General features: G+C 46.3%; 49 protein-coding genes, 1 tRNA gene and 2 pseudogenes (2 of these 52 running past the window's edge). 32 read left to right on the top strand and 20 right to left on the bottom strand.

Annotated features, from left to right (window positions below; translation table 11 throughout):
- A protein-coding gene (locus tag QM717_RS07430) for a M23 family metallopeptidase (protein ID WP_415036400.1) crosses the window boundary here: on the bottom strand, positions 1-655 show its 5' portion. The gene continues 215 nt to the left of window position 1, outside the view; the window shows 655 of its 870 coding nt (coding positions 1-655); the start codon lies at positions 653-655; its stop codon lies beyond the left edge, outside the window.
- 187 nt (positions 656-842) lie between these two features.
- Between QM717_RS07430 and QM717_RS07425 the strand changes: the two genes are divergently transcribed.
- On the top strand, positions 843-1,019 hold the full coding sequence (locus QM717_RS07425) for a twin-arginine translocase TatA/TatE family subunit (RefSeq protein ID WP_415036398.1): 177 nt from the start codon (positions 843-845) through the stop codon (positions 1,017-1,019).
- 149 nt (positions 1,020-1,168) lie between these two features.
- Here the strand turns inward: QM717_RS07425 and QM717_RS07420 are convergent, their stop codons facing one another.
- The 4 genes from QM717_RS07420 to QM717_RS07405 form a co-directional block, all read right to left on the bottom strand.
- The gene (locus tag QM717_RS07420; RefSeq protein ID WP_415036396.1) at positions 1,169-3,304 is read right to left on the bottom strand and encodes a Tex family protein; all 2,136 of its coding nucleotides are present in this window, start codon (positions 3,302-3,304) and stop codon (positions 1,169-1,171) included.
- 361 nt (positions 3,305-3,665) lie between these two features.
- Positions 3,666-4,568 carry a cation diffusion facilitator family transporter gene (locus QM717_RS07415; protein WP_415036394.1) on the bottom strand — a complete coding sequence of 301 codons (903 nt, stop codon included), beginning with the start codon at positions 4,566-4,568 and terminating at the stop codon, positions 3,666-3,668.
- On the bottom strand, positions 4,569-5,000 hold the full coding sequence (gene rpiB / locus QM717_RS07410) for a ribose 5-phosphate isomerase B (protein ID WP_415036392.1): 432 nt from the start codon (positions 4,998-5,000) through the stop codon (positions 4,569-4,571).
- Between the two features lie 665 nt (positions 5,001-5,665).
- Positions 5,666-5,908 carry a DUF2007 domain-containing protein gene (locus QM717_RS07405; RefSeq protein WP_415036390.1) on the bottom strand — a complete coding sequence of 81 codons (243 nt, stop codon included), beginning with the start codon at positions 5,906-5,908 and terminating at the stop codon, positions 5,666-5,668.
- Between the two features lie 100 nt (positions 5,909-6,008).
- Here QM717_RS07405 and rnr point away from each other — a divergent pair, with 100 nt between their 5' ends.
- The 4 genes from rnr (at position 6,009) to QM717_RS07385 (ending at position 9,813) form a co-directional block, all read left to right on the top strand.
- Positions 6,009-8,192, top strand: a complete 2,184-nt coding sequence (rnr, locus tag QM717_RS07400; RefSeq protein ID WP_415036388.1) for a ribonuclease R — start codon at positions 6,009-6,011, stop codon at positions 8,190-8,192.
- A 10-nt stretch (positions 8,193-8,202) separates the two neighbouring features.
- A complete protein-coding gene (locus tag QM717_RS07395; protein ID WP_415036386.1) occupies positions 8,203-8,883 on the top strand; it encodes a head GIN domain-containing protein in 681 nt (226 codons plus the stop codon).
- A 63-nt stretch (positions 8,884-8,946) separates the two neighbouring features.
- Positions 8,947-9,630 (top strand): LysE family translocator, encoded by a 684-nt coding sequence (locus QM717_RS07390; protein WP_415036384.1) that lies wholly within the window; start codon positions 8,947-8,949, stop codon positions 9,628-9,630.
- Positions 9,631-9,742: 112 nt separating this feature from the next.
- Positions 9,743-9,813 (top strand) — tRNA-Cys (locus QM717_RS07385).
- A 184-nt stretch (positions 9,814-9,997) separates the two neighbouring features.
- Here the strand turns inward: QM717_RS07385 and folB are convergent.
- Positions 9,998-10,358: pseudogene (gene folB, locus QM717_RS07380) on the bottom strand (dihydroneopterin aldolase).
- Between the two features lie 136 nt (positions 10,359-10,494).
- Between folB and QM717_RS07375 the strand changes: the two are divergent.
- The 4 genes from QM717_RS07375 to QM717_RS07360 all read left to right on the top strand — a co-directional run bounded on the left by QM717_RS07375 (position 10,495) and on the right by QM717_RS07360 (position 13,796).
- Positions 10,495-12,546: a glutamine--tRNA ligase/YqeY domain fusion protein gene (locus QM717_RS07375; RefSeq protein ID WP_415036382.1), complete on the top strand. Its 2,052-nt coding sequence runs from the start codon at positions 10,495-10,497 to the stop codon at positions 12,544-12,546.
- Between the two features lie 299 nt (positions 12,547-12,845).
- Positions 12,846-13,175 carry a YtxH domain-containing protein gene (locus QM717_RS07370; RefSeq protein ID WP_415036380.1) on the top strand — a complete coding sequence of 110 codons (330 nt, stop codon included), beginning with the start codon at positions 12,846-12,848 and terminating at the stop codon, positions 13,173-13,175.
- A complete protein-coding gene (locus QM717_RS07365) occupies positions 13,176-13,526 on the top strand; it encodes a competence protein (protein ID WP_415036378.1) in 351 nt (116 codons plus the stop codon).
- A 3-nt stretch (positions 13,527-13,529) separates the two neighbouring features.
- Positions 13,530-13,796, top strand: a complete 267-nt coding sequence (locus QM717_RS07360; RefSeq protein ID WP_415036376.1) for a DUF6327 family protein — start codon at positions 13,530-13,532, stop codon at positions 13,794-13,796.
- 101 nt (positions 13,797-13,897) lie between these two features.
- On the opposite strand, the gene QM717_RS07355 is transcribed toward QM717_RS07360, so the two are convergent.
- Positions 13,898-14,881 carry an SPFH domain-containing protein gene (locus tag QM717_RS07355; RefSeq protein WP_415036374.1) on the bottom strand — a complete coding sequence of 328 codons (984 nt, stop codon included), beginning with the start codon at positions 14,879-14,881 and terminating at the stop codon, positions 13,898-13,900.
- Positions 14,882-14,957: 76 nt separating this feature from the next.
- On the opposite strand from QM717_RS07355, the gene QM717_RS07350 reads away from it, so the two are divergent.
- On the top strand, positions 14,958-15,611 hold the full coding sequence (locus QM717_RS07350) for an outer membrane beta-barrel protein (RefSeq protein ID WP_415036372.1): 654 nt from the start codon (positions 14,958-14,960) through the stop codon (positions 15,609-15,611).
- 1 nt (position 15,612) lies between these two features.
- Complete coding sequence (locus QM717_RS07345; RefSeq protein ID WP_415036370.1) at positions 15,613-16,197, top strand: hypothetical protein; 585 nt, start codon at positions 15,613-15,615, stop codon at positions 16,195-16,197.
- A gap of 29 nt (positions 16,198-16,226) precedes the next feature.
- Here QM717_RS07345 and gltX read toward each other — a convergent pair whose 3' ends face one another.
- Positions 16,227-17,738 (bottom strand): glutamate--tRNA ligase, encoded by a 1,512-nt coding sequence (gltX, locus tag QM717_RS07340; RefSeq protein ID WP_415036368.1) that lies wholly within the window; start codon positions 17,736-17,738, stop codon positions 16,227-16,229.
- 192 nt (positions 17,739-17,930) lie between these two features.
- Between gltX and QM717_RS07335 the strand changes: the two genes are divergently transcribed.
- From QM717_RS07335 to QM717_RS07305, 7 genes are all read left to right on the top strand, one after another.
- Positions 17,931-21,329 (top strand): DUF4175 family protein, encoded by a 3,399-nt coding sequence (locus tag QM717_RS07335; protein ID WP_415036366.1) that lies wholly within the window; start codon positions 17,931-17,933, stop codon positions 21,327-21,329.
- A complete protein-coding gene (ybeY, locus tag QM717_RS07330) occupies positions 21,322-21,741 on the top strand; it encodes an rRNA maturation RNase YbeY (RefSeq protein ID WP_415036364.1) in 420 nt (139 codons plus the stop codon). Before QM717_RS07335 ends, ybeY begins: the two co-directional genes overlap by 8 nt.
- Positions 21,742-21,765: 24 nt before the next feature.
- Positions 21,766-23,637, top strand: a complete 1,872-nt coding sequence (mnmG, locus tag QM717_RS07325; RefSeq protein ID WP_415036362.1) for a tRNA uridine-5-carboxymethylaminomethyl(34) synthesis enzyme MnmG — start codon at positions 21,766-21,768, stop codon at positions 23,635-23,637.
- A gap of 44 nt (positions 23,638-23,681) precedes the next feature.
- Complete coding sequence (locus tag QM717_RS07320) at positions 23,682-24,158, top strand: hypothetical protein (RefSeq protein WP_415036360.1); 477 nt, start codon at positions 23,682-23,684, stop codon at positions 24,156-24,158.
- Entirely contained in the window at positions 24,158-25,012 is an 855-nt protein-coding gene (locus QM717_RS07315; RefSeq protein ID WP_415036358.1) for a class I SAM-dependent methyltransferase, read from the top strand. Before QM717_RS07320 ends, QM717_RS07315 begins: the two co-directional genes overlap by 1 nt.
- Positions 25,013-25,255: 243 nt before the next feature.
- On the top strand, positions 25,256-25,858 hold the full coding sequence (locus tag QM717_RS07310; RefSeq protein ID WP_415036356.1) for an OmpH family outer membrane protein: 603 nt from the start codon (positions 25,256-25,258) through the stop codon (positions 25,856-25,858).
- Between the two features lie 97 nt (positions 25,859-25,955).
- Positions 25,956-28,241, top strand: coding sequence for a helix-turn-helix domain-containing protein (locus tag QM717_RS07305; protein ID WP_415036354.1), 2,286 nt, complete (start codon positions 25,956-25,958; stop codon positions 28,239-28,241).
- Here the strand turns inward: QM717_RS07305 and QM717_RS07300 are convergent.
- Positions 28,218-28,616 (bottom strand): DoxX family protein, encoded by a 399-nt coding sequence (locus QM717_RS07300; RefSeq protein WP_415036352.1) that lies wholly within the window; start codon positions 28,614-28,616, stop codon positions 28,218-28,220. The genes QM717_RS07305 and QM717_RS07300 overlap by 24 nt on opposite strands.
- Before the next feature lie 4 nt (positions 28,617-28,620).
- Positions 28,621-29,769 carry an ATP-binding protein gene (locus tag QM717_RS07295; protein ID WP_415036350.1) on the bottom strand — a complete coding sequence of 383 codons (1,149 nt, stop codon included), beginning with the start codon at positions 29,767-29,769 and terminating at the stop codon, positions 28,621-28,623.
- A gap of 117 nt (positions 29,770-29,886) precedes the next feature.
- On the opposite strand from QM717_RS07295, the pseudogene QM717_RS07290 reads away from it, so the two are divergent.
- The 4 genes and pseudogenes from QM717_RS07290 (at position 29,887) to QM717_RS07275 (ending at position 35,222) form a co-directional block, all read left to right on the top strand.
- A pseudogene (locus QM717_RS07290) lies at positions 29,887-31,075 on the top strand (phosphoglycerate kinase).
- A 368-nt stretch (positions 31,076-31,443) separates the two neighbouring features.
- Positions 31,444-33,735: a LysM peptidoglycan-binding domain-containing protein gene (locus QM717_RS07285; protein ID WP_415036348.1), complete on the top strand. Its 2,292-nt coding sequence runs from the start codon at positions 31,444-31,446 to the stop codon at positions 33,733-33,735.
- Between the two features lie 51 nt (positions 33,736-33,786).
- Entirely contained in the window at positions 33,787-34,773 is a 987-nt protein-coding gene (locus QM717_RS07280; RefSeq protein ID WP_415036346.1) for a DUF4837 family protein, read from the top strand.
- Positions 34,773-35,222, top strand: coding sequence for a GNAT family N-acetyltransferase (locus tag QM717_RS07275; protein ID WP_415036344.1), 450 nt, complete (start codon positions 34,773-34,775; stop codon positions 35,220-35,222). The genes QM717_RS07280 and QM717_RS07275 overlap by 1 nt, the downstream gene beginning before the upstream one ends.
- 1 nt (position 35,223) lies before the next feature.
- On the opposite strand, the gene QM717_RS07270 is transcribed toward QM717_RS07275, so the two are convergent.
- The 3 genes from QM717_RS07270 to rnpA form a co-directional block, all read right to left on the bottom strand.
- Positions 35,224-36,039 (bottom strand): OmpA family protein, encoded by an 816-nt coding sequence (locus QM717_RS07270; RefSeq protein ID WP_415036342.1) that lies wholly within the window; start codon positions 36,037-36,039, stop codon positions 35,224-35,226.
- Positions 36,036-37,673, bottom strand: a complete 1,638-nt coding sequence (locus QM717_RS07265) for a S41 family peptidase (protein ID WP_415036340.1) — start codon at positions 37,671-37,673, stop codon at positions 36,036-36,038. Before QM717_RS07265 ends, QM717_RS07270 begins: the two co-directional genes overlap by 4 nt.
- Before the next feature lie 185 nt (positions 37,674-37,858).
- Positions 37,859-38,233 carry a ribonuclease P protein component gene (rnpA, locus tag QM717_RS07260; RefSeq protein ID WP_415040089.1) on the bottom strand — a complete coding sequence of 125 codons (375 nt, stop codon included), beginning with the start codon at positions 38,231-38,233 and terminating at the stop codon, positions 37,859-37,861.
- 331 nt (positions 38,234-38,564) lie between these two features.
- On the opposite strand from rnpA, the gene QM717_RS07255 reads away from it, so the two are divergent.
- A complete protein-coding gene (locus QM717_RS07255; RefSeq protein ID WP_415036338.1) occupies positions 38,565-38,819 on the top strand; it encodes a hypothetical protein in 255 nt (84 codons plus the stop codon).
- Between the two features lie 74 nt (positions 38,820-38,893).
- On the opposite strand, the gene QM717_RS07250 is transcribed toward QM717_RS07255, so the two are convergent.
- From QM717_RS07250 to QM717_RS07230, 5 genes are all read right to left on the bottom strand, one after another.
- Positions 38,894-40,792 carry a M1 family metallopeptidase gene (locus QM717_RS07250; RefSeq protein ID WP_415036336.1) on the bottom strand — a complete coding sequence of 633 codons (1,899 nt, stop codon included), beginning with the start codon at positions 40,790-40,792 and terminating at the stop codon, positions 38,894-38,896.
- Between the two features lie 62 nt (positions 40,793-40,854).
- Positions 40,855-42,453 (bottom strand): S8 family peptidase, encoded by a 1,599-nt coding sequence (locus tag QM717_RS07245; RefSeq protein WP_415036334.1) that lies wholly within the window; start codon positions 42,451-42,453, stop codon positions 40,855-40,857.
- Positions 42,454-42,562: 109 nt separating this feature from the next.
- A complete protein-coding gene (locus tag QM717_RS07240; protein ID WP_415036332.1) occupies positions 42,563-43,885 on the bottom strand; it encodes an alpha/beta fold hydrolase in 1,323 nt (440 codons plus the stop codon).
- An 11-nt stretch (positions 43,886-43,896) separates the two neighbouring features.
- On the bottom strand, positions 43,897-46,329 hold the full coding sequence (locus QM717_RS07235) for a TonB-dependent receptor domain-containing protein (RefSeq protein WP_415036331.1): 2,433 nt from the start codon (positions 46,327-46,329) through the stop codon (positions 43,897-43,899).
- Between the two features lie 160 nt (positions 46,330-46,489).
- Positions 46,490-47,347 carry an MBL fold metallo-hydrolase gene (locus QM717_RS07230; RefSeq protein ID WP_415036329.1) on the bottom strand — a complete coding sequence of 286 codons (858 nt, stop codon included), beginning with the start codon at positions 47,345-47,347 and terminating at the stop codon, positions 46,490-46,492.
- A gap of 265 nt (positions 47,348-47,612) precedes the next feature.
- On the opposite strand from QM717_RS07230, the gene QM717_RS07225 reads away from it, so the two are divergent.
- The 5 genes from QM717_RS07225 to sufD all read left to right on the top strand — a co-directional run bounded on the left by QM717_RS07225 (position 47,613) and on the right by sufD (position 52,020).
- Positions 47,613-47,942, top strand: coding sequence for a HesB/IscA family protein (locus QM717_RS07225; RefSeq protein ID WP_415036327.1), 330 nt, complete (start codon positions 47,613-47,615; stop codon positions 47,940-47,942).
- A 34-nt stretch (positions 47,943-47,976) separates the two neighbouring features.
- On the top strand, positions 47,977-48,255 hold the full coding sequence (locus QM717_RS07220; RefSeq protein WP_415036325.1) for a four helix bundle protein: 279 nt from the start codon (positions 47,977-47,979) through the stop codon (positions 48,253-48,255).
- A gap of 133 nt (positions 48,256-48,388) precedes the next feature.
- On the top strand, positions 48,389-49,846 hold the full coding sequence (sufB, locus tag QM717_RS07215; protein ID WP_415036323.1) for a Fe-S cluster assembly protein SufB: 1,458 nt from the start codon (positions 48,389-48,391) through the stop codon (positions 49,844-49,846).
- A 111-nt stretch (positions 49,847-49,957) separates the two neighbouring features.
- Complete coding sequence (gene sufC, locus QM717_RS07210) at positions 49,958-50,704, top strand: Fe-S cluster assembly ATPase SufC (protein ID WP_091144945.1); 747 nt, start codon at positions 49,958-49,960, stop codon at positions 50,702-50,704.
- Positions 50,704-52,020: a Fe-S cluster assembly protein SufD gene (gene sufD, locus QM717_RS07205; RefSeq protein ID WP_415036321.1), complete on the top strand. Its 1,317-nt coding sequence runs from the start codon at positions 50,704-50,706 to the stop codon at positions 52,018-52,020. Before sufC ends, sufD begins: the two co-directional genes overlap by 1 nt.
- 203 nt (positions 52,021-52,223) lie before the next feature.
- On the opposite strand, the gene QM717_RS07200 is transcribed toward sufD, so the two are convergent.
- Entirely contained in the window at positions 52,224-53,198 is a 975-nt protein-coding gene (locus tag QM717_RS07200) for an XAC2610-related protein (protein ID WP_415036319.1), read from the bottom strand.
- Positions 53,195-54,538 carry a serine hydrolase domain-containing protein gene (locus QM717_RS07195; protein WP_415036317.1) on the bottom strand — a complete coding sequence of 448 codons (1,344 nt, stop codon included), beginning with the start codon at positions 54,536-54,538 and terminating at the stop codon, positions 53,195-53,197. The genes QM717_RS07200 and QM717_RS07195 overlap by 4 nt, the downstream gene beginning before the upstream one ends.
- Before the next feature lie 103 nt (positions 54,539-54,641).
- Here QM717_RS07195 and QM717_RS07190 point away from each other — a divergent pair, with 103 nt between their 5' ends.
- The 4 genes from QM717_RS07190 to QM717_RS07175 all read left to right on the top strand — a co-directional run.
- Entirely contained in the window at positions 54,642-55,079 is a 438-nt protein-coding gene (locus QM717_RS07190) for a hypothetical protein (protein WP_415036315.1), read from the top strand.
- A 12-nt stretch (positions 55,080-55,091) separates the two neighbouring features.
- Positions 55,092-56,087 (top strand): DUF2157 domain-containing protein, encoded by a 996-nt coding sequence (locus tag QM717_RS07185; RefSeq protein ID WP_415036313.1) that lies wholly within the window; start codon positions 55,092-55,094, stop codon positions 56,085-56,087.
- Complete coding sequence (locus QM717_RS07180) at positions 56,071-57,231, top strand: hypothetical protein (protein WP_415036311.1); 1,161 nt, start codon at positions 56,071-56,073, stop codon at positions 57,229-57,231. Before QM717_RS07185 ends, QM717_RS07180 begins: the two co-directional genes overlap by 17 nt.
- Positions 57,232-57,309: 78 nt before the next feature.
- Positions 57,310-57,671, top strand: the beginning of a protein-coding gene (locus QM717_RS07175; RefSeq protein WP_415036309.1) for an aminotransferase class V-fold PLP-dependent enzyme. Its footprint extends 853 nt past the window's final position; the window shows 362 of its 1,215 coding nt (coding positions 1-362); its start codon is at positions 57,310-57,312; the stop codon falls past the right edge of the window.

Raw genomic sequence — 57,671 nt, 5'->3', positions numbered from 1 at the left:
CTGTCGATGGCGTCCAGTCGGCAAAAATGACCGTGCCGTTCTGCACAGCCTTGACCGGTGTGTTTTTGGCCACGGCGATATCGACCGAATAATGCTTGTTCTTGGCACTGAATTTTTCGGTCACCGAACCCTTGACCGGCGGAAACAAGACCACATCCACTTTGGGTGCCGCCTTCTCGAACAGGTTGTATTTGTCTTCCTGGGCGACTTCCTCGCGCAGTTGAAGATCCTCCTCGGTGGGTTTCATATCGACTTCCTCGGCCGGCGTGGCTTTGGTGGCCAAGATCGAATCTTTGTTGAATTTGGCGAATTCGAGATCGCCCGTCAAAATTTTCTTGATTGAATTCAGGTAAGCCTCGTTGTTTTTAACCGCTACCGACAACGAATCGGATTTGAGCGCGAGTTCGGTGGCGTCTTTCTTGAGCTTGTTCGACGCATAGCCCGGAATGTATTCGCGCAAAGGTGTAAAGGCAATGATGAAAGTAGTAACGGTAATGATCAGCACCGCGCCTACGGTAGCCACGACAAAAACGTTCATCAGCGTCAGTTTCAACGAGAAAATTTCCTCAAAACTGTCTTCGTTCAAAATGACCAGGCGGTTTTTGGTGAAGAGTTTTTTGGCGATTTTTTTTCGTTTGAGTCGTTTTTCAGACATACCGTGTAATTGTGTTACAAATATAGCAATTTAAGTGATTTTTGTCGTTTACGAAGCCTACCGCACTAGGCATCCAAACATTTAACGCGCAGAAATCATAAATATTTGCCAAGAACTGAAAACAAACCCCATTTTTTCTTTTTATCTTTGCCCTATCATTTAATGGCTTCGGCACAAACAATTCACCATGGGAAGATTAGGCGTTACAGAGATCCTTATTATCGTAGCAGTAATTTTATTGCTTTTCGGAGGTAAAAAAATTCCGGAACTGATGAAAGGGCTTGGAAGCGGTATCAAGGAATTCAAGAATGCTGCGAAAGACGACCAGCCTGCGGCAAAGAAAGAAGACGACACAAAACAATAGTCCGGCAACCTACCGGATTGAAGAATCCCAAACTCTGAAAGTAATCATTGGAGTTTGGGATTTATTTTTTTAGGATTGTCAGATTTTCAGATCGTCGGAAAGGAAATTTCTGAAAAATCTGAAAATCCGATGATCTGAAAATCTAAAAACTAAATGACCATCGTCAGTGCGATTCGTTTGCGGTCTTCATCGACTTCCACGACTTTGACCTGGACGTGCTGGTGCAATTTGACCACTTCGTTCACATCGGAAACGAAACCTGCCTTCAATTGGGAAATATGGACCAATCCGCTTTCCTTGATGCCGATGTCGACGAAACAGCCAAAATTGGTGATGTTGTTGACAATGCCGGGCAACACCATCCCGACGCGCAAATCCTTGATCGTTTTGATGTTTGCGTCAAATTCGAACACCTTGGCCGATTGGCGCGGATCGAGTCCGGGCTTTTCGAGTTCCTTGATGATGTCTTTCAAAGTCAACAAACCGATTTCGCCCGAGACGTAATTTTCCGGTTTAATCAAGGCGGTTTTCTCCTTGTTGGCAATAAGTTCGTTGACCGAAACCTTTAAATCCTTGGCCATCTTTTCGACGATCGGGTAGGCTTCGGGGTGCACGGCAGAATTGTCGAGCGGATTTTTCGCATTCGAAATCCGGATGAACGCCGCGCCCTGTTGATAGGCTTTGTCACCGAGACGCGGTACTTTCTTGAGCTGTTTGCGGTCTTCAAACGGGCCGTTTTCGGATCGATAATTCACAATGTTCTCGGCCAGCTTCTCCCCGATTCCGCTCACATAACTGAGCAAATGCTTGCTTGCGGTGTTGATGTTGATGCCAACGGAATTCACGCAACGCACCACAACGGTATCGAGTTCTTCCTTGAGTTTCGTTTGGTCGACGTCGTGCTGGTATTGGCCTACGCCGATAGCTTTTGGATCAATCTTGACGAGTTCGGCCAATGGATCCGACAATCTTCTGCCAATCGAAACCGCGCCACGAACGGTCACGTCATAACTCGGAAATTCTTCCCTGGCAATCTTCGATGCCGAATAAACCGAGGCGCCGGCTTCGCTGACCACAAAAACCTGGACCGGCTTGTCAAAAGCGATTTTCTTGATGAAATGTTCGGTTTCGCGCGAAGCGGTTCCATTACCGATTGAAATCGCGTCGATCTTGTAGGCATTGACCATCGACTTGACTTTTTTCATCGCAATCACCGTTTCATTCTGCGGGGCATGCGGAAAAATGGTTTCGTTGTACAACAAGTCGCCTCTTTCGTCGAGGCATACAATTTTACAACCGCTTCTAAAACCGGGGTCGATTGCCAGGATCCGTTTTTCACCAAGCGGCGGCGCGAGCAACAACTGGCTCAAATTATTGGCAAAAACCCCAATCGAATTGAGGTCGGCTTTGGCCTTGGCTTCCTGCAAACTCTCGTTGGAGATGGCTGGCGCGAGCAAACGTTTGTAGCTGTCGCCAATCGCCTGTTGGATGTGCGGTGTGGTGTCGTTGTTCTTTTTGATGACGATGTCCTCGATCAGGTCCAAGGCTTCGTCACCCGAATTCTCTGCATCGACCTCGATCTTCATCTTGACGAAACCTTCGTTCTCGGCACGCAGCATCGCGAGCAGACGGTGCGGCGGTGTCTTGCCGAGCGGTTCGTTCCATTCGAAATATTGCGAGAACTTTTGGGCAGCTTCCTCGTCCTTTTTGGTCTTGACGACCTTGGTTTCGATGGTGGCTTTTCTTTGGTAGAGTCGGCGCAGTTGTTTGCGGACGTAGATATTTTCGTTGACCCATTCGGCGATGATGTCGCGCGCGCCCTGCAAGGCTTCATCCTCGTTCTTGACGTTTTTATTGAGGTAGCGTGACGAAATAAAATCGATGTCGTCGTTGCCTTGCGCCATGATGATTTTGGCCAGCGGCTCGAGTCCGTTTTCGCGGGCTACATCGGCGCGGGTTTTCTTTTTCTTCTTGAACGGCAGGTAGAAATCCTCGAGCTCGTTGAGATCGAAACTGTTTTGGATTTTGGTTTTCAATTCGGGCGTGAGCGCTTTTTGTTCCTCGACGGATTTGAGGATCGCTTCCTTGCGTTTGACGATGTTGTCGTAAGCCGTATTTTGTTTGGCGATCTGTTCGATGATCGTTTCGTCGAGGTTGCCTGTTTTGTCCTTTCTATAACGCGAAATAAATGGGATCGTGCAATCTTCGAGCAACAGTTGAACTGTATTTTCTATGGATTTGACCGGCGCGTTGACGGTGAGTTTGATAAAATCGATGTTGGTCATTCTTTTCTTAAATGGTATTTTGGATGAAGCCCCCTACCCGTCCCGAAGCGTCGGGAGAAGTGGAAAGCCTTTGAATAAAAATGTCAATTTTTGAAGGCGGAAAAAGCGACGTGAGAAGCATTTTTCAAGCCATGCCAAAAATAGCATTTTTTAAAGAAGCTTGTAACGGACAGCCGGAATAGGTTCAAGAAAATTCAAAAATTTGAACCAATCGTAAAGTTTAACAAAAAGTACAGAAATTCTATAATGATGTGATTTTTTTATTGGCTAGGGAATACCTTCATAGCCCCCTTCCCTACAGGAAAAATACAATTTTTTAAAATGTGTTCTTTACAGAAAAACTGTATTTTTCAAAACAGACTTAATCCTGCGCAATAAATTCCTTCGAACATTTCCCGCCAAATTCCGGCTGGATGGTGCAATGACTGATGTGAAAGTCGTGGTGTAAAATCTCCTCTATTTCATGTGCGATCCGGTTGAATTCACTGATGCTCATGTTTTCGCAACAGTCGAGGTGCGCCTCGAAATGCAACTCGTTGTCGTTGAGATTCCACAAATGGATGTGGTGCAGTTTGTTGTTGCCGGTTTTGCTGTGGATCTTTTCGATGATTTTTTCGATGTCGGTGTTTTCGGGCGTGAACAACAGCAGCATCTTGGTGGTCGATTTGAGCAGGCCAAATCCCATCAAGATCAGGTAAACCGAAATAACAAAAGTAATCACGCTGTCGATCCAGAACCATTGGTAATATTTCATGAGCAGACCACCGATGAGCACCGCAACCGAGGCCAAGGTATCGGTCAATAAATGCAAGTAGGCCGAACGCATATTGACGCTGTGCTCGGCGTCTTTTTTGAGCAATACAGTAGAAAATCCGTTGAATACAATCCCGAGCAGTGACAACCAAATCACTATTCCCGAACCGATAACGACAGGTTTTGAAAACCGTTCAATCGCTTCATAAATCAGGAAAACCGCAACTACAATCAAGGTCGCCGAGTTGATGAAAGCCGCGAGCAATTCGGCGCGTTTGTATCCGAAAGTGTGTGAAAAGTTGGCCTTCTTTTTGGCCAGCTTGTGCGCGATGTAACTAAAAACCAGCGACAGCACATCGCTGAAATTGTGCAACGCATCGGAAATGAGCGACAAACTCCCCGAAAAGAATCCACCTACGATTTGCGCCACCGTGATCCCAATGTTCAGGAAAATCGATACCGAAAGGTTTTTTCCGGTGACTTCGTGATGGTGGTGGCTGTGGTCGTGCATTTACATACAGTCGATTTTGTTGACGCGGTTGGCGTGTCGGCCACCTTCGAAAGCGGTGTTGATAAAGGTATCGACCATTTCCACGGCCTGTGGAATCGAGGTAAAACGTGCCGGGATGGAAATAATATTCGCATTATTGTGTTGGCGCGCCAGCGCCGAAATTTCCTTGGTCCAGCACAAGGCCGCGCGGATGCCGGCGTGTTTGTTGACGGTCATCGCGATGCCGTTTCCGGAACCGCAGATTACGACACCGAAATCGGCTTTGCCTTCCGATACATCGATGGCCACGGGATGGCCGAAGTCTGGATAATCGACACTGTCAACAGTATCGGTACCGTGGTTGGTGACGACATGGCCCTTGGCTTGGAGCATGTCAACAATTGCTTTTTTGTAATCGGGGCCGGCGTGGTCGTTTCCTATGGAGATTTTCATTCGATTTCTATTATTTTTTTTTAAGATCTCATGCAGTCGCTTCGCTCGTGTCATGTCAATTAGATGTGTTGTGTCTACAAAATTACGCAAACCTTTTGGATTGAATGGGTTGGTTTTGGTAAATCGCAGCACACTTGCAATAATGCAATACTTTTTATGAAACAGTATCATTATTGTGGAAAATTTGTTAAATAACTGTTTTGTTGAAAGTTATTTATAAAAGCTTGATTTTCAGTTAACTTTAAATTAACAAGAATTGTTTATAAGTTAAGATAGAAAATGAGAAGATTTTTTTGGTGGTATGGCATAAATTCCTAAACAAAAACCCAGATCAAAAATGCAAATAAAGTTTGGTTAATTTTTGGAATAGTTATCAATATCCAAAAGGTGGTTTTCAACAATAAATCGCGTTGTTAGTTTTCTACAAAAAGAAACGGTTTTCGATTGTTAACAGTTGTTGATTAAATTTCAAAATCAACTTAAAATGAAGCTTTTGCCATTTGAATCCTATGTTAACAAATCGTTATAACAAAGTAAAACTAAAGTCTGAAATTTTTGAACGGAAACTTATACCAACAATTAACACGCTATAATAACCATCAAAAAATCAATTTTCAATTTCCCTTTTTCTTTTGTTGTTTTTAATGGTTGTTGACAACTTCGGTTTAAACAATGGTCAGGTGGCTTGGGTTGTTGTTGAGTTCGTCGAGGATGGCGCGAACCGTTTCGAGATCGTTGGGATGGACTTTGAGCCTGATGCCGCCCAGCGCGATCGAATACATCGGGACGACCGAAGCCGTGGCCTCGTTCTCGAAATAATACGAAAGCCCTTCCTGGTCCAACCGGTGTTTGAGGATCGTGATCTCGTGCGGATAATTGAAGATGGCCGCGGTGATGAATTCTTCCATAGCTTGGGTCGTTTTGGTAAAGTTATAATTTTTATAAATGTTAAAACTTATTTCCTCAATCTTGTTTGTTTTCGTAATTTTCAAACTTTAAGAACAGACAATGAGTAAGAAATTCAAAAAGATGGGAAAAAAAGACAAAGATTTCTCATCCAAAATCATAAAGATACTTTCCAGGAATGCCAATAAAGGATTCAACTACAAACAAATAGCGGCCATTCTTGAAGTAGACGACACCAAAAGCCGCAACGAGATCATCAAGGATTTAAAGATTCTCGCTTCGCAAAAGAAAATCATCGAAACCGAACCCGGCAAATACCTGATCAAGGCCATCAGCCAGGATTATTACGAAGGCACGATCGACATGACCTCGCGCAAGACGGCCTATTTCATCTGTCCCGATTTCGAGGAAGATGTGTTCATCCCGAACAACAACCTGAACCGCGCACTCGATGGAGATATCGTTAAGGTCTACGTCTACAACCGACGCAAAGGCAAACGCCCCGAAGGTGAAGTCATCGAAGTGCTCGAACGCAAGAAAGCCGAATTCGTCGGCGTGATCGACATCCAGAAAAATTTTGCTTTCGTATCTACGGCCAATGCCAAAATGTACACCGATATTTTTGTCCCGAAAGACAAGATTGGTGAAGCACAGAACGGCGATGTGGTCGTCGTAAAAATCGAAGATTGGCCCAAGAAAGCCGATTCGCCTTTTGGTTCGGTAATTAAAGTACTTGGGAAACCAGGCGAGCACGATACCGAAATCCATGCGATCCTGGCCGAATACGGTCTGCCTTACGATTTCCCGATTGAGGTCGAAGCCTACGCACAAAAGCTCGACACTTCGATTCAGGCAAGCGAAATTGCCAACCGACGCGACATGCGCGACACTTTGACGTTCACGATCGATCCGAAAGATGCCAAAGATTTCGACGATGCGTTGTCGTTCAAAAAACTCGAAAACGGCAATTACGAAATCGGGATCCATATCGCCGATGTGTCGTATTATCTCAAGGAAGGAACGGTTTTGGACGACGAAGCCTATCAACGCGGCACTTCGGTTTATCTCGTGGACCGCGTCGTACCGATGTTGCCCGAAGTACTGTCAAATTTTGCGTGCTCCCTGCGACCGCATGAGGAAAAATATACCTTTTCAGCGATTTTCGAGATTACCGAAACCGCGCAGGTCACCAACCAATGGTTCGGAAGGACCGTAATCTATTCGGACCAACGTTTTGCGTACGAAGAAGCGCAGCATATTATTGAAACCAAAGGCGATGTCATCCCGGCTGATATTTCATTGACCGGACAGGATTATAAAGTACCCGCAGAAATTGTCGAAGCGACGTTGAAACTCGACAAACTCGCCAAGATTTTGAGGGAAAAACGCATGCACCACGGCGCGATTTCATTCGACAAGGTCGAGGTCAAATTCAACCTCAATGAGGCGGGTGAACCCGAAGGCGTGTATTTCAAGGTTTCGAAAGACGCCAACCACCTGATCGAGGAATTCATGCTGTTGGCCAACCGAAAGGTCGCCGAATACATCGGCAAGCAAAAGAAAACCTTTGTGTACCGCATCCACGATGAGCCCGATGAATCGAAATTGATGGCGCTGCAGGGCGTGATTTCGAAGTTCGGCTACAGCATCAACTTCAAGACCAAGAAATCGATATCGAATTCACTGAACCAATTGCTCGACAACGTCAACGGCAAGAAAGAGCAAAACCTGGTCGATACGCTCACGATCCGTACGATGAGCAAGGCCAAATATTCGACCGAAAACATCGGGCATTATGGACTCGCATTCGATTACTATTCGCATTTCACCTCCCCGATCCGTCGTTATCCCGATGTGATGGTGCACCGATTGTTGCAGTATTACCTTGACGGCGGCAAATCGGTCAGCGAGGAAGAATACGAGGAAAAATGCGTGCACAGTTCGAACATGGAAAATTTAGCGACCAACGCCGAACGCGATTCGATCAAATACATGCAGGTCAAGTACATGCAGGACCACCAGGACCAGGAATTCCTGGGTGTGATTTCGGGCGTGACCGAATGGGGTATTTATGTCGAGATTGTCGAGAACAAATGCGAAGGCATGTGCCGAATCCGCGAAATCCGCGACGATTATTACACGTTTGACGAGAAACAATACGCGCTTGTGGGCGCCGTGACGCACAATTTATTGCAGCTCGGCGACGAGGTCATCGTCAAGGTCAAGAATGCCGATCTGGTCAAGAAACAACTCGATTTCCACTTTATCCGCAGAAATGAAAATTAATACGCATACCATGAAAACAATCAAAAAAATCGCAATCACCGCACTGCTTTTGGCAGCGCCAATCCTCAATGCCCAAGTCAAGAAAGACGTGGGCGAATTCACCAAAATCAAATCTTTCGACCAGATTACCGTTGAATTGATTCCTTCCAATGAACAACGCATCGAAATCACCGGAAGCCGCAAGGACGAAGTCGAAGTCATCAACAAAAATGGCGAGCTCAAGATCAGGATGCGCACCGGCAAACTGCTCGATGGCGAGGAAATCGAAGCCAAGGTTTTCTTCAAGACCCTGACCCATATCGATGCCAACGAAGGTTCGTTCATCGGTTGCGACAAGGCATTCAAACAAGCTTCGATGTATGCCTCGGCACAGGAAGGCGCCGGTGTCAAAATCAAACTCGATGTGGATAATATCGAAGTACGTGCAGCAACCGGAGGAAAAGTAAAACTGTCCGGAACTGCCGATAACCAGGATGTTTCATTGGGCGCCGGCGGTATTCTCGAGGCCAAGGAACTCAAGACCCAAAACACCAAAGTCGATGTCAAGGCGGGCGGCGAGGCTGAAATCCGTGCCTCTCAATTGGCCGATGCCCGTGTGACTGCCGGGGGTAAAATCGTCATCCACGGCAACCCAAAAGAAGTCAAACGCAAAACGACTTTAGGCGGAAAAATTCAGGAAATTCGCGAATAGTTTGAAAAGGGTTTGCCGTTTTAAATTTTGAGCTATATTTGTTAAAACCATTTCAGGCACTTGATGATTGAAGATATTTTAACGGCGATTCCACTCGGGTTCTTTCTCAGCTTTATGATTGGGCCTGTTTTTTTTGTACTGTTGGAAACCAGCGTCGTTAAAGGATTTCGGGCTGCGGCTGTGTTTGATTTGGGTGTGGTTTTGGCCGATATTATCTTCATTCTGATTGCTTATTTTTCGAGTTATCGCCTCATTGAGAGCATCAAGGACGATCCGGCGTTGTTTGTTTTTGGCGGCTTGGTGATGTTGACCTATGGCATCATTTCATTTGTCAAAAACAAGAAAGCCAAGAAAAACATCGATCCCGAAGACCCGGCAGAATTGGCCAAGACGAATTATTTCAATTTGTTCATTAAGGGATTTTTCCTCAATTTCATCAACATCGGCGTACTGGGTTTTTGGCTCGCGATCCTGATTACGATCGGTCCGAAATTGCAATTGAACCCGACCAGGATGTTGACTTTTTTCACGACAGTGATTTTGAGTTATTTCATCACCGATATCTTCAAGATTTTGTTGGCCAAGCAATTGCGCAGTAAATTGAATCCGAACAACATCCTGATGATCAAAAAAGTCATCAGTGTGATTTTGATCATCTCGGGTGTGTTTTTACTGTCCCAGGGTTGGTTTCCACAGGAGCGAAAAATTATGGATAAGGCGTTGGATAAGTTGGAAGAACAACAATAATTTACTGATAGTAAAAAAGATAAAACCTGAATAGGTAAAATATCAATAAAATCAAGGTTTATAATTCCAAATTCCAAATAAATTATTTAGATTTGCCGTCCAATACAATAATGGCGTCGTGGCCGAGTGGCTAGGCTGGGCTCTGCAAAAGCTCCTACAGCGGTTCGAATCCGCTCGATGCCTCAACAAAAAGTCCGGAACATTCCGGACTTTTTTATTTATAATTTTTAAGAAAAATTGATTAAAAAGAAGCGGTCGATGCCTCGAAAAGTCTGGATTATTCCAGTTTTTTTTATTTATAATTTTTTTGTCTTTCTTCTTGCAGCGTAGCGGTCTTTGCTCTTTGTTCTAACAGCGAAGCAGTCTTCTAAGTCCGGTATTCCTCCATCTCGATCGTAACGGCCTCAACATCACCGCCAATCGGGGGATTGATCTTCGAAAACCGCAATGTTGATTCTAGAAACTTCGGGAATTTCGTTGAAAATGCGCAGCAAAATGCGGTGCGCGACGTGTTCGATCAATTTGGAACGAATGGCCATTTCTTCGACCACAATACGGTTAAGCAGCACATAATCGACCGTATCGGCGAGTTCATCTGAAAGCGAAGACTTGCGCAAATCGGTCTTGATCTCGAGGTCTACCGAATATTCTGAACCGATTTTACTTTCTTCCACCAGACAGCCATGGTACGAAAAAGTGCGGATATTTTTGAGTTTGATGTTTCCCATAATGTTTAATAGTGGATTCGTTTAACCGTTTAATCGTTCAAAAGTAGCATTTTTTTAGCGGTCTATCGATTAAACAAATACACGATTAACCGATTGAACAACAAAAATCTTAACTTTGCCCTTCAAAATTTGAATTATGTCCACCGAAGAGAAATCGCTCAATTTCATCGAGCAAATCATCGAAGAAGATCTCAAAAACGGCTTGCCCAATAACAAGTTGCGTTTTCGTTTTCCGCCCGAACCCAACGGCTATCTGCATATTGGGCACGCGAGCGCGATTGCGTTGAATTTTGGACTCGGGATCGATTACCAAGCGCCGGTCAACCTGCGTTTTGACGATACGAACCCGGCCAAGGAAGAACAGGAATTTGTCGATTCCATCAAACGCGATGTGCAATGGCTCGGCTACCAATGGGACAAGGAATTGTACGCTTCGGATTATTTCCAGCAATTGTACGACTGGACGGTAGAATTCATCAAGAAAGGCAAGGCGTATGTTGACAGTCAAACTTCGGAAGCAATGGCCGAACAGAAAGGCACGCCAACGACTCCGGGCGTTGACAGTCCGTACAGAAACCGTTCGGTAGAGGAGAACCTTGACCTTTTCGAACGCATGAAAAACGGCGAATTCGAAGAAGGAACGCATATCTTGCGCGCCAAGATCGACATGAAATCGACCAATATGCTCATGCGTGACCCGATCATGTACCGCATCTTGCACAAACACCACCACCGCACCGGTGACGATTGGTGCATCTATCCGATGTACGATTGGGCGCATGGCGAAAGCGATTATCTGGAGCAGATTTCACACTCGTTCTGCACGCTCGAATTCCTGCCGCACCGCGAATTGTACGACTGGTTTTTGGATCAGGTGTATGATGAAAACAAGGTACGTCCGAAACAGCGCGAATTTGCCAGAAGGAATCTATCGCATACCGTGGTGAGCAAAAGAAAGTTGCTCAAACTCGTTCAGGATAACTATGTAAACGGTTGGGACGACCCAAGAATGTCAACGATTTCGGGGCTTCGCAGACGCGGTTATACGCCGGCTTCCTTGCGAAATTTCGCCAATACGATTGGCATTGCCAAGCGCGACAACCTGATCGATGTATCGGTGTTGGAGTTCTGCATCCGTGAAGATTTGAATAAAACGGCGCCTCGTGTGATGGCCGTTCTCGATCCGGTGAAACTCGTCATTACGAATTATCCGGAAGGAAAAGAAGAATGGCTCGATGCCGAAAACAACCAGGAAGACGAATCGGCCGGGTTTAGAAAAGTACCTTTTTCGCGTGAGATTTACATCGAAAGGGAAGACTTTTTGGAAGAAGCACCGGCGAAGTTTTTCCGCCTCAGCATCGGTAAAGAAGTGCGTCTCAAAAATGCGTATATCATTAAGGGTGAATCGGTTGTCAAGGATTCGAATGGAAACATCACCGAAATCCATGCAACCTACGATACCGATAGTTTGAGTGGCAGCGGTACCGAAGCGAGCCTCAGAAAAGTTTCGGGAACCCTGCATTGGGTTTCGATCGCGCACGCTTTGGAAGCCGAAGTTCGGCTGTACGACCGTTTGTTTACCGATGAAGCGCCCGATACGCACAAGGAAAAGGATTTCCTCGAATTTGTCAATCCGGATTCGCTCAAAATCGTGACCGGATATGTCGAGCCGAGCTTGAAAACGGCTCAAAACGAGGACAAATTCCAGTTCCAACGTTTGGGCTATTTTACTGTGGATAAGGATGCTACCGATAATAAATTGGTGTTCAATAAAACCGTAGGACTCAAGGATGCCTGGGAAGAAAAAGGCAAGAAAGAGGAGAACGCGATCAACAATTCACTCAAGGAAATCAACAAATATTTCAAGGTTTCGACCGAGGAAGAACGAAATTCGGTTGAAAAAGCAATCGCCGAAAACCTCCAATCGGTTTCGAATTTTTCTTTGTTGCAGAATTCCATCCGTAAAAATGTAAACAACAACAAAGCGTCACTTTTGTTTTCGAACTGGATCTTGAAATATTCCGATAAAATCAAATTTTCGGATGTCGATGCCGAGGTTTTGGAAAAATTGTATGCAATGTCACTTCGAAGCGAATCCGAATTCGTCCGAAAGGAAGTTGTCCAAAATCTCAAAAACGATTCGGCCAACTTTTCGAAATTCGAAAACGAGATTTCAAAAATCGCCTAAGATTTTAAGTATAGTTTTTATCAATTGAAGTCCGTCGACACCGACGGACTTTTTTATGATTTATAAATTCTATTAAAATTTATAAATCATCGATTTTAACTGTAAAAATTGACTTCCATAAATCGATTCTAACAGCGAAACAAAAATCGCCAACCCGATTGCGCTTTTCGGTTGTTTTCCGTTCAAGGAAACGGCTTATTTTAAGTTTTGGATTTCCCAAGCCCAATTTAACCTGTCGTTAACAAGCAAATGTTAAAATTGTGGTTATCTTTAAAATTACAACTTCAAAATTTAAAATCATGTCACAGAATAACGGAAATACAATGGTTGCCATTTTGGCCGGGGTTGCTCTTGGAGCGGCAGCCGGAATTTTATTCGCACCGGACAAAGGTTCGAAAACGAGAGCCAAAATCAAAGATGGAATCGATGAAGCCAAAAACAAGGCGATGGACAAATTCAACGAAACCAAAAACAAGTTCGAAGGCAAATATGCCGACACCAAGCACAATGTAGAGGACAGCTACGAGGAATTGCTGTCGCAACTGAGCCACAAAGCTGAGGATGCCATCACGTTCCTTGAACAGAAACTGGCCGAGCTCAAAGCCCAAAACGCCAAATTCCAAAAATAAATGGCTTTCGAAGACTTTAAAGAAACCGCCGATTCGCTGCAGGAACAGACGCAGAAATTCATCGACAGCAACCTCGCGTATTACAAATTGTGGGGGTTCAAGGTTGCGATGAAATCGACCGTGATGATCCTCAAATTCACCTTGATTTTACTGTGTGTGTCGATGGTTTTGCTGTTCGGTTCGATCGCGGCGGCATTTGCAATCGGCAATGCGTTAGGCAGTTATACCTACGGATTCCTGATTGTCGCTGGGATTTATGTGGTTTTTACGGCCCTTTTGTTCTTGATCAAGGACAAGATCGTCGAAGGCCCAATCCTTGAAAAATTCTCCGAAATCTTCTTTAACGATTAAGCCATGCAAAAGAAAAAATACTCGTCCTACGCCGAAATCGACCGCGATCTAGAGATTCTTAAGCTTGAGAAGGAAATCGAATACCAAAAGCTATTGATGCACATCCAGCACACCAAAGACAGCTTTACGCCACAGAACATGGTGCGTAATTTCCTGACGAGTTTGCCGTCGTTTTCGTGGAAAGAGGTGCTGCAGAATTCCTACGGCAGCATTTTAAATATGGCTATTCCTATGATTATGGGGTGGTTATCCAAAAAGAAAAGCCAATAAAATAAGCAATTAAAAAGCCACGAATTACACCAATTTCGCAAATCAATTCGAGAAAATTGGTGTAATTTGTGGCTAAATTTTTTACTGGAATACGGCAGAAATTATACCGTAATGTCTGGATTTTCAGGATTTTCAGGTGCTTCCCGGAAACGCGATTCTTTTTTGATCGGTTTGGGCGGCGTATTCTTTTTCATCATTTCACCGACCTGGTTCGAGGCGGCAAAGGAGGCGACCATGTTGTTGAGCATTTCGCTTCCGGCCTGTGGCGAATTCGGCAACAGGATCAAATTCGAATTCGTATCGGCACCGATGGCCTGCAACGTATCGTAATGCTGCGTCACGACAATCAGTGCAGAAGCTTCCTGCGAATTGATGCCGACGTTGTTCAATACCTCGACACTTTCCACCAAACCACGCGCAATTTCACGTCTTTGGTCGGCGATACCCTGACCTTGTAAACGCTTGCTTTCGGCTTCGGCCTTGGCTTTGGCGACGATGCGGATGCGGGAACTTTCGGCCTCGAATTCGGCGGCGGTCTTTTCGCGGTCGGCGGCGTTGATGCGGTTCATGGCATTTTTTACCTGCAAATCGGGATCGATATCGGTCACCAAAGTATTGATGATGTCGTAACCATAGGTCATCATGGCTTCGTTGAGTTCGCGTTTGACGGCAATGGCAATGTCGTCTTTTCTTTCAAACACATCGTCAAGCTTGAGTTTCGGGACTTCGGCGCGCACCACATCAAACACATAGGCGGTGATCTGGTCGTGCGGATATTCGAGTTTGTAAAATGCATCGTAGACCTTGTCCTGGATGACTTTGAACTGTACCGAAACCTTCATTTTAATGAATACGTTGTCCTTGGTTTTGGTTTCGATGATCACGTCGAGCTGTTGGATTTTGAGGCTGACACGACCGGCAATGCGGTCGATGATCGGGATTTTCAATTGAAGTCCGGAATTGCGTACGCTCAAAAATTTCCCGAAACGCTCAATGATCACGGCGGTTTGCTGCTTGACCGTAAAGAAGGACGAAAGGAAAATAAAGAAGGCGAATACAAATAAAATAATCGTTGGAATGTTCATAACTGCTGCAATTAAGTTTTAAAATTCCCGTTAAATTACGAAAAATAATTTAGGTTTGTCCTTCTAATCAAACGACATGAAAAAGACCCTTTTAACAGCGCTATTTGCGTTTGTTACCCTTGCAGCCTCGGCGCAATATGAATACCGCGATTCGAACCGGATCGGGATCAGCGTCGGTATCAACCAGTTCAACCTTAATACCGACAATTTTACGGTCAATCCAGAGATAGGATGGAACCTCGGACTCTCGGTGCGCGGCAATTTCTACAACGATTTTGACATGGTCTATGCGATGCAGTTCAGCGAGAACAAGTTTTCGGTACCGACGACCTCTACGCTTGGTATCAAGGAAGATGTGGAGTACAAACTGCCATCGGCACAGGTTTCACTGATGCTGAGCTACAAATTCATCGAAAACCATTTGAGTGCCGAGTTCGGGCCGATGCTCCAGATCAACGACAAATTCAAGATCGACGACAAGGACAACCGCACCAACATCATCGACGGGACCACTTACCAGGCGGACGACATCCTCAAAATCTCGAAATTCAATTTTTACCCGGTGGTCGGATTGACGGCAGGGGTGAAGCACCTGCGTTTGAACATCCAATACGCTTACGGTTTGACCAATATGCTCGGCAAACTCAATGAACAGGACGATGTGGTCGTGACCAAAAAATTCAACGGCCACGCCGGAATCCTTACCGGAAACCTGATTATTTATCTATAATATGAAAAAATTACTGCTGTTCGTATCACTGCTGGGCCTGACGGTTTCGGCCCAAACCATCCAGAAAAAGGATGGGAGCAAGGTCGATGTTTCGGGAGGCACCATCCATGTAGAGCCTGGAAACAAAAGGCTGACGTATTTCCTCAAGGACAGCAAAAAAGCCGCACACATCAAGTTTAAAAATTTCGACCAGGCGACTTGGGACGATTTCATCTTCAAGACTTTTGTGATTGACGGAAAAACCAAAGGCTATTATGTGGTGGCCGAATCAGAAGGCAAGACCTTGGCCAGCAGCAAAAGAACAAGGATCAAGAGCCGCGGCGGATTCGAGTCGACCTATAATCTTTACCAAGTGGCGGTGCTCGACCAACAGAACAAGGTTATCGAAGAATTGATTTTCACCGATGAAAACACCGACAAGAAATCGGCCGAAAGGGCAGCAGTATTGCCGCTGATCAAAAAGCATTTTGCCGGTTGCCCGAAACTCATCGAACGCGCGTCGGCTTTCGAAAGTCCGTCCGGCGAAACAAAAAACCGCACCATCCTGGTTTTTCTCGATACACCGACTTATGTCAAATGTCAATAAAAAAAGCGCCTGATTCGGGCGCTTTTTGTTTATAAAGTATCGGTGGCTTTCTGTATCCTCGAGATTGTTTCGTCCTTGCCGATGATTTCGGCGATATCGAACAAATGCGGGCCTTTTAAAGCGCCCACAAGGCTCAATCGGAACGGTTGCATGACTTTGCCCATGCCAATCTCATTTTGCGTCATCCAATCCTTTACAATCGTTTCGATGGCGTGCGAATTGAAATCCTCGATATTGGCCAACACTTCAATCAATTGGTTCATCAAAACCGGCGTTTCCTCTTTCCAGTTCTTGGCCGCTTTTTCGTCGTAGCTTGTCGGAGCGACAAAGAAGTAATCACTGAGTTCCCAAAATTCCGAAACAAAATGCGCGCGGTCCTTGACAAGCGAAACGATCCGCGTGATTTCCGCCAACGAAAAACTGCGGTTCAATGATTTCGATTCGATGACCGGAGCAAAGGCTTGGGCCAATTCCGCATCGTCCTTGTGGATCAAATACTGGTGGTTGAACCATTTGTTCTTGTCGGGGTCGAATTTAGCGCCGGCCTTGTGTACGCGGTTCAGATCGAAGGCAGCGGCGAGTTCTTCCAAAGAAAACAATTCCTTGTCTGTACCGTCGTTCCAGCCCAATAGCGCAAGAAAATTGACGACCGCTTCTGGGAAAAATCCTTTTTCGCGGTAACCCGATGAAATGCCTTCCTCGGTTTGCCATTCGAGCGGAAAGACAGGGAATCCCATCTTGTCGCCGTCGCGTTTGGACAACTTTCCGTTTCCGATGGGTTTGAGGATCAACGGCAAATGCGCAAATTCTGGCGCATCCCAACCAAAGGCGCGGTACAACAAAACGTGCAACGGCATCGAAGGCAACCATTCTTCGCCACGGATCACATGTGAGGTTTCCATCAGATGATCGTCGACGATGTTCGCCAAATGATAGGTCGGCATGCCGTCTCCCTTGAACAATACCTTGTCGTCCAATAGGTTGGTTTCAAATTTAATGTCGCCGCGGATGATGTCGTGCAGATGCAAAGTTTCGCCCACCGGCGTCTTGAAACGGATCACGTGTTCTTCACCGTTGGCGATTCTTTTGGCCACATCCTCGGCCGAATTGGTCAACGAGTTGTCGAGGTTTTCCCGAACCGAATGGTTGTAAATGAACGTCTGGCCCAAGGCTTCCTGATCCTTGCGCATCGCATCGAGGTTTTCGCCCGAATCAAAAGCATAATACGCATGGCCCGAAGCGACGAGCTGTTCGGCGTATTGGCGGTAGATTTCTTTTCTTTCACTCTGACGGTAAGGCCCGAATTTTTCGTTCTTTCCGACGGTTTCATCGGGAGCAATGCCGAGCCATTCGAGCGCTTCCATGATGTAGGCTTCGGCGCCCGGGACAAAACGATTCTGGTCGGTGTCTTCTACACGCAGGTAGAAAACGCCGCCGTGTTTCTTGGCGAAAAGGTAGTTGAACAGGGCGGTTCTGACACCGCCGATGTGTAACGGTCCGGTCGGACTCGGTGCAAAACGCACGCGGATTGGCTTTGACATTTCGATTAAATTTTTGGCAAAGATACGGGCAATTGGTCAATTAGAAAATGAGCAATTAGAAAATGACCGTTTGTTTGCGTTCGGACTCATTTTCTAATTGTCTCATTTTCTAATTGTCTCATTTTCTAATTTTCATTTAACATTTTCTTATCCATATAAATTACTACTTTTAGCGGTTATAAAAAGACGATTTTGGAAACTTCGAACGCCATTTACGAAAAGCTCGAGGCTTTTATCCGGAAGTATTACACCAACGAACTGATTCGCGGTGTGATTTTCTTCACCGGATTGGGCTTGATTTACCTATTGTTTACGCTTTTCGTGGAATATTTCCTGTGGCTCAAACCGACAGGACGGACGATGTTGTTCTGGTTGTTTATCGCCGTGGAAATGTTCCTGTTGTTCCGTTACATCTTGTTTCCGGTGTTCAAATTGTTCAAGCTACAGAAAGGCATCGATTACACGCAGGCATCGAACATCATCGGCAACCATTTTACCGAAGTCAGCGACAAACTGACCAATTTCCTGCAATTGTCCAACGACAAAAACCAGTCGGAATTACTGATTGCATCGATCGAGCAGAAGGCGCATACGCTGCAACCGATTCCATTTGGCAACGCGATCAATTTCGGGAAGAACAAGAAATATTTGCCGCTGGCCTTGCTGCCGATTTTGTTTTTTGCGTTTTTCTATATTTCCGGGAACAGCGAAGTGATTTCGCAAAGCCTCAACCGCGTCGTGCATTTCAAGGAGCAATTCCTGCCGCCGGCACCGTTTAAATTCGTTTTGCTCAACGACAATTTGCAAACCGAACAGAACAAGGATTTTATCGTACGTGTCAAATCCGAAGGCAAAGTCGTTCCTGAAAATGCGATGATTTTTATAGGCGACGAAAGTTACTTCATGGAATCGGCCAAACCGGGCGAATTCAGTTTCAAGGTTTCCAAACCGGTATCGAATGTAACGTTTCATTTGGAAGCGAACGATATCGCTTCTAAGGAATACGAACTCGCGGTGGTGGCCGTTCCGTCGATTGCCAATTTCGAGATGGTGTTGCAGTTTCCGGGTTATCTGAACAAAAAATCGGAAACCATCAAAGGCACCGGTAATGCGATTGTCCCAGAAGGAACCAAAGTGGTTTGGCGCATGAATACCTTGGCCACGCAAAAAGTGGAATGGAACGACGGCCAGTCGAACGTGGCTTTTTCGAAGAATGAAAATAACTTTTCGCTGTCCAAGAATATTTTCCAGAACACCGATTACCAGATCCTGACCTCGAACAGCAAAGTCGAGCATTACGAGAAATTGAACTACCAGATTTCGGTCATCAAGGACCAATTCCCAACGATCAATGTCAACAATGCACCCGACAGCTTGAAGGTGCAGAAACAATACGTCCTGGGCCAGGTTTCGGATGATTACGGTTTGTCTAAACTGCAGATTGTGTATTATCCGAAAGGCAGACCGGAAGCGGCCAAACGCGGCAATCTCAATGTGAAGAAGGAAGTTTACGACCAATTTGTATTTGCGTTCCCGAGCCAATTGCCGGTGGAGCAAGGCGTCGATTATGAATACTATTTCGAGATTTTCGATAACGATGCGATCCACAATTTCAAGAGCACTAAATCTTCGGTGTTTTCCAACCGCATCCTGACCGAGGAGGAAAAAGCCGATGCGATACTGCAGCAGCAAAGCGAGAACATCAACAGTATGGAGAAGTCGCTCAAAAACCAGGACAAGCAATTGTCGGAAATCGATAAGCTCCAGAAAGCCGGAAAAGAGAAGGACAACCTCGAATTCAAGGACCAACAGAAAGTCAACGATTTCATCAAACGCCAAAAGCAACAGGACGAGATGATGAAGGAATTCTCCAAGAAAATGGAGGAGAACCTCGACAAATTCCAAAGCGAGAAGAAAGACGAATTCAAGGAAGAACTGCAAAAGCGTTTGGAAAATGCCGAGAAAGATCTAGAGAAAAACCAGAAATTGCTCGACGAACTCAAGGAACTCAACGACAAGATCAAGAACGAGGAATTGATGGACAAGCTCGACAAGTTCAAGCAGAACAGCAAGAACCAGATCAAGAACCTCGAGCAATTGGTCGAGTTGACCAAGAAATATTATGTCGAGAAAAAGGCCGAACAGCTAGCGGACAAACTCGAAAAATTGGCTGAAAAGCAAGACAAACTATCCGAAAACGATAAGGAAAACAAATCCGACAAGCAGGAAGAAATCAACAAAGAGTTCGATAAGATCCAAGAAGATTTGAAAGAACTCGACAAAGAAAACAAGGAACTCAAATCGCCTTTGGACATCCCGAAAGATGCCGAAAAGGAAAAGAGCATCGATGAGGATTTGAAGAAGGCGTCGGACGAGCTCAAGAAAGACAGCAAGGACGGCAAGGACGGCAAGGACAAAGCCAAACCCAAACAGAAAAGTGCCTCCAAAAAAATGAAGGAAATGAGCCAGAGCATGTCAGACAGTATGGCTGGTGGCGAAATGGAACAACTCGAGGAAGATGTCAAGATGTTGCGACAAATCCTCGATAATTTGCTTGCGTTTTCATTTTCGCAGGAAGATTTGATGGGCCAGTTCCGTGGACTCAAACGCGGTTCACCTTCGTTCAACAAGAACCTCAAATTGCAGCAAGACCTCAAATTGCAGTTCAAGCATGTAGACGACAGCTTGTTCGCCATGTCGATGCGCAACCCGAAAATCGCCGAGGATGTGACCAAGGAAATCGGGAATGTGCATTACAATATTGATAAATCGCTTGAGAATTTGGTGGAAGCCAACGTCGCCAAAGGCGTTTCGCACCAGCAATACACGGTTTCATCGGCCAACAAACTTGCCGATTTCCTCAGCGATATTCTCAACAACATGCAAATGTCGCTCTCGGGTGCAGGACAAGGCGGCAAACCTAAACCTGGGCAGGGCCAAGGGTCGGGGATGCAGTTGCCGGATATCATCAAAAAGCAGGAGGGCCTCAGCGAGAAAATGAAGGAAGGCATGCAAAAGGGTAAAAAGCCAGGAGAAGGAAAGAAGCCTGGCGAAGGTAAAAAGCCCGGTGAGGGCGAAAAACCCGGTGAAGGTGAAAAGGGGAAATCCGGAAAGGACGGCAAGAGCGGGCAAGGCAACAGCCAAGGCGGTGAGAATGGTGAAAACGGCGAAGACGGCGAAGGTGATGCCCGTGCAATCATGGAAATCTACAGGGAGCAAAAGCAATTGCGCGAATCCCTGCAAAAGGAACTCGAGAAGAAGGGACTCGGCGGAAACGGCCAGAATGCACTCGACCAGATGAAGCAAATCGAAAAGCAATTGCTCAACAAAGGATTCAACAATGAGACGCTGCAAAAGGCGCTCAACCTCAAATACGAATTGCTCAAACTCGACAAGGCGGTGCAATTGCAAGGCGAAGAAAAGAAACGCCAGGCCGAAACCAACAAGAAAGAATTCACCAATCCGGCCAATGCGCTGCCGGCCAATCTGCAGGATTATTTGAACTCGATTGAAATTTTAAATAGACAAAGCTTACCTTTGCGCTCCAATTTCAACCAGAAGGTTCAAGAATATTTTAAGGGCAATGATTAATTTCAATTACGAAACCGATTTTGAATTAGCGGACGAATCGCTATATGCACGCTGGATTTCCGAAGTGATTGCAAGCGAAATGAAGCAGGAAGGTGAGATCAATTACATCTTCTGCGACGATGATTATTTGATTGAAATCAACCGCCAGTATTTGGACCATGACACGTTAACGGACATCATCAGTTTCGATTATTCTGAAGGAATTGTCTTACAAGGCGATATTTTTATTTCTATTGAAAGAGTTAGGGACAATGCGGCCGACTTCAAGGTTCCGTTTGAGAAAGAACTGTTGCGAGTGATGTCACATGGGGTGTTGCATTATGCCGGATACAAAGACAAATCGGAGGCTGATGAAATACTGATGCGACAAAAGGAAGATGAAAAAATGAAATTATTTCCAACCGGAAATTAAAATGTTTCACGTGGAACAATGAGTATGTTTGAAGATATATATGATGTAATCGTAGTCGGTGCTGGTCATGCAGGATCGGAAGCCGCCGCCGCTGCCGCCAACATGGGTTCCAAAACACTGTTGGTCACGATGAGTTTGCAGAACATCGCCCAGATGTCGTGCAATCCCGCAATGGGCGGAATTGCCAAAGGGCAAATCGTGCGTGAGATTGATGCGTTGGGGGGATATTCGGGAATTGTGTCCGATAAGACCGCGATCCAGTTCAAGATGCTCAACAAATCCAAAGGGCCTGCGATGTGGTCACCGCGTGTGCAAAGCGACCGCATGCGTTTCGCTGAGGAATGGCGTTTGATGCTCGAACAAACCCCGAACCTCGATTTCTATCAAGAGATGGTGCGTGGGCTCATTATCGAAAATGGCAAAATCAAAGGCATCAAAACCTCGCTTGGTGTTGAGATCAAAGCCAAATCTGTAGTGTTGACCAATGGAACTTTCCTCAATGGATTGATCCACATCGGCGAGAAACAATTCGGTGGAGGCAGGGCAGGCGAAAGCGCCGCTTATGGCATCACCGAAGATTTGGTCAACGCCGGTTTTGAATCAGGAAGAATGAAGACTGGGACGCCGCCACGGGTTGATGGCCGTTCTTTGGATTATTCCAAAATGAATGAGGAAAAAGGCGATGTGCGACCGGATAAGTTTTCCTATTCGGATGAAACCAAACCTTTGATTTATCAGAAATCTTGTCACATGACCTATACTTCGCCTTTGGTGCACGATTTGTTGCGCGAAGGCTTTGACCGTTCACCGATGTTCAATGGAAGAATTCAGAGTTTAGGACCGAGGTATTGCCCATCAATCGAAGACAAAATCAACCGTTTTGCCGATAAGGAAAGACACCAATTGTTTGTCGAGCCAGAAGGCTGGAATACCGTAGAAGTATACGTCAACGGCTTTTCGACTTCGCTTCCCGAAGATGTCCAATTCAAGGCGTTGCGTTCGGTGGTGGGGTTTGAAAACGTCAAGTTTTTCCGTCCGGGTTATGCCATCGAATATGATTATTTCCCGCCGACACAACTCAAGCATACGCTCGAAACCAAACTCGTTGAAGGATTGTATTTCGCAGGCCAAATCAACGGAACGACCGGATACGAAGAAGCCGCCTCCCAAGGTTTGATGGCCGGAATCAACGCTTCATTGAAAGTACAGGAAAAAGAACCACTCATCCTGAAAAGGGATGAAGCCTACATCGGGGTCTTGATCGACGATTTGATTACCAAAGGAACCGAAGAACCGTACCGCATGTTTACTTCGCGAGCCGAATACAGAACCTTATTGCGTCAAGACAACGCCGATTTTAGATTGACACCCAAATCGCATGCGATCGGTTTGGCGTCTGAAAAACGTCTGCGTCGAATGGAGCACAAGTTCAACGAATCCGAAAAGATGGTCAACTTTTTTAAAGAGACCAGCGTGACCGTAGCCGAAACCAACCCGATTCTCGAAGCCAAAGAATCGGCACCGATTTCACAATCGGATAAAATGTTCAAAGTGTTTTCGCGTCCGCAAATTGAACTCGAAGACATTCTTAAATTCGAAAAAGTAAAAGAATACATCGAACAGAACGACTTGGATCAGGAGATCATCGAACAGGCCGAAATACAAGTCAAGTATTCCGGTTACATCGAAAAGGAACGAAACAACGCTGACAAGCTCACGCGTCTGGAAGACGTCAAGATCCCGGAATTCTTCGATTACGAAAAAATCAAATCGATGTCGATTGAAGCCAAACAGAAATTGAGCCGCATTCGTCCGGTGACCATTTCGCAAGCTTCGCGCATCAGCGGCGTTTCACCCAGCGATATTTCGGTATTGCTTATTCATATGGGAAGATGATGTTCCACGTGAAACGACTTGCCTCAAACCGTATCATTAAAGGGATGACAGCTTTGCTGTTTCTTTTTTTTGTGCTGCAAAGTTGCGTTGGTGCAAGACCCACGGTGCAAATACCCGACTATATTGTCGTTGCCGATGGCCAGCCAAATATTGGCGGGAAAAACCTCCATGCGTTTATTTTTGAAAACAATGTAAAGGCGCCGTATCAGATTGAACAATTCCTGGCCAAGAAATACAACACGGCAAATTATTTCGAAAGGGAACTTTGGGTAACCATGCACAAAGACAAATACAAATTGATCGTGTACGACAACTCCGATTTCGAGAAGTATTTCAACAGTGCCAATTATTCGCCGATCAATGAAGAAACCAAAAGTGATCAATACAGCAATACCCGAAAATTTATAGCGATTTCGGTGATCAATGCCTACAATGAAGATTGCCTCGAAGAACGTTCACTTTTGCGAAACATCACCGTGAAATACCTTGAAGATTTAAAAAATGAATACATCAGCCAATAATGGAGATTTCAAAAGCCAATTTATTTTTAACCGTTAAAGACCATTCTGTTTCTGGGGAAACTTTCGAATTGCACCGCGATGAAACTTTAGACCTGCTCATCACGCATCCGCAACCGGCAGAAAAAGACCTGGGCAAATATTACGAAAGCGACGATTACATTTCGCATACCGACGGCAAACGTTCGCTGTTTGAAAAAATGTACCAATTCATCAAAAACATCGCGCTCCAAAATAAATTGAATTTGGTCAATTCGCTGCAACTGCAAAAAGGAAAACTGTTGGACATCGGAGCGGGGACTGGTGATTTTTTGGCTGTCGTGCAAAAAGACGGTTGGGAAATTTCGGGGATCGAACCTTCTGAAAAAGCGAAATCAATCGCCATCCCAAAAGGCATTTCATTCAAAGAAAAATTGTCGGATTTTGAAGACCATTCTTTTGATGTGATTACGATGTGGCACGTGCTCGAACACGTGCCAAACCTTGAAGACCAAATCAAGGAATTGAAACGTTTGCTCAAACCAACTGGCACCATTTTAATTGCAGTTCCCAATTTCAATTCGCATGACGCAAAATACTATGGAACATTTTGGGCTGCTTATGATGTGCCGAGACATTTGTGGCATTTCTCCAAAACGGCAATTTCCATTTTATTTGAGAAAGAAAATTTGCAACTCGAAAAAGTGTTGCCGATGAAATTCGATGCGTTTTATGTTTCGTTGCTTTCCGAAAAATACAAAACCGGAAAAATGAATTTCATCAGCGCTTTTCTGACCGGCTGGAAGTCCAATGCCAAAGCGGCCGCTACCAAAGAGTATTCTTCGCATATTTATGTGCTCAAAAACGCTAAAACGTAAAATAAACGTCGTTCTTTAACGCAAACACCAACGAATACCCAAGCCACTACCGAATTTTAGAAACGCGCTTAGACGGCTTTATTTGAAGCCGATTTTAATAAGAGAAAACAATCGAGGTTAAAACCGAAATAAAAAACAATTATAGCCGCAAAACCCAATAAAAATCCAAAGTTTTTCGACCGAAAAAATTATGGTGCAAAAATTTTATACTTTTGGGGCGAATTAAAAAACAGAGACCATCAGATGAAAAAATCAATCGTACTTATTGCACTTGCAGTTTCGATCATCTCCTGCAACCAGAAAGCAGCCGATGTCAAAGAAATAAAAACAGCCTATGTGGATACTTCCAAATTGATGGAAGAATATACCGAAGCCAAAGACCTCGAGGCGAAATACAAGGCCAAATCGGAAGAAATGGGCCGCGAACTCGAAGCAGAAATCAACAAATTCAAGGCAGAGGCCAGCAATTTCCAAAGAAATGCACAGGCCAACGGACAGGCATGGGCACAACAAAAAGGGGCAGAATTGTCGAAAAGAGAGCAACAGTTGAGCTATGCACAGGAAGCCATGCTGCGCCAATTGCGCCAGGAGCAAGGCGTTGAAGCCGATTCGATGGTAAGTAAGGTCAAGAAATTCATCAAGGATTACGGCAAGAAAAACGGTTATGCCTATGTTTTTGGAACGGGCGAGGCGGTTTCGATCCTGTATGCCGAAGAAAAATACGACATCACCAAGGATGTGACCAAATTGCTCAACGACCAATACAAATCCGAAGGCAAAAAAGAAGAAGGCGATGTCAAGGCCGAAGCCAAGAAAGAGCTGGAAGCCATCGAAAAAAAGAAATAAATCAAGCCTACACTATAGAAAGCCTCCTTCAGTTTGGAGGCTTTTTTATTGATTGAATCACAGGTTTTTAATACTTTTACCGACTAAACTCTACGCCATGGAAACCTTATCAGAAGCCGCATCCTATACGCTACGGTTCATCAACCAAACGCAGCGTTCCATTTTCCTGACCGGAAAGGCCGGAACCGGGAAAACGACCTTGCTCCGTGAAATCATCCGGACGACACACAAAAACGTCGTCGTCGTGGCGCCCACGGGCATCGCCGCACTCAATGCGGGCGGGGTCACAATCCACTCGATGTTCCAGTTGCCGTTTGCGGGATTTATTCCGGAAGAACGCGCGCCGCATTTCTCCGATTTTGTCAAATTCGAATCGAAGGCCACCTTGCGCCGGCATTTCAAGATGAGCGGACTCAAGAAATCGGTCATCCGAAACATGGAACTGCTCGTCATTGACGAAGTCAGTATGCTGCGTGCCGACCTGCTCGATGCCATCGACTTCATGATGCAATCCGTCAGGCAAAACAGCAAACCATTTGGCGGCGTACAAGTCCTGTTTATTGGCGATTTGCTGCAGTTGCCACCGGTGGTCAAAAACGAGGAATGGGCCGTTTTGCGCCAATATTACAAGGGCAAATTCTTTTTCCATTCGCATGTCATCCAACGCAATCCGCCGTTGTACATCGAGCTTTCGAAGATTTTCAGGCAAACCGACGACCGTTTCATATCGATCCTGAACAACTTGCGCAACAACCAGATTTCGCAACACGACATGGCCGTCTTGAATGAATTCGTCCGGCCTGATTTCGATCTCAAGGCCAACAAAGGCTACATCACCCTGACCACGCACAACGCCAAAGCTGATGCGATGAATGCCCAATCGCTTGGGGATTTGGCGGGGCAACAGATTGCTTTCCTTCCTGAAATCGTGGGTGATTTTCCCGAAAAGATTTTCCCGGTCGATGAAAAACTGCTGCTCAAGCTAGGCGCGCAGGTCATGTTTGTCAAAAACGATCTGTCGTTTGAGAAAAATTATTTCAACGGAAAAATGGGCGTCGTCCAATCGCTTTCGGAAAACGAAATCCGCGTACATTTTCCCGAAGAAGACAAGACCATCGAGGTCGAGCGCTACGAATGGCAAAACATCCGCTACAAAGTCAACGAGGCCACCAAGGAAATCGAGGAGGAGGTTTTGGGCACTTTTACGCATTACCCGATCAAACTCGCCTGGGCCATTACCGTCCACAAAAGCCAAGGTTTGACCTTCGACAAGGCAGCGCTCGACGTATCGCAAGTTTTCCTGCCCGGACAAGCCTATGTCGCCCTTTCGCGTTTGCGTTCGTTAAACGGGCTTATTTTGCTTGCTCCGTTGCGTATGAATGGCATTTCGAGCGACCAGGAAGTCATGGAGTATTCGGAGAACAAAGCCGATGAGGAAATTTTGGAAAATGAACTCCAATCCGAAAGCCGGAGTTTCATCCACAACTACCTCAAAAACAGCTTCGATTGGAAGAATCTTGCCCAGGAATGGCGCAACCACCGTTTCAGCTACAACCAGGAGGCGGCCAATTCGCCCAAATCGAAACACGCGGCTTGGGCGGCCAGCAATTTGGGAAACATGGACCAATTGCTCGATCCGTCGGGAAAATTCATGGGGCAGCTTGATAAAATTTTTGCGCAGCAAATCGTCGATTGGATGTTTGTCAGCGAACGAATCAATGCCGCATTCGATTATTTTTATAAATCGATGGACCATTTGGTTTCGGAAATTCTGTGGAAACTCGAGGAGGTCAAGCGCACCAAAAAAGCCAAGGCATTTTTCGAGGAACTACTCGTTTTGGAAGAACTGCAGACCAAGGCCGTCCTGCAACTGCTCAAGGCGAAAAAGCTCATGGAAACGATTGTGTCAGGAGAAGAAATTTCTAAGGAAAACCTCCATACGAGCGAAATCCGGAACTACCGAAACCACAAAATCGAGGCGGTCAGCACGGCGTACAAAGTCAAAAATGTCACACTGATTGAAGACGAGGAAGACCTCGAACGCTACGTTTCCAAGAAGCCCAAAAAAGAACCGAAGAAAAACACCGTGCTTGAAACCCTGGAATTGTGGCACGCCCAAAATTCGATCAAGGAAATCGCCGAAATCCGCAAACTGACGGCACAAACGATTTCGACACACATTGCCAAGTTGGTTCAAATGAAGGAAATCGGTATCACCGAGGTGTTCCCGCAGGACAAAATCGATGCACTGGCCGAGGCGTTCGAAGGCTACAACGAAGAATCGCTCAATGGGTTAAAGGAACAATACGGCAACCGTTTCACCTGGGACGAGCTCAAGATTTTCAAGGCCAGTCTTTCGTTAACTGAGCCAAAAAACGGCTAATACGGCAGGGATAAAATAAATCACGATCGTGCGTGCGCCATCGTAATCCTTGGCCAAACGTTGCCCGTAGAGCAGCATAATCAGCGTGATGCACGAGAAAATCGCACCGTACAAACCATAGGTCCGGTTCTGGTTCACGAGCAATTGGATTACGCCCACGGTACACAAAATCCCCGAAATCAATTCCAAAACCAAAATGTGCAGCAAGGCCAGCGGCACACGGTTTTTGAGCGACGTATTGGCGAAATGTTCCTTGAGCCATTCGAGGTTGCCTTTCCAGTCCATGACCTTGTCGTAGCCCGACTGGATGAAAGTTACCGCGAGCAAAACCAACACTAAAATCGAAGCGATATTAACCGAGACGATGTTGAACATAGGCTTATTTTTTATGGATGAGACGCGTCAGCTTGATCGACAAATCGGTCAGGATGATTTTGGCGTTCCCGTTGCGTTCGATATGGTAAACGGCATCGGAAAGTTCCTTAAAGATATCATTTATATTGTTACCGTTGACGAACGGCGCAAAATTTTCGAGCTTGAATTTTTCGATTTTGGGTTCCATGTAAACCAATGAGGTTGCCTGGTAATTGAGCAGCAAAGCCTGGCGGAACATATCGATGCAATAATGCAGGAATTTTTTTTGGGTTTCACGGCCGAGCGAAGCGATCTGTTCGCTCCACGCAATCAAGTCGTTGATGGCCGCCGCATTGCCTTTGGCGCGGAAAGCCCCGCGGACCCAGTCGACAAACCACTTTTCGAAATACACGTCCTCGCCATCATCGGAGAGCAACTGCAAGGCTTTGTTGAAATTGCCCTGGGCCTGGTGTGCGATTTTGGAAGCCGAACGCGCATCGATGTTTTCACGTGAAACCAGTGCATCGGCGATGACCTTGTCGCTGAGTCGGTTGAATTGCAAGACTTGGCAGCGCGAGCGGATGGTCTGGATGATGTCTTCCTCGTTTTCGGCAATCAGGATGAAAAGGGTTTTGTCGGAAGGTTCTTCGAGCAGTTTGAGCAATTTGTTCGAGGCCGAGATGTTCATTTTTTCGGCCATCCAGATGATCATGACCTTGTAACCGCCTTCGTAGGATTTGAGCGCCAATGATTTGAGGATTTCCTGCGCGTCCTCGACCCGGATTTCGCCCTGTTTGTTTTGTACGCCCAAGGTACGGTACCAATCGAACAAACCCGCATACGGATTTTGGGTCAGCAAGTCACGCCAATCGCCAATAAAGTCGATGCTTTTGGGTTTCGATTTGACGTCTTCGGTCGTTACGGTCGGATAGACGAAATGCAGATCGGGATGCGAGATCGACTCGAATTTGAGGTTGCAGGATTCGTTTCCGCCCTCATTTTCGTTTCCGGAATTGTTGCACAGAATGTACTGCGCATAGGCAATGGCCATCGGCAAAGTGCCGCAACCTTCCGGGCCAACAAACAGTTGCGCATGCGGAATCCTGCCCGAAGTCGCGCTCTTGACCAAATGGTTCTTGATGTAATCCTGTCCTAAAATGTCTGAAAACCGCATGAGGCAAATATAACGCAATAAAGTTGGAGTAGGAAAACAGTTTTGTTATCGGAGTTGCTTTTTGGGCAAAAACTTAAAAAACCTATATTTGCGAAAATCAATTTAAAAAACCTTCCAATGAAAACGCTTCAGGACTTCAATTTCAACCACAAAAAAGCCTTAATCCGTGTCGATTTCAACGTGCCGCTCGACGAAAATTTCAACGTCACCGACGACACAAGAATCGAAGCGGCCAAACCCACGATCGATAAAATCCTGGCCGATGGCGGAAGCGTGATCCTGATGTCGCACCTGGGGCGTCCGAAAGGCGTGGAAGAAAAGTATTCCTTGAAGCACATCGTCAAGAAAACTTCAGAAGTTTTGGGTGTCGAGGTCAAATTTTCTGAGGAAAGCGTAGGCGAAAAAGCAAAAAAAGCCGCCGCCGATTTGAAACCAGGCGAAGTCTTGTTGCTCGAAAACCTGCGTTTCCACAAGGAAGAAGAAGCCGGCGATGTCGAATTTTCAAAAAACCTCGCTGCGCTCGGAGATATTTATGTCAACGATGCTTTCGGGACGGCCCACCGGGCCCATGCCTCGACGACGATCATCGCACAATTTTTCCCGAACGACAAATGCTTCGGGACTTTGCTCGCCAAGGAAATCGAAAGCCTGAACAAAGTATTGAACAACAGCGAAAAACCGGTGACGGCGGTGCTTGGCGGATCAAAAGTATCCTCTAAGATTACGGTCATTGAAAACATTCTCGATAAAATCGACCACATGATCATCGGTGGTGGGATGACTTTTACATTCATCAAGGCGCTCGGTGGAACAATCGGAAATTCGATCTGCGAGGACGACAAAATGGACCTGGCGCTCGAAATCCTCGAAAAAGCCAAACAGAAAAATGTACAGATCCATTTGCCGGTCGATGTTATCGCTGCAGACGCTTTTGCCAATGATGCCCAAACCCAAGAAGTCGATGTAAATAAAATTCCGGAAGGCTGGCAAGGACTCGATGCCGGACCGAAATCGCTGGAACAATTCAAAAAAGTCATCCTCGAATCAAAAACCATCTTGTGGAACGGCCCACTGGGGGTTTTCGAAATGGAGAATTTTGCCAATGGTACGATTGAGCTTGGAAATTTTATCGCAGAAGCCACTAAAAACGGTGCATTCTCATTGGTCGGCGGAGGCGATTCGGTGGCGGCCGTGAAACAGTTCGGACTCGAGCCCAAGATGAGTTATGTTTCCACCGGAGGAGGGGCCATGCTCGAAATGCTCGAAAGGCAGGACATTGCCGGGCATCGCCGCTATTTTGGATTAAAAAAAGCGATGTGGCAGGACTTTTGTTAGGCGGACGTTGCAAAAATGGCAAATCGTTAAAGTTTGAATTTTAACTTTTGGCAGAAAATGCGCGAAAACAACCGAAAAAGTTATGTTTATTAAAGGTTTTCGAGGCTAAAAAAGCGATTTTCGTAAATTGTGGATTTCATAATTAACACTAAAAAAGCTAAATTTACGTTACAGAATTAGGTGATTTTATTATAAGATTACTATTTTTGCGTTATCTAATTGTTTGATAAATAATCTATTGTATCGCATTTGACCCCAAAAACAAAGGCGAACCCATAAAATAAATACGAATTTAAAGTCGGAATGCAATGCCAATTTTCCGACAATAACAACGTAAGTATGATTAATCTGAAGAATACCACCTTATCAATTTTATTACTCGTCACGGGCGGACTTTTTGCCCAGGACACTTCCCAAAACAACAGCTACGCGCAACCGGTAGTGAAGATTTCCTACCTCGATTCCATCAAAAAAACATTTGTAAAAGACCATATGGCGGCCTGTGTGGACAGCCTGTGGATGAAGGAATTGACGAGCCTTGACCTTTACAACGAACTGGCGACCGACATCAAAACCATCAACCTTGATCAGAAAGTAGACTACGATTTACCGACCGAACTGCTCAAGAAAAGATTGGCCGAGATGGATGCGAAATCGCCATTCAATATCGAATACAACCCAGGGCTCGAAAACATCATCAAATCGTTCCTCAAAAACCGCAAGAAAGCTTACGAAAGACTCATGGCGGTTTCCGAATATTATTTCCCGGTGTTCGAAGAAGCATTGGCCAAACAAAACGTTCCGCTTGAAATCAAATATTTGGCGATTGTCGAATCGGCTTTGAATCCTAGAGCCGTTTCGCGTGTTGGAGCCACCGGACTTTGGCAGTTCATGTACCAAACGGGCAAGCAATACAACCTCGGCATCGACTCTTATGTAGATGAAAGGATCGACCCACTCAAATCGAGTGAGGCCGCCGCGCAATACATGACCAACATGTACAAGATTTTCGGTGACTGGGATTTGGTTTTGGCGTCCTACAATTCAGGGCCGGGCAACGTGGCCAAGGCCATCCGTCGTTCGGGCGGACGCCAGAATTACTGGAACATCCGCAAGTACTTGCCGAATGAAACCGCGGGTTATGTACCGGCTTTCTTGGCGACCATGTACATTTATACCTACCACAAAGAACACGGCATCGTACCGGATCGCGCTTTGGTAAAGCATTTCCAGACCGATACGATCATGGTCAAGCAACAGATCACGTTCAAGCAATTGTCCGATTTATTGGATGTTCCGGTGGCGCAATTGCAGATGCTCAACCCATCGTACAAACTCAACGTGATTCCGGCCTACAAAGACAAGATGCATGCCTTGCGTTTGCCGCTCGATAAGATTGCGATTTTCACGGCGAACGAGGACAAGGTTTACGCTTACGTACAATACGAACAAAGCAAAAAAGAAAGACCGTTTTCTTCTTCGTTGCAAAACTTGGTTTCACGTGATTCGGCACGAAATGGCGACAGTTACCTGGTTTCCAAGACGAAATACCACAAGGTGCGCCGTGGCGATAACCTCAGTGAAATAGCCGATCGATACAATGTTTCGATTGCCGAAATCAAGCGTTGGAACAAACTCAAAAGTAACAAGGCGCCACTGGGCAGAAACCTCAAGATCGTAGTCGATGAAAGGGTGGCAATCCGCGAGAAGAAGGAAAAGACACCTAAAACCGTGGTCATCGACACCACTTCGAGCGTAGCGTCTACCGAGGCGGCCGCGCCGAAATCGTACAAAGAAGAAAAAGTCGTTTCGTTTAAGGATGTGACTAAATTCCACAAAGTCAAGCGTGGCGATAACCTGGGCGAAATTGCCGATCAATATGGCGTGACGATTGCCGAAGTCAAGAAATGGAACAAGCTCAGAAGCAACAATGTCCAACTCGGGCAAAAGCTCAAGATCGTAACCAACGAACGCGTGGTGACGACGGTCAAAAAAGAAATCAAATCGGATCGCGCGATTGCGGCGGTGGAAAAAACCAAACGCGACGAAGCGGAAGACAGCATCGAGAAACCGGAAGATTTTTACATCGTACAAAAAGGCGACAACCTGAGCTCGATTGCGCGCAAGCACAATATTTCGGTCGAGGATTTGAAAAAATGGAACAACCTTTCGGACAACACCATCCGTCTGGAGAGCAAATTGAAAGTAGCCGATATCGCCAATGGTGAAACCGAAGTGGCCGAGCAGGAAGCCCCGCGTACCGAAATCAGGAATGTGGATTACATCGTGCAAAAAGGCGACAATCTTGGCCTGATCGCCAAGAAAAATGGCGTGGCGGTTTCGGATTTGAAAGAATGGAACGAGCTCGAGGATGACAACATCCAGCCCGGAAACAAACTTGTCGTGGGCAAAAAACTCGTGATCGACAACAGCCAGCCAGTGGCCGAAAAACAGACCAGGAAAGAAAAATCCAAAGTCGAGAAAGAAGAACATTACTATGTCAAGAAAGGCGATTCGCTTTTCAGCATCGCCAAGAAATATCCGGGAATCACCGTTTCGGACATCAAGAAATGGAACGGCATCAGTGGAAATTCGGTAAGACCGGGCATGAAATTGAAAATAAGCGGATAATTGCAAAAAATTGTACCTAAATTTAGGGCTGATTTCATAAAACGAAAAATTATGAAAAAGGCCCTTTTTTTATTGCCTTTTCTGACCCTTCTGTTTTTTTGCTGCACGCCCAAATCCGAGAAAAAAGAAGCTTCCGGGAACATCAACACCATTTCGGTCATCATCGACGACCAGTTGTGGAATGGGGAAGTAGGCGACAGCATCCGCAACAAGTTCGCCTCTCCGGTAATCGGTTTGCCCAAGGAAGAACCGCTTTTTACAATCAACCAATACCCGATACGTTTGCTCGAGGGCTACATGACCAACAGCCGCAACATCATCGTGGTCAAGAAAGAAGAAGAAAACCGTTTCCAGCTCATCCAAAACGAATTTGCCTCGCCGCAGAATGTATTCCATATTTCGGGTAAAACCGCGGCCTCAATTCTCAATACCATCGAAGCTTATGCGCCCGAGATGATCGAGAAAATGCGCGAAACCGAAATCCTCGAAAACCAAAAAGCCATCGACACCGCGCTGGCCAACACCCAAAAAATAACGGATAAGTTCAACATTACACTAGATGTACCCAAAGGATACAATATGGTCATGAGGCGCAAGAAGTTTGTATGGTTCAAGAAAGAAATCACGAGCGGCAACACAAGCATTCTGGTCTACCAAGTGCCAATCGGTGAAATCAAGAACGGGCAGAATGTGGCCAACAACATCATCCGCATGCGCGATTCGATCGGAAATCTGTACATCCATGGCACGGCGCGCGGCACGCAGATGATCACCGAGGATTCCTATTCGCCCTATCTGTTCCACATCAAGATCAAGGGCAAGGAAACCTATGAGATGAAAGGCACCTGGGAACTCAAGAACGATTTCATGTCGGGACCGTTCATCAACTACACGATCATTGACCGCGCCAACAAACGCGCGCTGGTGCTCGAGGGATTTTGCTACGCGCCATCGAAGGAAAAAAGGGATTTGATGTTCGAGCTCGAGGCCATCATCAAATCGGTTGAATTTTTAAAGAAAAAGAACAGGAAGAAATAATGGATACACTCCAATTCGAAATAAAGCCGTTTAACGTACTTTCTGCACAAGAAGTGTATTCGGTGTTGCAATTGCGCAGTAAAGTGTTTGTCGTCGAACAAAATTGCGTCTACCAGGATATCGATGGAAAAGATGCGAAAGCACTGCATGTCATCGGGAGCTTGGATGGAACGATTGTCGCCTACGCGCGTTTGTTTCAAGCCGGTGATTATTTCGCCGAGCCATCGATCGGACGCGTCGTTGTCGATCCGGATTACCGCGATAAGAAATGGGGACATGACCTCATGCGCGAAGCCATTTCGGGAATAGAACAATATTTCGGAACCACAGAGATTACGATATCGGCCCAGCAATACCTCAAGAAATTTTACGAAAGCCATGGTTTTGTGCAGACCAGCGAAATGTACCTCGAGGACGACATCCCACACATCGAAATGAAAAAGTCCTGATTTAGATTTTGGTGACGACCAATTCCACACGGCGGTCGTATTCGGAACCTTTGCCCAACGGGACGGTGTTTCCGTAGCCCTTGAACGTCATGCGTTTCTTTGGGATTTTTTTGAACACCAAGTATTTGAATACAGCCTCGGCGCGGTTAGAGGAAAGGTTTCTCTTGCGCGTGGCCAAATCGATCGCTTCTTTCTGATAAGGCGGTGTACAGCATACATGCCCCTGGATTTCAAACTCGAGCGTCTTGTATTTCATGAGCAATTTGGCAATCTTGTCAAGTTGCGTCTTGGCCTCGAAAGTCAGTTTGCTGCTGCCGCGTTCGAACAATAGGTTCTCGAGGTAGATGTGGTCGCCGATGACGTGGTTTTTCTGGATGGTCGTGAAAAAACCCGGAATCTCGATCTTGGGCAATGGTTTCAAATTGATCACGATGTCCACGCGGCGGTTTTTGGATCGTTTCTCGGGCAGGTTTTCGACCATGTCGTCTTCAATCAGGATGCGGCCTTTGCCTTCAATGGTCACGATGATTTTGTTCTTGATGCCGCTTTTGACGAGCTTTTCCTGGATGGTGTTGGCGCGGTTGGTCGAGAGCTTGTAGTTGTAGGCATCTTTGCCGATGTCGTCGGTGTAACCGTAAATCTGGATGGATTCGATTCGCGTGGAATCGGTGGTTTTGATGAAGTGGACCGCGGCGTTGCCCTGGTTTTCATCCAAGCTGTATTTGTTGAATTCAAAATAAACCGAATGAACGAGTTCTTCTTGCGCGTAGATCATTCCGCAAAACAGCAGCGGAAGCAACTTTAAAAATCGAATCATATTTTGAGGATCCTGTTATATTCGGGCATGTTGTTCAAGATCGCAACCGCCTTTTTGATTTCCGAATTGTTTTTGGTGTAATATTGGTATAAACCTTCTTTGTACTGGTATCTCTTGATGATTTCGTCTAGGATCAAATTCTTGATTTCCTTCTGGTTTTGGTTGAGTTGGTTCTCGTCGTTCTTTTGCAAGGCGCCCAACAGTTGTTGGTATTCGGCCATGATCGAAGCGTCGATTTTTTCCTTCTTGGCGATGGCCAAAGTATTTTTGAGCGCCAATTCGGTTTCGGTATCGAAAGCAAAATTCTGCTTTTTGAGGAACGCCTTGAATTCGGCAAAATCGGCATCGGTCACCGTCGGAATTGTGGTGCCGAGGTTCGGATTCTTGTAATAATAACTGGTCACATAATTGAAAATGCCGTCGTTCTTGACCACGGCGTCGGCAATCGTGCTGAGCTTGGTTTCTTCGAGTTCGACATCGGGCAAAATACCGCCACCATCATAAACCGTACGGCCTTTTTTGGTCTTGAACGCGTTGTATTTGGCCGCTTCAGTACGGATGGCCTTGCCGTCCTTGTCGCGGTGCGTATAATCCAAAGCCTGGATGCATCGGCCCGAAGGCGTGTAATACCTTGAAATCGTGATCTTGATTTGCGTGCCGTAAGTCAAATCGACCGGACGCTGTACGAGTCCTTTCCCGAAACTGCGGCTGCCCACAATCACAGCACGGTCGAGATCCTGCAATGCACCGGCCACGATTTCCGAAGCGGAGGCGCTTTTGCCATCGACCAGAATCACGAGCGGGATTTCGGTATCGATCGGTTCGCGCGAGGTTTTATAGGTATTGTTGTGTTTTTCGATTTTTGATTTGGTCGTCACGATGACTTCGTTTTTCGGAACGAACAAATTGCAGATGTTGACCGCTTCGTTGAGCAATCCGCCGCCATTGCCGCGCAAGTCGAGAATGATGCGTTCGGCGCCCTGGGACTTGAGTTTTTCGAGCGCTTCCTTGGTTTCGAGCGAGGCTTTTCGGTTGAACTGCGTAAGTACGATATAACCGGTCTTGTCGTCGATTTTGGAGAAGAACGGAACGGCATTGATTTCCACTTCATCGAGCACGATCTGAGTGGCAAGCGTCTTGCCCTGGCGGATGTACTTGATGTCGATTTTGGTGTTCTTTGATCCTTTCATGAGCTGCGAGGCATCTTCCTTGAAATCGGACAACAATACGTCCCCGATCTGGATGATTTCATCCCCGGCCTTGAGTCCGGCCTTGTCGGCAGGGAAATTCTTGTAGGGTTCCTTGACGATGAGCTTGCCTTCCTTGCGCGTGATCATGGCGCCAATTCCGGTGTATTCGCCGGTGTTGTTGATCTTGAACTTGACAACATCCTGTTCGTTGAAGTAATTCGTATACGGATCGAGGTCGGCGAGCATGCTCTTGATTGCCTTGTCCATGAGTTCGCCCGGATTGGTTTCGTCTACATAGTTGCTGTTGACGGCCTTGAACAGGGTCGTGAAAATCTCGATTTGTTTGGCGACTTCAAAAAAATCTTCCCTGAAACTGACGCCAATGAATAAAAATCCGCTTGCGAGAACCGGAATGACGAACCGTTTTTTCAAAAAAGTGTGCATAGCCTATAGTGTTTTCTTTCTTCTGAATCTTTTCCTGAGCACAAAGATAAGGGCGACTAAAATAAGAATTATAGGCGAAATATAAGGCAAACCGAGGAAGAAACTTGAAATTCAGCCAAAAGCAAAAATTAAGCACAGCTAAAACGCAAAAGGACAACCAAAAAGTATGTGCTTTTGTAAAAGATTTACGGCTTGGTTTCGGCAGCAAATTTTTCAAACAACTGGATGGTTTTCGCCTGGATTTCGGCAAAGTCCAAACGGTCTTTGGTTTGGTACAAAAACATGATGGCGTAAGGTTTGTCGAGGTGTTCCAACAGCAGGTGTTTGTTCAAACGATAGCATTCGCGCAGCACACGTTTGTAATAATTGCGATCGACGGCTTTCTTGAAATATTTCTTCGAAACCGAAACGCCCATTTTTATTTTTTCGCCTTCGGTTGCCTCTACCGGAAGGTAAACCAGCCGCAATGGGAATTTCGACACCGATTTACCCTCGGTAAAAAGGGCATCGATGGTATTCCTGCTTTTGAGCTTTTCGTTTTTGGGATAAGTAAAGGCCATATCGTTGACTGCGGGGCAAAGGTACAAAGTACGGCTCAATTCTGTTTATTTTAATTGTTTCCACAGTTTTTAACAGAAGCATTCCACACTGTTTCCACAAAATCCACACTGTGGAAAGCGGTACAAAACACAGGATAAAATCCGGTAAGATTTATCATAAGCCCTTGAAATCATTGACAAACAGTTAATTGCAACAAGGCTAATGCGGAGGGAGCATTTGCCCAATCCGGTCCCGGCATTATAATTGAAAATCCCTAGTCATTTACAACAACATTTATTTTACAACAACAACAAGTTTACAACAGTTATTTAATCACAAAAAATTAAAGAAATGAAAAATTTATTCTTGAGCGCAATGTTACTCGTAGGAGTTTGCGCGACGGCCCAAGAGGCCAAGACCAAAACAAAAGAGCAGACCACCACTACCGAAGTGAAAAAAGCAGACGGGACCACCGAACAAAAGACCACTACTGTTGAGAAAAAAGCGGATAACGGTACCGCTACTTCAACAACGACAACTACTACCGTACCAGCTAATGAAGCAGCTAATAAAAAGCAGAAAGCAGAAGCTACAAAAGAAAATTAAACTAGCTCGAAATTAGTTTTTACGAAAAAGCCTCCCGAATTTCAGGAGGCTTTTTCATTTGGTGTAAATAAAAACTATTTCTTTTCTTTTTCAATCGGTGGAACCGCATTGTCTGCGGGTTTGACATCGGCCATTAAACCGCTTGGGTCAATGACCACCGATTTGATTGCCGATTTCGATTTGTCAATCGTCAGTTCATAAGTCGCATACGCCCAGGCCCAGTCACTTAAAACCGTGCGTTTGATTTGCGGATACGGATTCGGTTTCTCGAAATGCATCATGCGCAACGGGATGTAGAAATATTCCTTCGTACCATCGGTGTATTCCACCATCAGGTCAATCGGCATCGGCATGCGGCCGTTTCTCGAAAGAATAATGTTGGTTTTGTTTCCATTTTCGTTGATGGCCTTGATGCCGTAATCAATCGTGTTGGTGGTTTGGGTCCAATCGGTCAGGTACCAATCGAGCTCAGCCCCAGAAACACGTTCGGCGCTGCGTTTGATGTCATTCGGCGTCGGATGTTTGAACTTGAAATCGGCAAAATACTTGCGCAGGGCTTTCCACACATTTTCCTTTCCGATCAAATATTGCAATTGCGCGAGGAAAATTTCGCCTTTGCTGTACGACGTAATGCTGTAGGTGCGGTTGTCGTCGAAACGATCGGCATGGGTCGATTGCGGCAATTCCTTGCCCGAATCGACCATGAAATAATAGCCGCGATAAGCACCGGCATACGGATTCTCGACTTTCTTCTCGGCAATTGCATTGAGTCCGCTGTCTTCGAGGAAAGAAGTAAAACCCTCGTCCATCCAGCCGTGTTTCGATTCATTGGTCGCCAATACATGCTGGAACCACGAATGCGCCATTTCGTGCGCCGTTACGCCCAATAAACCGTCGAATTCCCCATTGCCGAGGATCAGCGTACACATCGCATATTCCATTCCGCCGTCGCCGCCCTGGATCACCGAGTATTGCTTGTACGGATAGTTGCCCACATTTTTGTTGTAGAATTCCATGAGCTGCGCGGTCTTGGGCTGCAATTTTTTCCAGTTGTCGTTGTATTTCGGGTTGTTTTTGTACAGGAAATGCAATTCGACGCCGTTGGGTCCGGGATACACATCGTGGTTGTACTCCTTGTCTGCCGCCCAGGTAAAATCATGAACCATCGGCGCGATGAAATGCCAGGTCAACGTCTTGGTTTTCTTCGGATAGGTCACCGTTACGCCTTTGTCCTGGTAGCCATGTCCGATTTCATTCTTGTTTTGCAGATAGCCCGAGCCACCCAAAACGTATTCCTTGTCGATCGTAATCTTGACATCGAAATCGCCCCAAACCCCATGGAATTCACGCCCGATGTACGGATCGGCATGCCAGCCTTCAAAGTCGAATTCCGCAATTTTCGGATACCATTGCGCCATCGAAAATTCGACGCCTTCGGCGTTATTCCTTCCCGAACGACGGATTTGTACCGGTACCTGTCCGTCGAAATCGAGCGTAAAAGTCGTCTGGGCATGCGGCAGGATAGGTCGTGCCAACGTTACTTCGAGAATTGTTCCGGCCACTTTGGTCTTGGCCTCGATGCCGTCCTGCTTGAAATTCGAAATTTTGAGGTAACCGACTTCATTGGGCTTGAGCATCTTGATGCGGCTGGTCTTGATTTCCTTGCCGTCTATTTTTTCGGTCGTGACCATGCGGCGATCGGGATCGGAAATCGCCTGCAGGCGCGCGTCCATTTCGCTTCCGGGTTGGAATGCATTGTTGTACAGGTGGTAAAAAACCTTGCGCAAGGTATCGTTCGAATGGTTGGTGTAGACGAGTTGCTGCTTGCCGTTGTACTGGTAGTTTTTGGCATCGACGACCACATCCATTTTGTAATCGGCTTTTTGTTGCCAATAACCATCTTGTGCCGAAACACTAACGGTTCCAGCCATCAAAAGACCCAATAAAACGATGCTACGGTTGATTGATTTCATAGGATTGAGATAAAAAAATGGAAGGGTTTTGTGTCCCTTCCATTTAAAATTATAAAATGATCTTATTTCTTTTTCGACATTTTGGCCGCCATGAGCAAAGCGTTGTAGGCGTTGACAAACTTGCCCGATTTGGAGGCATTCGTAAACGGACGCTTTTCGTGGCTTTCGCCCAAAGTCACCACGGTGTTAATCGGTGTTCCCGATTCGATGATGATTTGCTTGACCTGGGCTGCAGTCAAATCAGGATAATACGAACGGATCAGGGCCGCAACACCTGCCGCATTAGGCGAGGCCATCGAGGTGCCTTGTTCGTATTTGTATTTGTTGTTCGGGACGGTCGCATAAATCTTGGCGCCCGGGGCGAAGATATCTACATTGAAGCTGCCGTAGTTCGAGAAACCGGCCACCATTCCAGAACCATAAGTGGTATTCAGGGCGCCGATGCTCAGGAAGTTATCGGATACTTCGGCTTTGAGGTCGTATGAATCGTTCGGGTAATTTTCGTTTTCGGGCAAATCGAGATCCAACCCGCTGTTGCCGGCTGCGTGTACAATCAAGACGTCTTTGCTGGCCGCGTATTTGATGGCATCGAGCACCCATTCCTTATGGGGTGAAAATGCTTTACCGAAACTGCCATTGATGACCTTGGCACCATTGTCCACCGCATAACGGATGCCGAGTGCGATGTCTTTGTCGTATTCATCCCCATTCGGGACGGCACGTACCACAAGAATTTGCGCGTTGTTGGCTACCCCGTCTCCGCCTTTGCCGTTGCCACGAACCTGGGCAATGATGCCCGCGACGTGTGTTCCGTGAACGATGTCTGAACCGGCAGGCCCCATCACGTTGCCGTTGCCGTATTTGTTGTCCTTGAGGTCATCTGGATTGTCGCCCACGACCTTGCGTCCGTCGAACTGGGTGTTGAGGTTGTAGTTGAGTTGGTCGTACACTTGATCTTTATAGGCGTTCAACTCCTCGTTGAAATCGGGTCCAGTCTGCCCAATCACGCTCATCATGACCTGTTTGCTCTGGCCCAAAGAAGGATCGGTGGTTTGGATGGCCTTGACTTCCTCGAGCGTGTAGTTTTCTTTCTTGAGGTAATCGGCTACGGCTTTGTTGGCCTTGAAAATAAAATCGACTTGTTGCTTGTTGCCTTGCGCTTCCTGCAACTCTTTTTCGAGTTTGGCCTTGGCCTGTTTGAATTGTGCGGAACCGTCATCGCCTTTTTTGACGATGCGCGTCATCTCTAGGTTTTCATTGGCGGAATCCCCGAGGAAGTTCCATCCGTGGATGTCATCGACATAGCCGTTTTTGTCGTCGTCGATGCCGTTTCCTGGAATTTCTTTGGTATTGGTCCAGATGACCGATTTCAAATCCTCATGTGTGATATCGGTTCCCGAATCGATTACACCGACAATGACCTTGGCCCCTTTTTTTCCTTTGATCAATTCTTTATAAGCCTTGTCGACGCTCATTCCCGGAATGGTATCCTTGACCAAATCCAGGTGGCTCCAGCGTTGGAGGTCGCTTTCTTTGATCGGGCTTATTTTTAAGGGAACTTTGTCAATTTTTTCAGGATCGGTGGCGATCATCTTTGACGACCCGCATCCGGTAAGTACCACCAATGCAGAGGCAGCCAGGTAAATCGGTCTTAATTTCATCGAGATTTTTATTTTTTGAGTTGGTCAAAAATAGTCCGTCTTTGTTACAAATCCCATAATAATTAACAATAATTTATACGGGAGCTTGAAAATCAACGCATTCGAAGTGTCAAATTTGCGTTTTGAGCCATTTCACGGTTTCATCGGCAATCTTGGTATTGAAATTTCCCTTGGCATATTGGCCGTCTCGGAAATTTTTGACCGCTTCGGGCCAATCCTTGCTTTTCATCATAAAATGGTCGAGGTCGGGAATCGTGATCCATAGGGCATTCCCGGGGTGTTTTTCGTTGACGGTTTTCTCGATCATCATCGGCTCCACAAGCGAACATTGTTCGTAATCGGTACCGCCGTGCAAGACCAGTACGGGACATTTGACTTCGCTCCAACTTTTGGCCATGTCGAGCGAATCGATCTGCTGCCAGAATTTCCAGTGGCGGCCCCACATGTCGTTGCTCGTGGGTTTGTAGCCGAGCTCGGAAATCGTCAGTTCTTTAAATTCGGGGATTTGGACGAGTTCGGCCGGCGATTTCTTGTGGATAAAAAATTCGTAATAGATTTGGTGGATGGTGCGCGTAAAATCTTCGGTCTGCTGATAAGTTAAATTTTCAAGAAGCGGTTTCTGTACGCGGTGCATTTCGAGCAAGAATTCGCTCCACGGACGGAACACGCAACCAAAAACCATCACGCCTTTCGGATTGAGCAATTTGGCAATCTCGGGCGCAATCGTGCCGCCCATCGAATGCCCCCAGATGAACAATTTGGAAGTGTCCACGAACGGGAGTTTTTCCATGTATTTGTAGCCTTCGTTGAAACTGTCGATGTCGGTCTGGATGTCGACTTCCGAGCAAGGTTCGCAGCCAAAACTGTCGCCGAGCCCCGATTTTTCTATAGTGACTACAGCAAAGCCACTCCGGATCCAATCATCCATCAACCTTCCGTTGTAGCTTTTACTGTAGTTTTCGATGCTGCCGCAGCCATAGCCCGGGATGAGCAGGATGCAGGGCACGTTCGTTTTTCCTTTGGGTTTATAGGTCATCGTGCGCAGGTAACCGTTCCTGAACTTGACCCAGTCGTAGGTGATGTCGGCAATGGGTGAAGTCTCGTACGGTTTCATGACCGCTTTGGTCGATACGGACGAAGATTTTCCATTGCGCAAATAAGTAACCGAGATTTTATCATCGGTTCGGATTTGGCCCGCTGTTGCGCCGTACAATTCCAGTGTTGGCGTAGGCTTCCCGTTGACCGATTGGATTAGGTCGCCCTTTTTGAGCTTGAGTTTGGCCATCGTCGAATTCGCGAAAACCGTGTCGATCTTGATCCCGCCGTCGGCCGCCTTGCCCTGGATGCCAATGAAGGCTTTCCTTAACGGCATTTGCGCCGATACATTCCCAAAGCAGAATACACAAATGAATAACCCAATGATTCTTTTCATAATCGTAAAATTTATCCGTTAGACTGGCCTGCGCGTTGCTTGATGTCGTCGGCACCGCCGGTTCTTCTGCGCGCGGCACCGTTTCCGTTTCCGAAATTGTAAGTGTAGGACAAGGTCACCACACGCGTATCGCGGCTTACCCTGAAGTGTTCTTCATAACCCGTAAAATTGACCTTGGCCTTGATGCGGTTGGTGCCGAACATATCGGTCATGGCGATTTTGAGCGAACTCTTGTTCTTGAATTTTTTCTGTAGGCCCGAATTCATGAACCAGATCGGTTCGATCTTGTCGAAGGCATAGCGTTCGTTCGCACGGTATTCGCCGCCGAGTTCGGCAAAAAATCCATTGCCGAGCTTGAAGTTGTTGGTTGAACTCACATTCCAGGTGAAATTCCCGGCATTCGACAATGGGGTGTTGGCCACATTTCCGTTGTAAGTCGCCACGTAAAAATTGAAATTATTGGTCGAATCCCACCACTTGGTCACGGCTGTCGGCACAATCAGGTACAGGCCATAAATATCGACCGAAGTCAGGTTCCGGTTGGTCTGGATGGTCACCTGTGCCTCGGTTTGCGAAGGCGAAATCGTTTCGGTGATGTTGTCCTCGGTACGCGAATAGCTCAAGGTCGTGTAGATTTTCTGGTTCAGCACGTGCGTGAGTTCGATCGAATGCGTCGTCTGTGCGGTCAAAAATGGATTGCCTTCCTTGTAGGTGGTCGGGTCGAGGTAGAAACGGAACGGGTTGAGCTGGTCATAGCTCGGGCGTTGGATGCGACGGCTGTAATTGAATTCCACACTGTTTTTGTCGTTGACCGCATACGAAACCAGTGCGCTCGGGAACAACTGGGTGTAACTGTCATCGAACGTGGAATTGTAGGCGAGCTGTTCGCCTTCTATGTTCGTATTTTCGATACGCAGCCCGAGCTGCACATTCCATTTGCCAAATGCCTTCGACGCATTCACGTAGGCCGCATTGATGTTTTCCTTGTAGATGAAATGGTTGCTTTTGGATGGGTCGAACACATCGGTTCCCGAACTGCGGTTGTAATACTTGAGGTTGTTGTCGGCCTTGACATAACTCGACTTAATTCCGGTTTCGAACTTGATTTTGTTGATTGTTTTGACAAAATCGCTCTTGATCGCATAAATGTTCAAATCGCCATTGAGGTCGCCGAACAAACGGTACGGATTGGGCGCGGCACTGCCGTCGTAATTGCGGTAAGTCGTGTCGAAATTCTGCTCGGTTTTGTTGCCGTAGCTCGCAAAATCGAGGTCGGTCGTGAATTCGGTGCCGACCGTATCGATCACAAATTTGTAATTGAGGTTCGCCGAATAGTTGTGCCACTTGTCGTGCGAATGGTTCTCGGTCTGGAAATTCGAAACCCGTGCTCCGGTCGCATCGTATACTTCGGAATTGTTCCTGCCCGTCGGATCGAAACGGTTGTTGACGCCGCTGACCAGGACGCCAATCGTGTGTTTGTCGTTGACAAAATAATCCATCCCGAGCCGCGCGATGTGGTTGCGGAAATTCATCTTGAGGTTGTTGTTCTGTTCGAAAGCACTGTTAAAGGCATCGCCTTCGTAGAATTTGCGATCGAGCAGCAATTTGCTGAAACCTTCGCGGTACGCAAAACTGTAATTGCCGAAAAGATTGACGTTTTTATTGCGGTGGTTCAGACTCAAGTTGTTGTTGCTCTTGACGTATTTCCCATGACCGGCCGCGACCGATACGCTTCCGTTGGTACCTTTGCGTTTGTCTTTCTTCATCTTGATGTTGATGATCGAGGTGCCGGCCGCGTCGTATTTCGAGGACGGATTGGTAATGAATTCGATCTTCTCCACCGAACCAGACGGGATGCCGCGCAGGTAATTCGCCAGGTTGGTGCCGCTCATCGGCGTCGGCTTGCCATCGATCTGCACGATAATTCCCGAGCGGCCTCGCAGGCTGATGTTGTCGTTGGCATCGACATTGACACCGGGCGCGCGTTCCAAAACCTCAAAAGCCGAAGAACCCACGGCCGCGATGCTGTTTTCTACATTGAGTATCGTTTTGCCGTCCTGGCGTTCGATATATGGGCGGGCCTTGACGATGGTCACTTCTTCGAGTTGCTTGGCATTCACATCGGCAGAGAGTAAGCCCAAGTTTACATCGGTGCTGGCTTCAAATGCAGTACCGGAATAAATCGTTTTGTTGTTTTGTGTCATCCGGATCGAATAACTGCCCTTGGCGATGTGCTGGAACGTAAAATTCCCGTTGGCATCGGTGTATTCGGTTTTGACCAGCGATTGACTGGTTCCGCTAAGCAAATAGACAACGGCATCCGAAACATTGCCGTCAGCCGATTGCAATTGCCCAGAAATACTGATTTTATCGGTTTGCGCCGAAGCCATCGTAGCAAATAAGATGAGCAGGAAAGAAGTAACGAAGTGAATAACTTTTAACATGTGATTGGTTTTTCGCGTGGTTGATGTTTTAATTGTGACTAATCAATAATTGATATATCAAATACATGAATCCAAAAAAATTGCTTTTCAGGGATTTTTAGCAATGAGTAGCCCAACTAAAAAAATAGTTACAATTGCGAAATGTTAAAATTTAAAACCGCTACAGGATCTCGTCGCAACGGAAGACTTCCTTGAGCCGCACACCTTTCTCGGTATTTTCGACCGTGATGATTTCATTGTGCGCATCGTGTTCGAGGAACAGATAGTAATTTTTATCGGCGGCCTCGGTCAGGAATTTGGCCTTTTCCGGAAGCGTCAACAACGGACGCGTGTCATAACCCATCACATAGGGCAACGGCAAATGCCCCGCGGTCGGCAACAGGTCGGCCATGAAGCAAATCGTCTTGTCCTGGTATTGGATCTGCGGAATCATCATCTTCTCGGTATGGCCGTCGGCGAAAAAAATCCCGAAACCCAGTTCCGAATTTTTCAAAAAATCGCCCTGCGGGCGGGCAATAAAGGAAAGCTGGCCGGACTGCTGCATCGGCAAAATATTTTCCGAAAGGAACGACGCCTTTTCACGCGGATTCGGTTTCGTCGCCCAATCCCAATGGTTGTCGTTGCTCCAGAATTTGGCATTTTTGAACGCGACCTCATAACCGGTGCGGTCCGAATTCCACTGCACACTGCCGCCGCAATGGTCGAAATGCAAATGCGTCATGAACACATCCGTAATGTCATCGCGCGAAAAACCATATTTCGCCAAGGATTTGTCGATCGAATCGTCGCCCCAAAGCGAATAATACCCGAAAAATTTCTCCGATTGCTTGTCGCCCATACCGGTATCGATCAAAATCAAGCGGTTGCCGTCCTCAATCAAAAGACAGCGCGCGGCAATATCGATGAGGTTATTTTCGTCGGCCGGATTGGTCTTGTTCCAGATCGTTTTGGGCACTACGCCAAACATCGCTCCGCCGTCGAGCTTGAAATTGCCGGCCATTATCGGGTAAAGTTTCATGAGAATAATGAATTATTGGGTTGTCAATGATGAGTGGGGCGTTGCCTGCGGCCCGGGCTTTTCGCGGTGCGCGGCACCTTGCTTCAATCCCTAACGCAAACATCCGTATAACCTCAAAATCTTCCGCAATTTACGAATTCCCGATTGCATAATTCGCAAATAGCCAAATTCTATTACCGTATTCGTTATAAAAATGTTACTCGATGCGGCTAAAAGCTTTTTATAATGTATCTTTGCGGTTCATTTAGACTAAATCAATATAGCAATGATCAAAGTATCAGATACGGCCAGCAAGAAAATCGTCGACATGATGAAGGAAGACGGCTTTGATGCGGCTAAAGATTATGTTCGTGTGGGCGTCAAAAGCGGCGGTTGCAGCGGCTTGTCCTACGAACTCAAATTCGACAAGCAGCTTGGCGAGAACGATAAGGTTTTTGAAGACAACGATGTCAAGATCGCGGTCGAGAAAAAATCGTTTTTGTACCTGGCCGGCACCATTTTGGAATATTCTGGCGGGCTCAACGGCAAAGGTTTCGTGTTCAACAACCCGAACGCGAGCCGAACATGCGGTTGCGGGGAATCATTTTCTTTATAATTGAAAAATTTAATGATTTAAAAATTAAAAGATTATGACGACATCTTTCGAGGAATTCGATGTTTACAAGAAAGGGGTTGTATTGACCAAATTAATTTTTGAATTATTGAATAGAAAAGAATTTGAGAAAGAATTCGCAATAAAGGATCAAATAAAGCGAGCCACTATTTCGATAACGAACAATATTGCCGAAGGATCGGAATACAACAATAACAAACAATTTGTCAGGTTTTTAAAATGTCAAAGGGAAGTTGCGCTGAAGTTAGAAGCTTACTTATACTATCAAAAGAACTTGGCTTTTAACATCAGATGAAATTAAGCAAGGATACGATATGACTATTGAGATTTCTCAAAATCTTTCAAATTTCATTAAATACCTGAGCGCAAAAATTAAAGAATAATGCAATCTTTTAATCTTTAAATTTTTTCAATCATTAAATTAATTAATGAAAACAGTAAACAAATATACCGAGGACGACCTCAAGATCGAACTCGAAAACAAGGAATACGAATACGGATTCTACACCGACATCGAGTCGGATACGTTTCCCGTTGGCCTGAGCGAAGACATTGTGCGTGCCATTTCCCAAAAGAAAGAGGAGCCACAATGGATGACCGATTGGCGCATCGAGGCGTTTCGCGCCTGGACCGAAATGACCGAGCCGGATTGGGCCAACGTGCATTACGATAAACCCGATTTCCAATCGATTTCGTATTATTCGGCGCCACTCAAAAAAGCCAAATACAACAGCCTCGATGAGGTCGACCCCGAATTGCGCGAGACGTTCAAGAAACTCGGCATCTCGCTCGACGAACAAAAGGTGTTGGCCGGTGTGGCCGTTGACATCGTGATGGATTCGGTTTCCGTGGCGACGACTTTCAAAAAGACGTTGGCCGAGAAAGGCATCATTTTTTGTTCGATTTCCGAAGCGATCAAGGAACATCCCGAACTCGTTCAGCAATACATCGGTTCGGTTGTGCCACAAAAAGACAATTTTTACGCAGCACTCAATTCGGCGGTTTTCTCCGACGGTTCGTTCTGTTACATCCCCAAAGGCGTGCGTTGCCCGATGGAATTGTCAACCTATTTCCGCATCAACCAAGCCGGAACCGGTCAATTCGAAAGAACGCTCGTCATTGCAGATGAAGGAAGCTATGTTTCCTATCTCGAAGGCTGTACCGCACCGAGCCGCGACGAAAACCAATTGCACGCGGCCGTCGTCGAACTCATCGCGCTCGACGATGCCGAAATCAAATATTCGACCGTACAAAACTGGTATCCCGGAAACAAGGAAGGAAAAGGCGGCGTCTACAATTTCGTGACCAAACGTGGGTTATGCGAAAAGAACGCAAAGATTTCGTGGACACAGGTCGAAACCGGTTCGGCAGTGACTTGGAAATACCCAAGCTGTGTTTTGAAAGGCGACAATTCGGTGGGCGAATTTTATTCGATTGCCGTGACCAACAATTTCCAGCAAGCCGATACGGGAACCAAGATGATCCACCTCGGCAAGAACACCAAGTCGACCATCATTTCGAAAGGAATCTCTGCCGGAAAATCGCAGAACAGTTACCGCGGACTCGTCCAGATTTCGGCCCGTGCCGAAAACGCGAGGAACTTTTCGCAATGCGACTCGCTCTTGATGGGCAACAACTGTGGTGCACATACGTTTCCGTACATCGAATCGAAAAACCCTTCGGCCAAAATCGAACACGAGGCGACAACGTCTAAAATCGGGGAGGACCAGGTATTTTATTGCAACCAGCGCGGCATCCCGACCGAGAAAGCAATCGCCTTGATCGTGAACGGATTCAGCAAAGACGTACTCAATAAATTGCCGATGGAATTTGCCGTCGAAGCGCAAAAATTACTAGAAATTTCTCTTGAAGGTTCAGTAGGATAATTAGACGATTGGTCAATTAGATAATGTCTAGAAAACAGAAAAAAAATAAAATATAAATATGGGATTGATTGAATTTTCTCATTCTCTCCTTCTCTCATTTTCTCATTTAGAATGTTACAAATCAAGAATTTACACGCAAAAGTAGAAGACAAAGATATTCTCAAAGGCATTAATTTAACGGTTAATGCGGGTGAAGTGCATGCAATCATGGGACCGAATGGTTCCGGGAAAAGCACGCTTTCGGCCGTGATCGCCGGAAACGAAAACTATGAAGTGACCGAGGGCGAAGTCATCCTCGACGGCGAAGATTTATCAGAATTGGCACCCGAGGAGCGCGCGCACAAAGGCGTGTTTTTGTCGTTCCAATATCCGGTGGAAATTCCGGGTGTTTCGGTGACGAACTTTATGAAGACGGCCATCAACGAAAGCCGTAAGGCCAAGGGACTCGAGGAAATGCCGGCCAATGAAATGCTCAAACTGATCCGCGAAAAATCGGAACTGCTCGAAATCGACCGAAAATTCATGTCGCGTTCGTTGAACGAAGGCTTTTCGGGCGGCGAGAAGAAAAGAAACGAGATTTTCCAGATGGCGATGCTCGACCCTAAACTCGCCATCCTCGACGAAACCGATTCAGGACTCGACATCGATGCGCTTAGAATCGTGGCCAACGGCGTCAACAAACTCAAAAGCGACAAGAATGCGGTGATTGTCATCACGCACTACCAAAGGCTTTTGGATTATATCGTGCCGGATTTTGTCCATGTATTGTACAATGGAAAAATCGTCAAATCGGGCGGAAAGGAACTTGCGTACGAACTTGAGGAAAAAGGGTACGACTGGATCAAAAACGAGAATTAATGGAACTCAAGGAAAAATTAATTTCGTCTTTCATGGCGTTTGAAGAAAGCGTCGACGTGCATTCTGACCTGCACGATGTCCGCACTTCAGCCATCAAAAACTTCGAAACCAAAGGCTTCCCGACCAAAAAGGAAGAAGCCTGGAAATACACGTCGCTCAATGCGGTGCTCAAAAACGATTTCAGCGTATTCCCGAAAAGCGAAAGCGCGGTTGAATTCGCCGATGTCAAGAAATACTTCCTGCACGAAATCGACACGTATAAAGTCATTTTCATCGACGGGAAATTCAGCTCGTTTTTGTCCTCTACGACACACGACGGACTCGATGTTTGCCTGATGTCATCGGCCTTGACCAAACCGAAATACAAGATGGTCATCGATGAATATTTCAACAAGGTCGCGAGCAAGGACGAAAGCCTGACGACGCTCAACACGGCATTTGCACTGGAAGGCGCCTACATCAACATCCCCAAAAGCAAGGTCGTTGACAAACCGATCGAAATCATCAATTTCTCGACTGGGAACGAGGCAGCACTTTTGGTACAGCCACGCAACCTGATCATTGTCAATGAGAATGCGCACGTGCAGATCATCGAGCGCCACCAAAGCCTCAACGACAACCCGGTGCTGACTAATTCGGTGACCGAGATTTTCGCGAGGAAACGCGCAATCGTCGATTATTACAAGATCCAGAACGACAACCTCGAGGCGTCGCTGATCGACAACACTTATATTTCACAGAAAGACCAGACGAATGTTTCGGTACATACTTTCTCGTTTGGTGGAAACCTGACGCGCAACAACCTCAATTTCTACCATGAAGGCGAGCGCATCGATTCGACCTTGAAAGGCATCACGATTATAGAGGGGAAACAGCACGTGGACCATTATACTTTGGTACACCATGCCACACCGAATTGTGAATCACACCAGAATTACAAGGGCATTTTCGGCGACCGTTCGACCGGGGTTTTCAACGGCAAAATCTACGTCGAAAAAGAGGCGCAGAAAACCGACGCGTTCCAACAAAACAACAATATTTTGCTCAGCGACAAGGCCACGATCAACGCCAAGCCGCAACTCGAAATTTTCGCCGACGATGTCAAATGTTCACACGGCTGTACCATCGGGCAGCTCGACGACAAGGCGATGTTTTACATGCAATCGCGCGGGATTCCGCAGAAAGAAGCCAAGGCATTGCTCATGTATGCGTTCTCGAACGAAGTCATCGAAAGCATCAGGATTCCCGAACTCAAGCAAAGAATCACCAAGATCATCGCGATGAAATTGGGCGTGAATATGGGATTTGATTTGTGATTTTTAAGGCGCTTTTCCCGCTATCCACTGCACCCGAGGCCCGAGGCCGAACTGACCGAAGGTAATCTTTCGCATTTTAAGATCTACCTGACTGCCACAGGCAGTCCTCCTCTTAATATCAAATGCAAAAGGATTTCTGTTTCTGTCGGTGCTAGGGTATTTAAACATAAAAAAACCTGATGGAAAACATCGGGTTTTTTCATTTAAAAGCCTTCATAAATGCGTGCTTTTTTGAATTGTTCTTCGTTGTAGGTGCGTGTCGTTTTGTGCCATTTTCCATTTTTTAAGGTCTGTATTTCAACCACGTCGTTTTCTTGGTTGTCCATGACGACCGACATCTTTTTGACCTTGACGAATTTCCCGTTGATGATTTTGTAGGCATCCTTATAATGGCTACAGCAACTGCCACGGCTATCGGAAATAATGCGTTGGTTTTTATGGTCCCATTCTACACCGAGATGACCCGCGATGCTACCCAAATCCTCACTGTAGACAAATTGTTTTTGGGCCGCGTCATATAAAAAATAGTCATTGATGATTGTGCCGTAACTGCCCATGTTTCCAATACAAAACGCCAAATCTTTGCGGCGGTCAAAATTGTAATCGGCATAGTAAACATCGATGTCGCCATGAAAAACAAATTGGTTCGACTCGATCGTCTGCACCAGCCGTCCGCTTTTCCGGTCTGTGATGTCGACGATGGAAATCCCGCTGTAATCCTTTGGGTCGTAATTGAGGACTTTTACATGTAATTTGAAATTGCCTCGAATCAATGTGGTATCGCGGTCTATCAGCTTGGGATGAAAGGCATTGTTGACGACGCTGTCGAAAATCTTTTTCGGGATTTTCTCGAGCAGCATCGAATCTTTCCCGAAAAAAATATCGCCGTTCTTGCGCACTACACCCGATTGCGGCCAATACAAAGCCCCGTTCGAAAAATCGACGTTTTCCCACCGGATGGAATCGGTCACAGTGCCAAAAACGCTGTCTATTTGCGTCCGTGACGAGGTGTCAAACCGATAGCCCGAGACCAACGAATCCTTGAAGTAAAGACGGAAATATTTCCAGTGGTTAGAAACATAATGCCCGGTCCTGACGACAGAAGGTTGTTTGGACGGCGTTTCGCGTTGGCATGCCAGAATCAGGACGCACAGCGATGTCCATATGATCGGTTTCATCCTTTGACACTTCCGCTGATTTCCTTTAAAAAATGGTTGAAATCGAATCCCGGATTTTCCTTGAGCCCCATCCTTACAATCACCAAATCTTTGGAAGGAATGATAAAAACGTGCTGTCCCTGGAAGCCGTTGGCCGAATACAGATCGCGTGGCGCATCGGGATAATAGCCGCCTTTGTTGAGCCAGAAATGCGCCCCATAACGGCCATCGGAACCTTTGGTCGGCGTGGTCACATAGTTCACCCAACTCGGATTGAACAGTTGTTCGCCTTTCCAGTTGCCTTTGTGCAAATAAAGCAAACCGAATTTAGCCCAGTCGCGTGTGGTGGCCCAGCCATAAGAAGAACCCACGTAATTGCCCGACATATCGGTTTCGATGAACATCGATTGCATCCCGATCTTGTCGATCAAAGACGAATACCAGAAATCGAGGTATTGCTGGTGTGTCTTGAATTGTTTGCGCAAAATACCCGAAAGCAGGTTGGTCGTTCCCGACGAATAATTCCAATTTTGGTTGGGCTGGAAGGCCGCGCATTTGCCACGCTGTACTTTGGTCATGTCCTTGGAGAGGAACAACATCGTGGTCGCATCGGAAATGGTTTCGTAATTTTCGTCCCATTCGAGTCCGCTGTTCATGTGCAGCAAATCATTGGTCGTGATTTTGGCGCGCTTGTCTTTTTTCCACTCGGCAATCGGGGCCGGTTTGAAGATGTCGAATTTGTGCTGTTTTTGTAAAATTCCGAAATAAGTCGCGGTCAGGCTTTTGGTCATCGACCAGCCCAAAATCTTTGATTTTTTATTGAATCCGGGATCGTATTTTTCGGCAATGATGTGGTCTTTGTAAACGACCAAAACCGACCGCGTACGCTTGAATTTTTCGGTCGAATGGTCGAATGCCTCATCCACGGCTTTCTGCAGTTTGCCGTAGTTGACGTTCTCAAAAAAGGTGTCCTTGGGCTCTGCATCGCCATACGGGAAAGCCAGGTTGTTTTTTACGGTATTCCTTTTGGGAATGTTGTAAGGCTTGCTCGCATCGAAATCATCGTCCACGAGCATCGCACCGAGCCCGTCACGCCAAATGGCCTTGCGCGTCTTGAGTCCGAAGACCGAAGCCGTTGCCCATTTGTTCTTTTCATCGATGGCATTCATCGCCAAATCGACCAGCGGGATGTCGTTGTCGCCTTCCTCGATCATCTGCAAGGTACGGCCATCGGCAAAATGACCGGAGGCCACACTTTTGGCCGCAAAACCCGAAATCAGGTCAAGTTTGGGGTAATTTATATAGACCGCAGCCGCCAAAACGGTAACGGCGATGACCAAAAACCAGTATCTTTTTTTCATTGATTGAGAGATGATTATGAATTGGTAAAATTAAAAAAACATTAACATATTTTACAACCGAAATGCAAAACGATGTATATTTGATTGACAATGCATTAAAACCATGGCGCATCCGTTGAAACAACTGGTTTTGGACATGAGGCATCACCTGTACCATACCGGATTGCCGCTCGAACCGGCTTTCGCGGATGAATTGCAAGCCCACCCTAAGCCCACCATCATAGCAGCGATTTTTCGTGTGTCCCAAAGCAGTGTCGCACAGGACTTAGTCGTTAGATTGCCGCATTTGATGCAAACGACAAATTACACCGATTTGTTGCAGGCTTTCGAAATGATCAAGGACGATGATTTGTCGGTTTACCATTACCGCGACTTTGTGGCGTCCATTTTTGGGATTGATGTGGCACAAATGACCCAAAACCAAATGAGGAGCAACGCCAAACCGTCGGACTGGTCACAGGAATACCTTTCGGATCGCCAGATTGACCAACAGGAATTGATCAACAGAATGAAAGAACAAGGTGCGCCCATGATGGCATGAATACAATGACTTATGGAACCAGACAAAGAACAAACCGCCCAAAGACTCTACGATGAGAACCTCATTACCGACAAAGAACTGGCCGATGTAAAAGCCTATCGCTCGCTCGGCATCTTTTCACTGCACAACGAACTGCAATTCCTGCTTTACGCTTCGGTTTTGCTGTTTACGGCCGGAGCCGGAATCGTGATTTACAAGAATATCGATACGATTGGGCATACAATTATTTTGGCCTTGTTGCTGGCGGTTTGCGTGGGTTGTTATTATTGCTGCTTTAAGAAATCGCCGGGATTCAGTCCGGAGGAAATCAGTTTCGACAATCCGGTGTATGACTATTTGGTCTTGCTTGCGACGATTTTGAGCTGTATTTTCATCGGCTATTTACAATTCCAATACCATCCTTTTGGAAGCCATTTGAGCGTACCGACTTATATTTCAGCCTTCATCGCACTGGCCTCGGCTTATTATTTCGACAACCGAAGCGCCTTGTCGATCGGCATCACCGGACTCGCGGCGGCCATCGGCATCACCATTACGCCACAGGCTTTGCTCGAGAACCACTTTTTTGAAAATCCGGCGTTGTTTTATTACGGCATCGCGTTGGGATTGCTGCTGATTGTTTGGACGGAATATTCCGAAAGAACACAGATCAAAAACCACTTTGCGCTTATTTTCATCTGTTTCGCCCAACACCTGATCGGGATTTGCAGCCTTACCGGAATGGTGGGCGATTTTTGGTTCCGCTATGCTTTTTTCCTCGCAGCCTCGACGGTTTATTTTTATTGGAAAAGCCACAGGTTGCGGTCGACGACCGTTTTTGTTTTCGTGCTGCTGTATGCCTACATCGGTTTCAATATTTTATTGTTCCGGGCCATCATGCTCATCGAAGCCTATGAAATTTTTGAATTGATCACGCTCGTTTCGCCGGTTTATGTAATCGGTTTGATCTTTTTGTTCATCCGTTCCATCAGACAATTTAATCGCAAGACCAATGATAGCGCTGAATAAAGAATTACTGGCCAACACCTTTTTGATCGAAAATGCCAAAAGTTTGCGCGACGGGAAATTCATTTCCGAGGAGCAATACAAAGCAGCCAAGCTCCAAACGTTCCGGCTCAAGACGCAAAGCAATATGTTGATCCGGATTGGCTTCGGGTTGCTCGGGATTTTCCTGTATTCGTCAATCGTGGGCGTGATTTCGTTGTTTGGGCTCAGTTTTATGGAACAGGCATACAAGGCGATGATTTTTGTGTACGCTTTCGTCGGATTGGGCGGCAGCGAATTGTTTTCGTCGCGGAATTACTACGGTTACGGCCTTGACGACGTGTTCATCCTCGGATTCCAATTGTTGTTTTGCACGGCCATCGGTGTCGCAATGGAAAACGTGACGCTGGCTTTTTTCGCAATGATACTGGTCGGTTTTTTTTGTTGCGTGCGTTATGTCAATACGATGGCGGCTTTGGTAGGATTGGTCGGAATCGTTGGATTTTTCTGCTGTTTGTCTTTCGAACTCAAAATCATCCCCGAATTGTTCATGCCGTTTGTCGGTTTGCTGCTCGCCATGGCGATGTATGCCGCCCACCACAGGCTGGCTAAAAATCCGAGACTTTATTTTTACAAGTATGCGTTGCGTATGCTCAGGATCTTCAGTCTGGTTTTGGGCTATGTGTCGATCAATTATTTGGTCGTACGCGAATTGTCGGTAGACATGTTGCATTTGGTCGTCGATGCCCAGCACGACATTCCGTTTGCATTTGTGTTTTATTTCCTGACTTTTGCCATTCCGGTGCTGTACATTTGGTATTCACTTCAATCCAAAAGCCGGGAAATGCTGATCATCGGGATGCTGTGCCTGGCGTGTTCGATCCTCACGATTCGGTATTATTACAGCGTGATTCCGGCCGAAGTGGCGCTCATTTTAGGCGGAATCCTGCTCTTTGCGGGAACCTATTTTTGCATCCGGAAATTGAAGCACAGGGAGTCCGGGATTACCTTTTCGCCCGACCGCAATTCGGACAAAAATACCTTGCTGTACGCCCAGGCCATTCTGGTCAATTCGCAGATTGGCGTCAAGGCACCACCTGCTGCTGATGGCGGCATGACTTTTGGCGGCGGCGGATTCAGTGGCGGCGGTTCGAGCGAGACCTTTTAAGCGGCCAAACAAATAACATAATATTCAGAATTATACGGGCCAAGTTTAGTACTTTTGTGTAGAATTTTTCTAAATAAAATGCTAGACCTAAATACCATCAGGGCCGATTTCCCGATTTTGACCCAAAAAGTAAACGGCAAACCGCTGGTTTACTTCGACAACGGCGCGACGGCACAAAAACCCCAAGTGGTCATTGATGCGATTGCGAAGTACTACCAGGAAATCAATGCCAACATCCACCGCGGCGTGCACAAATTGAGCCAGCTCGCCACCGATGCCTACGAAGAATCCCGAAAAAAAATACAAAAACACCTCAATGCCGAATTTGCCCACGAAGTCTTGTTTACCTCGGGCACGACCCAAGGCGTGAATCTGGTCGCCCACGGTTTCGCCTCGATCTTGAAACCGGGCGATGAGGTACTGGTTTCGGCCATGGAACA

This window comes from Flavobacterium sp. (assembly GCF_047602195.1).
In the GTDB taxonomy this organism is placed as follows: Bacteria; Bacteroidota; Bacteroidia; order Flavobacteriales; family Flavobacteriaceae; genus Flavobacterium.
The sequence above is the reverse complement of the archived record's forward strand: the minus strand, read 5'-3'. Positions and strand labels throughout refer to the sequence as shown.

Coding starts and splice junctions, on each gene's coding strand:
- QM717_RS07425 (WP_415036398.1), top strand. CDS start 843: ATGGGAAGATTAGGCGTTACAGAGATCCTTATTATCGTAGCAGTAATT.
- QM717_RS07420 (WP_415036396.1), bottom strand. CDS start 3,304: ATGACCAACATCGATTTTATCAAACTCACCGTCAACGCGCCGGTCAAA.
- QM717_RS07415 (WP_415036394.1), bottom strand. CDS start 4,568: ATGCACGACCACAGCCACCACCATCACGAAGTCACCGGAAAAAACCTT.
- rpiB (WP_415036392.1), bottom strand. CDS start 5,000: ATGAAAATCTCCATAGGAAACGACCACGCCGGCCCCGATTACAAAAAA.
- QM717_RS07405 (WP_415036390.1), bottom strand. CDS start 5,908: ATGGAAGAATTCATCACCGCGGCCATCTTCAATTATCCGCACGAGATC.
- rnr (WP_415036388.1), top strand. CDS start 6,009: ATGAGTAAGAAATTCAAAAAGATGGGAAAAAAAGACAAAGATTTCTCA.
- QM717_RS07395 (WP_415036386.1), top strand. CDS start 8,203: ATGAAAACAATCAAAAAAATCGCAATCACCGCACTGCTTTTGGCAGCG.
- QM717_RS07390 (WP_415036384.1), top strand. CDS start 8,947: ATGATTGAAGATATTTTAACGGCGATTCCACTCGGGTTCTTTCTCAGC.
- QM717_RS07375 (WP_415036382.1), top strand. CDS start 10,495: ATGTCCACCGAAGAGAAATCGCTCAATTTCATCGAGCAAATCATCGAA.
- QM717_RS07370 (WP_415036380.1), top strand. CDS start 12,846: ATGTCACAGAATAACGGAAATACAATGGTTGCCATTTTGGCCGGGGTT.
- QM717_RS07365 (WP_415036378.1), top strand. CDS start 13,176: ATGGCTTTCGAAGACTTTAAAGAAACCGCCGATTCGCTGCAGGAACAG.
- QM717_RS07360 (WP_415036376.1), top strand. CDS start 13,530: ATGCAAAAGAAAAAATACTCGTCCTACGCCGAAATCGACCGCGATCTA.
- QM717_RS07355 (WP_415036374.1), bottom strand. CDS start 14,881: ATGAACATTCCAACGATTATTTTATTTGTATTCGCCTTCTTTATTTTC.
- QM717_RS07350 (WP_415036372.1), top strand. CDS start 14,958: ATGAAAAAGACCCTTTTAACAGCGCTATTTGCGTTTGTTACCCTTGCA.
- QM717_RS07345 (WP_415036370.1), top strand. CDS start 15,613: ATGAAAAAATTACTGCTGTTCGTATCACTGCTGGGCCTGACGGTTTCG.
- gltX (WP_415036368.1), bottom strand. CDS start 17,738: ATGTCAAAGCCAATCCGCGTGCGTTTTGCACCGAGTCCGACCGGACCG.
- ybeY (WP_415036364.1), top strand. CDS start 21,322: ATGATTAATTTCAATTACGAAACCGATTTTGAATTAGCGGACGAATCG.
- mnmG (WP_415036362.1), top strand. CDS start 21,766: ATGTTTGAAGATATATATGATGTAATCGTAGTCGGTGCTGGTCATGCA.
- QM717_RS07320 (WP_415036360.1), top strand. CDS start 23,682: ATGACAGCTTTGCTGTTTCTTTTTTTTGTGCTGCAAAGTTGCGTTGGT.
- QM717_RS07315 (WP_415036358.1), top strand. CDS start 24,158: ATGGAGATTTCAAAAGCCAATTTATTTTTAACCGTTAAAGACCATTCT.
- QM717_RS07310 (WP_415036356.1), top strand. CDS start 25,256: ATGAAAAAATCAATCGTACTTATTGCACTTGCAGTTTCGATCATCTCC.
- QM717_RS07305 (WP_415036354.1), top strand. CDS start 25,956: ATGGAAACCTTATCAGAAGCCGCATCCTATACGCTACGGTTCATCAAC.
- QM717_RS07300 (WP_415036352.1), bottom strand. CDS start 28,616: ATGTTCAACATCGTCTCGGTTAATATCGCTTCGATTTTAGTGTTGGTT.
- QM717_RS07295 (WP_415036350.1), bottom strand. CDS start 29,769: ATGCGGTTTTCAGACATTTTAGGACAGGATTACATCAAGAACCATTTG.
- QM717_RS07285 (WP_415036348.1), top strand. CDS start 31,444: ATGATTAATCTGAAGAATACCACCTTATCAATTTTATTACTCGTCACG.
- QM717_RS07280 (WP_415036346.1), top strand. CDS start 33,787: ATGAAAAAGGCCCTTTTTTTATTGCCTTTTCTGACCCTTCTGTTTTTT.
- QM717_RS07275 (WP_415036344.1), top strand. CDS start 34,773: ATGGATACACTCCAATTCGAAATAAAGCCGTTTAACGTACTTTCTGCA.
- QM717_RS07270 (WP_415036342.1), bottom strand. CDS start 36,039: ATGATTCGATTTTTAAAGTTGCTTCCGCTGCTGTTTTGCGGAATGATC.
- QM717_RS07265 (WP_415036340.1), bottom strand. CDS start 37,673: ATGCACACTTTTTTGAAAAAACGGTTCGTCATTCCGGTTCTCGCAAGC.
- rnpA (WP_415040089.1), bottom strand. CDS start 38,233: ATGGCCTTTACTTATCCCAAAAACGAAAAGCTCAAAAGCAGGAATACC.
- QM717_RS07255 (WP_415036338.1), top strand. CDS start 38,565: ATGAAAAATTTATTCTTGAGCGCAATGTTACTCGTAGGAGTTTGCGCG.
- QM717_RS07250 (WP_415036336.1), bottom strand. CDS start 40,792: ATGAAATCAATCAACCGTAGCATCGTTTTATTGGGTCTTTTGATGGCT.
- QM717_RS07245 (WP_415036334.1), bottom strand. CDS start 42,453: ATGAAATTAAGACCGATTTACCTGGCTGCCTCTGCATTGGTGGTACTT.
- QM717_RS07240 (WP_415036332.1), bottom strand. CDS start 43,885: ATGAAAAGAATCATTGGGTTATTCATTTGTGTATTCTGCTTTGGGAAT.
- QM717_RS07235 (WP_415036331.1), bottom strand. CDS start 46,329: ATGTTAAAAGTTATTCACTTCGTTACTTCTTTCCTGCTCATCTTATTT.
- QM717_RS07230 (WP_415036329.1), bottom strand. CDS start 47,347: ATGAAACTTTACCCGATAATGGCCGGCAATTTCAAGCTCGACGGCGGA.
- QM717_RS07225 (WP_415036327.1), top strand. CDS start 47,613: ATGATCAAAGTATCAGATACGGCCAGCAAGAAAATCGTCGACATGATG.
- QM717_RS07220 (WP_415036325.1), top strand. CDS start 47,977: ATGACGACATCTTTCGAGGAATTCGATGTTTACAAGAAAGGGGTTGTA.
- sufB (WP_415036323.1), top strand. CDS start 48,389: ATGAAAACAGTAAACAAATATACCGAGGACGACCTCAAGATCGAACTC.
- sufC (WP_091144945.1), top strand. CDS start 49,958: ATGTTACAAATCAAGAATTTACACGCAAAAGTAGAAGACAAAGATATT.
- sufD (WP_415036321.1), top strand. CDS start 50,704: ATGGAACTCAAGGAAAAATTAATTTCGTCTTTCATGGCGTTTGAAGAA.
- QM717_RS07200 (WP_415036319.1), bottom strand. CDS start 53,198: ATGAAACCGATCATATGGACATCGCTGTGCGTCCTGATTCTGGCATGC.
- QM717_RS07195 (WP_415036317.1), bottom strand. CDS start 54,538: ATGAAAAAAAGATACTGGTTTTTGGTCATCGCCGTTACCGTTTTGGCG.
- QM717_RS07190 (WP_415036315.1), top strand. CDS start 54,642: ATGGCGCATCCGTTGAAACAACTGGTTTTGGACATGAGGCATCACCTG.
- QM717_RS07185 (WP_415036313.1), top strand. CDS start 55,092: ATGGAACCAGACAAAGAACAAACCGCCCAAAGACTCTACGATGAGAAC.
- QM717_RS07180 (WP_415036311.1), top strand. CDS start 56,071: ATGATAGCGCTGAATAAAGAATTACTGGCCAACACCTTTTTGATCGAA.